Consider the following 55008-nt stretch of genomic DNA (forward strand, 5'->3'; position numbering starts at 1 on the left):
AATTACCTTCTTTTGTATGTAGATAAAGTAAGTACCCTCTTTTTATCTACCAAAACAAAGCAAATAATATTTTATCATTCTTCCACATGGACTAAAAGCACATTTATAAACGGCGGAAGAACATTTTTTCCATCTCAATCTTACTACTCTTCACAAAAAATACAACTCTTTTTATCAAATTAAGCAATTTTTTTCGTGAACTATTGAAATAGTAATTAGATTGAGAAAAATTATTCATTTTTTAAGAAGTTTAAGGTAAAAAAAGGTACCTTTCTGTAATTTACTTTCGACATCAATTTTCACTTCATATTTATCTGCAAGCATCTTCGTAATACTTAACCCTAGTCCAGTACCTGCAATTTTATTAGTTCGGGATGCATCCGCCCGGTAAAACCGGTCGAAAATATGTGGTAAATGTTGTTCAGAAATACCAATACCATTGTCTTCTATCGTAACTGAAATCTGCGACTGTAATTCATTATAATCAATTGTTACATGAAGTTTTGGAACATTGCTATTATATCGTATACTATTACTCAAAATATTTCTAAAGATTTGCGCTAAAGCATGTTCGGTAATGGAAGCAGCCGTTTTATCACCGGTAACATTGAGGCGAAACTCAGTGTTAGGATATAGCTGCAACAATTCTTCTCTTACCTGTTCGTATACTTGTTCTATATCAGCCTCAGCCTGTTCATCCGCTTGCTCCCTTCTTGCCAATTGCAATAGTTCTTCGATCATTTTTCTCATACGCGCAATTTCGGTTAACGAAGTGTTTAACGATTCTTCCATTACTTCCGGTTCATCTTTACCCCACCGTTTAATTAATGATAAATGACCTTCAATAACTTGAATCGGTGTTCGCAGTTCATGCGAGGCGTCTGCGACAAATTGCTGCTGTTTTGTAAACGATATCTCCAGTTCATTCATTAAAGTACGATACATATGAAGTAAATCGCCAATCTCATCTTTTGCCGAATAATCAAAGTTAGGCTGTGCAGTAAACCCGTTTTTTCTAACAAAACTCATTGCGTCCCGTAATTGGACAAGCGGTTTCATTAGCATATTCGCCAGGTAATAGCTGATCACAACCGAAAATAAAATGGCACCGAAACCAATAATAAAAATTGTTGTCAAAATATAATTCATCATCGATTGAAATGCTGCTAATGGGTGAATCAGCTGCATAACCCCTTGAAATTGTCCGATTTGAACGACTCTGTGGATGACATAGCTTTCAGATCCTGAAATCATCTGCTTTTCAATAACCGTTGAAAAATAATTTTGTTTTTTTGGCAGTTGTGCAGCCGGCGCAGCATCATTGATACGCATTACCTCAATACCATCCAGATTAAATACACGTACCGTTTGTTCTTGATTTAAAATGGCCTTCATCAATGCGGTGTTGTTTTGGAGTGCCTGTACTGTAACAGTGTTACCTTGTGATTCAAAGTATGTTGTCATATCATCAACCGTTCGCAATGCATTTTTTTCTTCATTATGAATAAGCCATGTTTGCAATGCGATATACAGCACAACAGAAATAAGGGCATAGCTTACAAAAATCGTTACACCGACTGCAAGCATCCACTTTGATTTTAATGAAAGGTTCAGTAATTTGTTTTTCATCATCCTCACCCGCGTATCACATATCCAACACCACGTACTGTTTCAATGTACGGAGTATTTTCTGTTTGCAGTTTTGAACGTAAATGGCGAATATATACATCAACTACATTAGTTTCTACCTCTGAATCGAATCCCCAAACTGTCTCTAAAATACGTTCACGTGTACATACATGGTTTCTGTTCTCCACAAGCAGCTTCAGTAAATCGAATTCTTTTCTTGTCAGCTCGATTTTATTATTTTCAAATATTACTTCATATGCATGCACATCGATTTCTAAATCCCTTACAATGAGTTGTTTAGATTTTTGAGTATGCTGGACTCTTCTCAAAATCGAACGGATCCGGGCTAGTAGTTCTTCTATCGCAAACGGCTTCACGATATAATCATCTGCTCCCGCATCCAACCCTGAAACACGATCCATTACTTCATCACGTGCAGTAATTAACAGAATCGGTACATCGCTTGTTTTCCGTATTCGTCTGCATACTTCAATCCCGTTTAATTGAGGCAGCATGACATCGAGCAAAATACAGTCGAATAGTTCCCTTTCAGCCAATTCCAGACCCGTTCTCCCATCATATGCAACAACCGTATCAAATCGCTCGTGCTTAAGCTCCAGTTCAAGGAAACGTGCAATATTTTTTTCATCTTCAATTATTAAAATCTTCTGTTTCATCAGCTACCCTCTCTATCAACAATATATATCTTCATTATTGTACCATTTGTATTTTAAAATAAAAAAAGAATACGGAGTAAATTTCCGTATTCTTGCAAGTGAGATATGGATATGAAGAATGTGCTAATTGGAAGATTGTTTCGCCTTGTATAATACCTGATCTGCCAAGTCGATAAGCACATCCAAATTTAAACTGTGCTGTGGATAAATCGATAGACCCATCGAGGCAGTAGGTGAGAAATGCGCATCTCTAATCATCCACCCGATTTGCAGATTTTCTTTGATTCTGTCCATAATATGGGCTAGTTGAACAGAACGGTCTTTTTCGTCAGTGGACAGCCCTGTTATAACAATTAAAAATTCGTCTCCGCCCAGCCTTATTACGAGGTCTTCGTTTCGCACACTGCGAACGAGTGATTTCCCGAATTGAATTAAAAACTCATCCCCTACATCATGGCCATATAGATCGTTTACTTGTTTAAAATTGTCACCGTCAAGATATAAAATTGCCAGGCAGGTGCCTGTTTCGTCTGCTTCGGTTTTAAGCAGCGGAAAGTCCTTGTACAGTTTCCGGCGATTACCTAGCTGCGTAAGACTATCATGATACGCTAAATAGGTTAATTTATCTTCCAGCTGCTTGCGCTCGGTAATTTCTCTAGAAACCATGACAATTTCCGTGATTTCATGATTTGCCAAATCGAAAGTTAGCGTATAATTCCCTTCCGTCCATATCGTACTATTATCTTTTTTATACAAAAGCAATTCAATTTTTTGTTCTTCTACACTATCAAACTTTTCCGGGTTCAATGCTTCATGCCACAGTTGGACACTTTCAGGCTTCAGCAATCGATCGTACGGAACACCTATCAGCTCTTCTTCCCGATAGCCAAGTTTCCTTGAATAGGAAGGTGAAGCGTATTTAATTTTCCCGTAGCGGTCTGTTACGACAATAAAATCATTCGTATTTTCAGTAATCGCTCTGAAATTACGTTCTATTATATATAGTTCAGACATTAATTGCTTTTCAGACGAAATATTATATTGAACCATTAAAAACTGCTCGACATCCCCTAGTTCATTTTTCAAAGGAATTATAGTGGAGTCCACCCAATAAATTTCGCCATTCTTTTTACGAATACATACTTCATCACGCCAAATTTCTTCTTTTCTGACTTTTTGCCAATAACTCATTGAAGCCGTATCAGCGTGATATGTTGAATGAAGAAAATGGTGTGGCTTACCGATTAATTCGTCGTGGGTAAAGCCTGTATTTTTAATAACTCTTTCATTTACATCTATTATATTTCCGTCAGCATCTGTAAAAATAACGTCAGCAAAAGAATTGATCGCATTTTTGAACATTTCCAGGCCATGCGATGCAGTGCGTAATGCCTGTCCTTGTTTTATATACTCTGTTATTTCTTGCAATATAATAAATACGGCAATATTTTCACCGTTACTTGTCAGCGAAGAAAAAGAAGCAGTAAAACATCGCTGTTCATTATGTTTATCGATAAAAAACAGCATTTTTGATTGAACATTTTCTCCAAGCTGAGCACGTTTCAAATAGCTTTTTAATTTTATTGCCATTTTTCTTTCTATAAAAGGCATATCCAATATACTTGTACGGGAAGCATCTTCCATTTGAATATTAAATTCACCCAAAAATTTTGTATTCGCTTCAAGCAATTGCAGGTCATTGGAAACTAATATCGTTGATAAAAATGAATTAGAGAATAAGGAACGCATAAATAAATATTTATCTTCTAAATCAAGACTCATCGACACTTCTTTTGTCATAGCCAAAATATAATTTTTCCCGTCTTGTATTACTGGAATAGTTGTCGTTCTTTGTTTTCGAACGTTCATTCTTTCATAAGTGAAATCTTCAAATTCAACTTGCTTATTTTGTTCGATTGTTAAGTCATAATGGTGAATAATCGTTTTTGCCAAATGGGACGGAATTACCTGTTCGATCGTTTTGCCGCAAGGATTCGTATTAATCAAATTTACTGCAGCATCATTGACAAAAATATAACGATACTTTTCATCTATTTTTTCCATAAAGAACACAGCATCATTACTATTTTTGAATAACAAATTCAATAGATCCATTGAAAAAATGGAACTCATCATCCTTGTCCCCCTACTTTACTGATCTTTACAGAAAGCTTTCTATTTTATCTTGCACAAAAAGTTTGCATTTCTCATATTGGATTTGCTCTTCTGCCGGCTGAATATGAACCAACTGTAATTGTTCGTCTTGAATTTCGAATTCATATTCCCCTAATACCGTTGCATTTCCGATGAGCGCCAATTCCCAGTTTCCTTCATTATTTGAAACCTCACATTGAACAAAGCCTCCCGGGTTATAGATAGTTACTTTACTATTCGTTACGAATCCTTCAATTGAGGCAATCAGTGCAGAGGCTGTCATTGCAGTACCGCAAGCATTTGTAAAGCCTACCCCACGCTCATAAGTTCGGACAAATATTTCATCAGACGATAATGACTGGACATAGCTGACATTCACCCCGTCAGGACAATATTCATTTTCACTGTTCAAATAGGCTGCTAGCTGTTGTTGGTGCGTCGTGTTTTCGATATATTTTTTATCAACGATTCCGATTAAATGCGGGTTCGGTACAGAAATCGCAGTAAAAGGAATTTCTTCTGAAAAAGCAGGTATAAAATCGTGGCGCAATTGTCGTTTGTTATCTACCTTCATTGGCAAAGATGATAATTCAAATGAAATGGGCGAGATTTCTACAGAGTATGTAGGAAGCTGTTCAAAAATGGAGTCCTCACGTTTCACTTTCAAACAGGCATGCATTGTTTCGATAACCGCTTCATTAACATTTAACTTTTCGCAGACATACCGTGCGACACAGCGTAATCCATTCCCGCACATCGAAGCTTCCGAGCCGTCCGCATTAATGACGCGCATTTTTGCATCTGCTGCGGAAGAAGGAAGCACCAATAATAAGCCATCTGCCCCGCCATCAATGGATGGATGACATAATTGTTTTGTGATATTCACAAAATTAAATTGTTCATCATATAATGCTTCGTATAAATAAAATGTATTTCCAGAACCATGAACTTTCGTTAGTTGGATATTCATATTTTGTGCCTCCGTGTTCTCTCTTGTTTTATTATATTATACTTTTAAAAAATTCATCCTGTCATTAATAGTTTTTATTTACGCATTATTCTGAATATATCGACTTTTAGCAGAAAAAAATGTTTTTTTCGAGCTTGAAAGTTGCGACAAGAGAATATATTATAATAAAATGTAGATATATTTCTTGTTATTAATTGTCTAGGATAGAGCGAGACAGACGAATTATGCATAATAGTTTAACGTCAAATTCTTTTAGGTAAGATCAAGCTCGAAATGACTACTGCCTTATGATAAAGAACCTTTTAGCATTAGAAGATTATTTGCACTATTTCTTTAACAACAGGCTCTACCATTTTCTTCTTAAAAGGAGGCGTTTCACATGTTAAAACAGAGAGAACTTCATGAAACAGCAGAATTATACGAATTATTACGTCATCCGTCTGTATTTCCATTCGTACGTCAAAAAGCGACTTCAGCTGAAGAGTATTTATTTATGACTAAACAATTAATAGAAGAAGAACAAAACGGATTAACGATTTCACGTACAATTGTAGATGATTGGGGTGCCCCAATCGGAACAATCAGTATTTTTGATATCCAAGATGGCGCCGGCTTTTTAGGAACATGGATCGGCAAACCATATCAAGGCATCGGTTATAATCAGAAAGCGAAATTAGCGTTTTTAAATGAACTATTTTTCGACTATGATTTCCATACAGTTTTCTTACGCATACGGGAAGAAAATGCACGCTCACAAGCAGCAGCATTAAAATTACCTTATGTAGTAGATGCGGAGGAATCAAATCCATCTCTTTTCACAGAAATTAATCAAGGCGTAAATAAATTCCGTCTTTTTAAAATTCCAAAAGATCTGTTCTATTTAACAACTGCGAATTCGCACGAGGAAGCAGAGGAACAGGCAATGTAAAAAGGAAATTTTCACTAGTGACGTAATTACCTTCATTACGCTTATATGTTAAAATCGTCACAAATATTCCTTAAATAAAAAAGGGGCTACCTTAAAAGTATGAACTTTTAGGTAACCCCTTTTTTTATTAATTATTTTTCATATTGAGTTATTAATGCAACCATTTCTTTCGGAGTTTTCGGGTGTTCGACTTCAAGCATATGGTCGATCATTTCTTCCGCTTTCTCTTCAAGCTTTTGAATCGCCTGCATAAATGATACTTTTGTCAATTTTTCCTCATCCAATATTTGTGCAAAGCCTTGTTGTTTAAATAAGTTGGCATTTAAAATTTGATCGCCACGGCTTTTTGCAGCAGAAAGAGGAATGAGCAGCATCGGCTTATGCAATGCTAAAAATTCGAATATCGAGTTTGAACCGGCACGCGATACAACAAAATCTGTAGCGTACAGTAAATCCGGCAATTCTGTTGTCACATATTCAAACTGAGAGTAGCCTTGCAGATTTTCAAATTTTTTGTCGGCGTTCCCTTTACCGCATAAATGGATAATCTGATATTTTTCAAGTAGTACAGGCAAATTTTCACGAAGTGCGTCATTAATAATGACTGACCCTAAGCTGCCGCCCATGACAAGCAGAACTTTTTTTTCTGTTGTGAAGCCACATAATGCCAAGCCACGTTCACGATTTCCTTCAAATAGTTGCTGACGAATGATCGAACCTGTGCAAGTCGATTTGTCGTTCGGTAAATGTTTCATTGTTTCTTTAAAAACCGTAAAGATATGGGACGCAAACGGTAATGAAATTTTATTCGCTAATCCAGGCGTCACGTCCGATTCATGGACAACAACCGGAATATTTGCCAACTTTGCCGCAATCACGACAGGCACTGATACAAATCCGCCTTTAGAAAAGATGACTGTCGGCTTAATTTTTTTGATAACCGAAAAGGCTTGTGTAACCCCTGCCATTACTTTAAATGGATCTGTAAAATTCTGTACTGAAAAGTAACGACGCAGCTTCCCGCTCGAAATACTGTGATATGGCAATGAAGGAAAGGCATTTGTTATAAGCTCCTTTTCAATCCCATCATGAGAGCCTATATAATGGACATTATACCCCGCTTCCTGCAATGAAGGGATAATCGCTTCATTTAGTGATACGTGACCGGCCGTACCCCCGCCTGTTAAAATAATTGTTTTTTCGTTCATAAATTTCTCCTAACAAAGCAATTGTCATTGCATCTATTTTATGCAACATGACATTTCAACATGCTTCGATATATATCTTATTTATTTGATGTGACATTTTATTATCGATGATTGTTTTTACTATACTTTTTATAGTTCCTTTTTGATATTCAATAATTATTCTTGTTTTATTATTCTAAAAAAATGATTTAACTATTTATCACTTCTATTCCATCGAATTCTGCACCTTTTTTATAAGGCTTTTTAAAAGTATACCGTATATTGTAGCACATTTTGGCACTTTATAAAGCATTTCTCTAAAAATGGGTGTTTTCGCATATAAAAGTTTTAATATCAATAGAAATAATAAATATTCGATAAAAGTATTTTTATTGTTTTAAGAATTCAATCAATAACTGAATAACAAAAAACTACCCTTTTCATTACAAAAAGGATAGCATCAGCAAATTACTTTTTAATAAATTGTTGTGTCCAAATATTACCGTCCTGCACATAGCCTACACCAATATGAGTGAAGTCTTTATTTAAAATATTCGCTCGGTGACCTTCTGAGTTCATCCATGCTTGTACAACTTCTTCAGGAGATTTTTGACCTTTGGCAATGTTTTCACCGGCAGATTTATAAGCAATACCTAATGCTTTCAATCGGTCAAATGGGCTGCCGAATGTTGGTGATGTATGAGAGAAGTAATTTTTATCTTTCATATCTTGAGATTTTTCACGTGCCGCCGCCATTAATGGGTGGTCGATCTGTAATGCACTTAAACCGTTTTTAGCACGTTCCGCGTTTGTTAACGCAACAACTTTTTCTTCAATCGCTAAAATTTGATCTGTAACTGTTGTTTCTTTTTGCTCTTGAGCTGGCGCCTGTTCAGTTTTAGATTGTGTAGCAGGCGTTTGTGACGGTGATTCAGTCGTTGGAGCTTTTGGAGTTTCGTTATTTACTACATTTGTTGACTCTTTTTCTACTTCCTTACTAATCTCTTTGTTCGTTTCCTTGTCAGCCTCTTTAGAAGTCTCTTTGCTTACATCAGTTGAAGCAGGTTTTTTATCTTTATTTGTTGACCCTTCCTGTTGAATAACTGTCCAATTTTGAGGTGTCGTTTTTACAAGTTTATAGAAATTGTTAAGTTTTATATTATAGTCATTCGCTAATTGAATGTGATTTGTAGTTGGTGTTGATTTGCCCCCTTCAATTGCGTTTGAACTTGCATTCGCAACGGGTGCTTGAGTTGCAAAAAGTATTACTGCACAAAATGGTAGAACTAATTTTTTCATTTTGTACGCCTCCTTTCGTGATTCCATCGTAAATGAAAAATCCAAGAAAAAAAGGCCTATAAATTGGTAAACTGCCCATCTACCAACTTATTAGCCTTTAAATCTTATATTTAAATTAATATTTTGCCATAAATTTATCCAATTCCCTCAAACATTTCATTTGAAAAGCTATTGACGAATTATGATACAGAGATAATTTTTAGATTGTTAATGTTTTCACCAATGATGACTAAGTTCGGTTCCATCTTTATATATTCCGGCAGCCATTGGACCATTCCATAAGCATATTGGAACAGCATCGGATTTTTGATTCCCTCAATCGGAACATAGCCTTTCATACGGTAAACTGTATCCGGTAATGAGCGCACCCAGTTTTCAAACTGTTCTTGTGTAAAGCTTGTATCAAATCGAACGAGTCGTGAGCCTAAATTAAAACTTTCACCAATACGGGCGGACACGATATCGTCTTTTGATATACGAGCAGTTGACTGCATATTTTGCAGTAACTTTAACGGAACACGGCCATTTGTCGTTTGAAGGATGAACGCATTTGCATTAAACCCTTGCAGCTCATAAACAACTTGCGCTTGTTCCGATTCCGTAAGCAAGTCCGTTTTATTGGCCAATAACAAATGGGCATGACGAATTTGCTCCATAAATAGAGATCGTACTTGCGGAGTAAGGCTTGTTCTGTCTAACCATAACCGGCTGTCCGCCACCGTCACAATTCCTTTAATATTTAACTTATCCGCAAATAGAGGCGAATAGACCGCATCCAGTGCTTCTACAGGGTGTGCAGCCCCGGTTGTTTCTATTATTAGTACATCAAAATCCTGATCATGTAAAAGCGATTGGATTTGAGCTTCCGTTTTTTCCGCTCCGCTGCAGCAAATACAGCCTTCTAACATTTCTTTCAATGGTACATCCTGTTCGACTGCCTGTGAATCAAATGGAAGCTTCCCAAGTTCGTTCATAATTACAGCAGGCTTCAAATTAGCTTCTTTCATCTGGCGAACGACATCGGTTAACATGGACGTTTTGCCGCTTCCTAAAAACCCGCTAAATAAATATACATCTTTCATATTTCCACTTCCTATAATAATGGGCTGGCAATAAAGTGTTGTATCACTTTTGCCAGCCCGCATTTTTTATTCGTTTGTTGTTTTTTCAGGCTTTATATCCAGTAATTCTTTCGCCTTTAAAATTTGAGGATCTTCTGTTTTCAGCTTTTCGCTAATGGCATCCATTAAGGCATATGTTGTATCACCTGTTAAAATACCTGTCACTTCTAATTCATTATCTTGTTGGTATGCTTTTATTGCCGCTTCAGTCTCTTCATCAAATTGTGTATCGACTTCACCTGGCTCATATCCTAATACCTCCAGAATACGCTCAGCTGTTTTGATTGACGCATGATTGGCATCCTGTTCATATTTCTGGCTCGGATCGATATATGGTAATGAAGCATAATCCGGATAGTCAACTTTCACATCCGGTGCAATTCCTTTTTCATTCACCCAGTTACCGTCTGGAGTTAACCATTTGCCTGTTGTGAACTTCAAGTTTGCTCCGTCTTCCATATAAATAATTTCCTGCATTGTCCCTTTACCAAAGGAATTTAATCCAACGATTTGGGCACCTGCCGACTCTTTGAGTGCACCTGCCAAAATTTCAGAAGCAGAAGCACTTCCTTCATCGATTAATACTGTTATCGGAAGATTATATTTTGAACGATTGTCCGCAGCTACAATTTGTGGCGCTTCATCTCGTTCTTGAATTTGAACGATTGTTTTTCCTTCTTCAACAAACAAGTTTGAAATATCGATTGCAGCCTTTAAATAGCCTCCTGGATTTTGGCGTACATCTAAAACAATCCCTTTCATCCCTTGTTTTTCATATTCAATTAGCAGCTTTTCCAGTTCTACTGCTGTTTTTTCACTGAAAGAAGTAATTTGGAAGTGTGCAATTCCTTCTTCATCAATATCACCATAGACAGTTTCTACAGGAATATCATCACGCACGATTGTCATATCAAAGCTTTCTGCATCTCCGCGTTGAATCGTCAGAGTGACGTCAGAACCTTTTTCACCGCGTATCAATAACACAGCTTCTGTAGAGCTCATGCCTTTGACGCTTTTCCCGTCAACCGCCAGTACCATATCTTTCGGTTGTAACCCGGCTTTTTCGGCAGGTGTATTTTTAATTGGGGAAACAATCATTATATATCCATTTCGTTCTTGGATTTCCGCACCAATTCCTTGAAAACTTGAAGACAGGCTTTCATTAAATGAACTTGCCTCATCTTTATTCATATAATCAGAATATGGGTCGCCCAATGCATCAAACATTCCATTGATTGCACCATATACCACTTCTTCTTCATTTACGTCTTCATAATATTTTTGCTGAAGTGCATCATACGCATCATAAAGTTTTTTAAATTCTGCCCGTTCCAACGGTTCCTTTACTTCCACAACTTTATTTTCGCCGAATGTTAACGCAAAAATTGTTAAACCGGCTGTACATAAAATTGTCAGGAAAATGACCATTATGAATGCAAATGGTTTCATTCGTAAATATTTCCCTGCCGGCTTTGTAATTTGCTCTTCGTTTAAACCGTTTTGATCCTCATCTCTTTTTTGTTCATCCATTTCAATTTCACCACTCTCATTTTTACACTGTCTGATGTCACACTATACCAATAATATCAGTTTACAAGCGACTAGAAAAGGATAGACGTCAATTTTTTTATTTCATTTCATATTAAATAGGAAAAAGCAGCGAATTCCGCCATAAAGCGGCCTCGCTGCTTGATTTATTATTCAGTTTTAGCTTCTTTTTTAACTTCATTCGGTATATTGATCTCTTTTACTTCATCAAATTTCGAATAGACAATGTTCGCATCATTTTCAATCGTAGTTTCCTGACCTTCGACATTTGTGATGATTTTCAGGTCCATATCCATTTCTTTTATATCAAATGTATCTTTCGCTACTACAATATTATATTGTGAATCTTCAAAGGACATATTCTCAAGCATTTCACCATTCATCTCCAGTGATTCACCTAAGCTGGCACCCATTTGTGAAAGTATGAACTGCTTGAACTGATCCCCTTCAATGTTCAGCGTCAACAAATAGTTTTCATCATCCTGTTCAAAGCTAAAATCTTCGATAAATTGTTCAAGCTGTTCGAGTTGTTCTGACGCATCTGCCTGCGCACCTGTTTGCGCTAAAAGTTGTTCATATTGTTCCTCAGGCATCTTTAACCATTCATTCGAATCGCCATTAAACAAGTAAAAGCCATCTTCTTCTGTCATATACATTTCGATTGGCAATTCCATTTTATCATCGCCCATATCCATCTCAACTGTTCCTTTTGAATACATCGCCATCGGATCTTGCTGGATATCCATTGCCAAATTTGAGTTGCTCGTCATATCTACCGTCTTACCGTCCATCGCGAAGCTCGTCACTTGATCCATCTTTGTTTCTGCATGAACACTTTTTAAATTTTGCTGACGCTGCATAGCTTTCTCATATACTTGCTGTAATGTTAAATTGGCTTCACTATCCGTACCTTCAACCGGTTCTGCTGTATTTCCGCAGCCTGCAACTAGTGCAATCGATAATGTAGACATCGCGAATAAGTATCGTTTTTTCAAATGATTTCAACCCTTCCTAGATAAACTTCTACTATCCATACCCTAATTTGGTGTATTAATATCTTTAAATTGGAAATAAGATTAGATGAATTTTATTATGAATTGAAAATATTGTATGGATAGAGTGCATTTTTTTAGGAATGACGGATAAAATAAAAAGTGTCTACAGGCATAGACACTTTTTATTCTTCACCAATTTAACTTAATACCGTATTGTTCATTTAAGAACACATGCAATTCTTTGTAAGTGCAAAGGGCAATGCCGATGACAATTTCGTTTTCATTCATGTCTTTTTCTATTTTGAGGTTGTTATCAAAAATGTGAAAGTTCATCGGCAAAGCTCTAATATCCACACTAATGTTATGTGCGGCTTTGTTGCGCCAATAATTCAGCAACCATAAGTTTTCGAACAATTTTTGTTCGATTAAGCCTAATGCATAAACAGCATATACTTTTGTGCTGTAATTAGAGCTCGCCATCGGGATATAAGTTGACTGATCCTTGAAGCTTCGTACTTTCGGCAGCTTTTCCTGAATCAAATGGTTAATGGCATTTTCACAAAACAGACTAACCGTAACAATATTCGCTAACGGATCCACTGTGCTTGAGATTCGATCAACAAATTTCTTCGCTACTTCCTGACTCATCCCCTCACTCCTTTTTACTTTTTTGCCGTCATCTTATGTGCTTTAAAATTGTCGGTATCTCAGTTTGCCCACAACACAAATTCGATATGCCAAACATCCGCTAAGAAAATTTTTGGAATTTTTTTATCGCTTCAATTCAAAAATTAAAAAAACACATCTTTAGTATGATGTGTAAAAACCACGCTACTTATTTTCTAAATGTTTATCCATGCCGGTTACGAGCAATAAATAATCATTATGCTTTGATTGAATCTTTGCAATTTCCGGATCATCCCAATCATTCCCAAAAAATTTATAGCCACTTATGGCGGTATGCAAGCTAAGATAATCTGCACGTGAGAATAGGTGTAAAATAAAACCGATATGATCTACCAGCTCTTTATTAAGTACCTTCATATTGTCATCGGTTAACTGACTAATTTCTTCCACCGGTGTGTTGGGTGGAATCTCTTCATACCTAGAAAAACTAAACTTACCTGCATGAAAATCTTCTATACTTCCACTTCTAAAGATATATTGGGTAATCCGAATTGCTAATTCCCTAATTACTATTTCTAAATCCTCATTATGATCAATCTCAAATTGATCGCTGTACAAAGCTCTAAGTAATGCTCCATTACGACCTTGTTCTTTTTCTTCATCGTAAATTTCTTCAAGATCTCGTATCAAGATAGCATCTTCCTCATCAAACTTATCTTGAATAAGCTGTATCAACTGTTCCTTTTTCATAAAACCACGCTCCTCAACATCATTTGTATTCCTATGATTTACTATTCGTAAGATGATGTTTTTTATACTAATAAACGTTTCCAGTTTTTATGGGATTAAGAACAGGATTAAAATTTTTACAAATAAAAAAGCACTTAATAAGCGCAAATTGGCCTATTAAATGCTTATAATTTAAAATTAATCTTGAATTGCCGCTTCCAACGCAATAACCATCATGTCATTGTTTTATGTGGAATTTCAGTAAGTTTCACATACTGTCAGATAGTCGCTTTTAGATTCGGTAGTAACTACAAAACTTTCAATTGTAGTCATGAAGTTTTTTGTTCGGTCGCTAAATATTTTTAGTTGGTCGCTTATTGGTCGCTTTTATAAAAAGCGGCCAATTTTTTTATATAGTCGCTTTTTCTTCTATATAATCAATTCATCTCCATCGACATATCCAGTCGATACATTATCCTCCAGTTCATCAAACAAAAATGCAATTAGCCAACCAAAATTATCCGACAAATACAATGACACATAAGAGGTGCATAATGCCGTCCCCCAAAAACCGATAATGTCAAAGCTAGTCATAATATCCTCCTTTTATTAAATACTGCTTGATTTTACCTTTCTGTAAATCGCTGCCTTCGTACAAGCTATCCACAAAATAATCCATAAAGTCAGAGTTGTTCATTGTAAGGCGAATTAATACAGTAGCTGTTGCGCTTGGTGTAAGATCCATCGCATATGCAAGATCACACAACTTATCATAATCCTCTCTAACAAATCGAATCGTTACTTTACCCGTGTCGCCAAGTGCTTTTAATATCAACCGTGGGCGTTCAAGATGTCCGATAGCAATCGTGCTGTTGTAATAATAATTTCTCCGCAGCCATTTGCAAAGTTTTTCAATAATGAGTTTGGATTTTAATCCTTCAACACATAATAATTCACCAATATCTTTTACTGGCTTATTACATATTTCAGCAAATTCATACAGCTTACTTTTAAGCTCCAAAGACATTGTGGGTTTTACGTCCACCTTCTTATCTGACCTCACTTTCCTCTCCCCCACCACTTTCAACCTCCTTTTTTCGCGTTTATCCTAGGGAATCATTTCTAACTTTACGGGGATTCCTAGACTTAATACAGGATATGGGGAGTGGTGGGGCAGTAGAACACAGAAAAAATAAATAAATACAAAAGTGATACTTTTTGATTTAAGTGCATAAAATGTATCACAATACTCACACACAGGAGGTTTTTTATTGGATAAACTGATTTTAGGTATTGATGCTGGTAACCACATGGCGAAGGTTATGGGTCCTTTCGGTACGGATAAATTCAGAACTAATATTTGTGATTGGTTTGAACGGGACGTGGAGGAAACGTTTGGCCCTGATGATATGGAATTTGAAATTAACGGGCGGAAAGGTTATGCCGGTACGATCGCTTTATATGAAGATGAATTTGGTAATGGATCCATGTACGGTGATACGAAAGCGCATGAGGATACCAAAATTCGTGTACTGCTTGCGATTGATCGCTACCTAAACATGTATTGCCCTAATATCGGTCGTGTATCAATTGTTGTTGGCCAGCCAATTAAGAAGCATAAAGAAATAGAAAAAAATAAAATTAAGGAAATGCTAGAAGGTCAACATACTGTTAAGGTTAATGATAAAACCCGTTCCTTCTATATAGAGAATGTTGGCGTAGCTCCAGAAGGTTCTGCAGCCTATTGGAGTTGTCCTAAAGAAGGCTTAGTGCGAATCATTGATGCGGGCAGTGGTACGGTCAACGCTGCGACTATTATAGATAACAGACATATTAACACTGCATCGGACACGTTTAATTTTGGTGCCGAAACAGTCAACAATAAAAATGGTTACTCAGGTCTGGCCCGTGGGATTGTGCGTAATACAACTCAATTAAAGTGGAATAAAGCAGATAAAGTATTAATTTGCGGAGGGGTTTCTAAAGGGATTATGCCATACATTATAGAACACTATCCTAATACAGAAATTTTAAATCCGGTATTTAAAAGCGGAAATGAGGTGAAAATACTCGACGCTGTTTTCGCCAACGCGACTGGATTTTATAAAATCGCGAGAGGGGCATTTGAATGAGCAATGAAAATAGAAAAAATAAACCAGTGTATTTCAGTAAGATTGATCCGCATGATGTAGCACTGTTGGAACATGCAGAAAAGATTAATCCACTCACTGGTAAGCCGCAAAATTTTAGTAAGTATGTAAAAAAACTAATTGAGGATGATATGAAGCGCGACCAGCAAGGCGGGAATAATCAAAATGGATATACCATTTTGGATGTCCCTACCTCAAAAGATGAAGAAGAATATACACTCGAAATTAAAAGTGCTATGAGCAGCTTTCTATAATGTTAAAGCCTCCCACACCTATCTTGTGGAAGGCTTTATTTGTGTTTATTCATGATGCTATTCCCAATGATGATTTTCACTCTCCAATGTTTCTATTGCCTTTTTTTCAACCGCTAATAGTGTTGCTTCTTTCGTTGGGTAATTAATGCACATGCCTGATGTTTGTTTTCCATCTGCCCTTACAATTACATAATCTGCTATGTACATAACCTTGGAAATATCTTCTCCAACAATACCTAAGTCGATTCTAACGTTTGCTCCATGCGTGTAAATATTCATTTCATACACTTCTACTCGATACTCTATCAAAAGATTTAAGAAAGAATTTGCTAAAGCGTACACATCCTCACCCCCTTATTACCAATCAATTTACAATAAGAAAGTGATAAAAGGAAGGGAATGTCCGAAACTTTCTTTTTCAGGGTATTTTCGCAAAATTCGACAAGGATTACTTTCTATCTGCCGGAGTGAGGTACTTCATTCCTAATATACGTTTCATCTCTTCACTCACCCAGTTCCTCAGAGCTATATTGCTGTAACTTCTTGTTTCATCGTATCCTCTAAACAATATAAAATAACAGGTCATCATTTCATCTGATTTCTGCTTTTCGATTTTACATCCTTTCTTATATAAAAAGTCCCTTAACTTCTTAAACTCCTGAAAGGTTTCATTAATTTTTGAATCGTACCACGCGTCAAATACGTCTTTCATTTTTAATTTGGAAATATGATCTCTGTCACGTTCAAGTGTTTTCAAGAATAATTCAAGTACAATGTACCGGTGAATATCATTGCTAAGCGCCATAAATTCTTTATGCATTTAGTCCACTCGCTTTACTGACTACTAGAAATATCGCTAAAATATTGTCTATTTTAAATGTTCGTTTGGCATGTCTTGTAAAACAGTAAGCTTGAACTGAATCACCAGCTATTTTAATTAATTTGATTCGACGTTTAGTGATTGCATCGTCTTTTGCTATGTACATAATATCTATAATTCGGTTGTGCTGCATGGCTTTAATCAGTTTTTCTCTCATATCATTTGCCTCCCATCGTTTTTCTCAGTTTGATTAATTGATCAATAACCGTATCCAAACTTTTAACGTTATTAAAGACTAAACTTACAGGTGCTTCATCAATTTTTATGATTTCATTGGAACTTATGCTTAGTTCCATAAGTGACTCCTCTTGAAGAAATTGAATAATTCCCGGATAGCTCATCCCTATGCATCCCGTTTTAATCGTTATATCTGCTGAACCCATCACTACTTGTAAGTTATTTTCATCTAAAATTGGCACAAAGTTTTCCCCTCTCTCTATTTTATACAGGAACACTTGTTTGTATACATGATAGAACATACGTTTGTATATTTGCAACATCTAATTTTTACAAAATAAAAAAGCCTGTCACCCCTGGGTTTATTCAGTGGTAACGGGCTTTGTTTAAATTATAAGAGCAATTTAACGTTTAGTTCATTCTTGTGGTAACAGCTTCAATGAGTAAAGGGACGCTTCTTCAACAATCGTGCCCGATTGTTGAATATCCATAATTCCTTCCTTTCTGATGTGATTTATATATATATAAAGGTATTTACTTTATTCAATAATATTGTTCCATAGTCAATCTAAAAGTTAGACATCATACCTTATTTTGGCTAAAATAAAAAAGCCTATAACCAATAAGTTTAATAATTAACAAAGTATTACATTTATTACAATTAATTTAAATTTTCGAATTTTCCATAATTCGACACCTTATTGTTTTCAAATATTTTAGGATAGAAAAGTCGTTGTTTTTTAAAGTATTATTAAATAAAAGTGAAAGGGACTTATGTATGAGATTTTTATCATTAAAAATAATATTGAAGCTAAAAATTGAATTAAAAAGAAAACATTTGTATAAAAGGGCAAACGATTTAGGTTTCACACATCCCGAAGTAGTTAATTGCAGTCAAGAATTAGATGAATTGCTTAATAAATATTCTGATATTGCTGCTTAATTTAAGGTGAAATACATATTCCTAAATTATCCGTGTAGTGCATTCCATGACTATTATATGTAAGGCAAAAAGCCCTTTACCTTTATTATTGGTAAAGGGCTTTAATTTATTCAAAAGTACGGTTAATAATGGCTGCTTGATAACTGAGCAATTGGGCATCGTTATATTGATTAATCTTCGCATCCGTGTGGAAAGCTGGATCAATTAAAGGTATGTTTTTGCCGTTGATCGTGTACGTTTTATTGCGGGCTTTTTTTAGTAAAGCGCGAATTTCTTTACGGCCTGTTTCGCTTAATATGATTTCTTCACTCTCCTCTTTTGCTTCTGTTGTTGGTGTAGGCGTTACGATATCTGATTTTGATTTTACCCCTAAATAGCTATTGATTCCCTCAAAGGTCAATTTCGCTTGCTTTTCAATTTCATATGCAATGACCTTTTCATCATTCAAGTTGCTGATAAAGCCGTATTCGATTAATAAGGCGGGCATAGCTGTTTCACGTAGTACTGCGAAGTTAGCTCTCTTCATACCTCGATCGCGCAGTCCGATTCCTTTTACTGTTGCTTTATGCACATGTTGCTGCAGCTTGATAGTTTCACCACTGACATTCCCGTTAAATATGAATGTTTCAAAACCTGTTGCTGTCTTATTTACTGCACTATTGTCATGGAGAGACATAAATACATCTGCTCCCCATGAATTTGCTAAATTGGCGCGTTGTGTAAGCGTTAGATACGTATCTGTCCGTCTAGATAATTTCACTTCATATCCTTGAGCCTTTAATTTCTTTTCGAGTGCTAAGGCTACTTTTAAAACATTTTCTGCTTCTTTTGAATTTGAACCGATTGCACCTGGGTCATGTCCGCCATGCCCAGGATCAATAAACACTTTGATTCGCTTACCACTTAAAACGTTATAAGGTAGATTAGTCATCTGTGAACACCTCATTTTCTGGCGCATGATAGCACTCTTCGCACATTGGTTCACCATTGAAAACTTCTAATGATTCGATTTCTTTGCCGCATACTACACATTCCATCATTTCATACCACCGCCCGGCTTCTTATAATTTAAAGCTCGATAACTATCGCTAATACCCGGAGTTGTTGGGTCTGGCAATAAGTTAATTGCGTTAATAATTGTTAATACCACTAAATATGGATTGCTTAGGAAATCCAAAACAAGCGACCACATAGAGCCCCAGTTGTTAATGTCCTCGAAATTAATGCCTAAATATGCAAAAATCGGCACCAATAAAGCACCGATGAAACGTAAAATGAACTGTAAATTGTTTCTGCTAAAACGTACTTTCCAGTTGATTTTCATTTAAATACCCTCCTATGTTAAAAATCTTTCAAATAATAGATAAATCAAGCCGCCTGCCATTACGAGCTTACCGACTAAATCCCATCCCTTTTCATTGTTATTTTTCTTTAGTGCTTGTTCGGATAACTTTATCTCGTGTGTACGATTTCTTTCTGACTCTTTGCTCTCGTCACGGGCTTTTATAAGTTCCCACTGATTCTTCAAGGTATCACGAACAAAGTCTTGTTGGGATTGACCACTTTGTAAAATGGTCGATTTTATTTCAGAATTTTGTATAACTAAATTGCTCATTTGTCCTGCTAACATATCCAATTTTTCCGTTTGCTTTTTGTCGTTCTCTTCCAATTTACTGTAGCTAGACTTTAGCTCTTCAATGCTTTTTTCATGTGCTTCTATAATTTGCTCATGTGTTGATATAAGCTGTCCATGTTCGTCAATGAGCTTTCCGTGTTTAGTTACCGTTTCAAACATTGATGGTCCACCGCCTTCTTTATCTGGCATCGTCCCTTTCCCCCAATTCTTTGGAATTATAAAAGCCCTCCACAAATAACTGCGGAAGGCATAAAAAAATTACAAATTAGAACACTTAGTTTTTAATCTTTTACTAACCTTTTGAAAATACATTCTTTATGATTTACACCAGTATACCCTTCTCTACTGTCAGAGTAGCCTGAATATATCGGTGTGTAGGATAACATCTCCCAACCTTCAGAACCTAATTGATTTAGTTCATCTTCTAAAGTTAGCCCCTTTTTTCGTAAATTAGAAATATCCATTTTATTATTTCCAAGCTTCAAAACCTTATATTCCCATTTGTCCAAACTAAGCCTCCTTTTTGCATCACTATATGATCAAACTATAGGTCATAAAACATAAAAAAGCATCCAGTCCGGATGCTTTATATCGCCTGTATACTTAATATATCTGCTGTTATAACGTTTTCAAACACTTCAAAATTAAGACATTCCAAAAAGATATTATTAAGCTGAACAGTATCGAGATTAAGCAAAATATCTATAGAATCACTTAAAACAATTGCTACTCGATTTATTCCGTTCACAAACTTAATGGAATACTCACCCTCGATGAAATACTTAAATATGCCCTTATCAGATGAAAAGATTATTTGTTCAAATTTCATTGTGCTGACCACCTCTTAAGTTAAATCAGCTTAGCGCTAAACTGTTAACTTAATTGTAAGCCCGAATTGCACATTTGTCTTTAAGACATTTTTATTGAAAAACCTACCTATTGCGTAGTAACTTTTCTCGAAAATAACCTAACCAGTATCGTTAGTGAGATTAAGCATAGTGAAAATCTGATTCGTTAAAAAATCTCCAATTGCGTAGTAACTTTCAAAATCATTAATAATTTGATATTTGATTTTAGGTTGAGTTACTACACAATTTGGAACATTTAAGTGCCTATAACTAAATTTTACTAATTGATGAATATAAAGAGATTATAATGTATAATTTTAGAAGTTATTGTGTTTAAAATATTCACTATAAAAAGGAGTTCCTTATAATGTCATCTATTACTTTATCCCTTGAAAATCGATTAATAAAAATCAAGAACTTATTTATTAAAATATTCCTCTCAGGTATCGCAATTATCGCATCATCAATTGTATATATTAATTCTTATAATTTTCCAGGCAATAAATTATTGTTTCTACTACCGTTACTTTATGCGATTTTATTATTCGTCTTCCCTGCAATGATAAATCATTTCAAAGGTCATATAGGGTTAATAGTATTAAATTCTGTTATTTTTGTTAGATACGTTTTTTCTCCTGTCTTCAGATCGTTTTTTCTACAGGAAGGCACTTTTAGAGGTTACACACCCTCTGCTCAAAGTTTACATAACGGACTCATAATCATGATTGTTGAATTATTTGTTGCTTTTATCATTGTACAATTATTCGCTAAAAGATTTTACAACAAATCTCAAATTAAGGTTACCCCTTTCAAACCACTTAATTCAAAAGTAGTTATTTCAAGTGTTTTACTCCTTGGTTTGGCTTCATTTGCTGTTTTCCCGCAATTATTTAGTAGATATAATTTTTTTATTGCAACGAATGGTTTAGTAGAAAGTAATTTTAACATACCTTTAAATGGGTTAGTAATCCTTTTCTCTGATTTAACTCTAATTTTAATTACGATAATTTTATTAGACTATTTTAAAAAGAAATATGATAATACATTAGCTTTTAGATTTGTTCTGTTCTCGCTAATTGCAGTATTGCCTAATATGTTGTTTTTTAAAGGTACTAGTAGACTTAGTGTTTTAATTCCCACGATTGCCTGGATGATAATACTTTTAAAATTATATCCAAAATATAAAAAGCAATTAATAGTCATTGTTTCTACGATTATAATTACAGTATTCTTAAGCATTACTTTGGTTAAACAATTTGGTTACACAAAAGACGGAACCATTAATTCTGTTAGTAATAATGAGATGGCTTATAACTTGGATGCCTATTTTTCAGGGCCAGACAACATGGGTCGAGCAGTTGAATTAAATAGGTTATTTGATAATTCACTTACAATTGGAACATTGTTTAATGATTCCTTAAATAATGTAGCTGTATTAAGTAGATTTTCTGATTCATATAATACTACTACCGCCTGGTTTAATTATTTATTTTATGGAGTCAGTGGAAAAGTTGATCAAATAATCCCTTTGTCAGGACAATCTTATATCCATTTTGGCGCTCTCGGCACACCGTTATTACTTGCTCTAACCTTAACGATTATGCTTTGGTTTGATAGTAAAATAAGCAGAGAAAACAGAATAGAATATGTCTATATTTACGTCTATCTTGTAATTTATATGGGCATGGCAATGATGTTGAGTTTCGGAAGTATTTACCCTATATTCACAAATTTATTAATTCCCATTATATTAATTTTTAAGTTGAATCGTAAAATAACACTATAAATTTACAGCACCTCTGATATCGGGGTGCTGTTTTTTAGTCTTTTACTATATCATAAACATTTTCAATGTCTGCTACTATTAAAGAAAAGCCCCATGTATATATGTCTCCAACCTTAATCGCAACATCCTTCATGCTTTGGAAGTACATCTTAGGCTTACTAGCCCTGTTCCATAAGAATAAATCTTCCCCACTAGCAGGTTTTCCGCTTTTACCCAATCTATAAGTCTTAACGGGATATTTTAGAGTACCACCAGCAATAAGATTTTTTTTAGTCGAACTAATTATAGCTCCGCTATTAACAGCATCTTTTTCTTCTGTAAAATAAGAGTAGTTTTCTGAACCACTGTTTGTTTTAGTATTTAAAATACCCGTAATAAATTCGTTCATAAATTCATTCTGCGCAGGTAACATCATCGGATAACCAGTAGTTGTAAATTCAGCAAGCCCCTTCATAACCCCATTAAATTCCAATATTCCATCTTTATTTACTTTGTGACTAGTAGTAAGTTCCATCACTTCTCCAAATCCAATAATATGCCCTTTAACGTGCTGTCTTAACTCAAAAGTCGTATTGATCGGTAATGCATAGGAAGATCCGATTGTTAAATTAGCCACCTCCACTAACTGCCCGTCTATATAAAATTTGGGGCTGCTAATATTAAAAACAGAACCAACCGCATCATGCTCTGGAATCCAGTTCAAATAATTATCTTTTTTAGCTGTAAAAGCAAATTCTTTATTAGAAGCTGTTGCTAAAATTGTATTTTCTACTGTGTTTTTCGGTGATTTCGCATATCCAGTTAGGGTACCTTTCTCTGTTGTATCAATGATTCTCAAATACCCTCTGGATGGAGATGAACTTGGAGGATTAGCGGGATCATCACCTAAGAACGTCCCAACCACAGTGTGCACAACATTTGCTAGTCCTTCTGCAATTACTACGTTTTTCTCGGCTGTTGTAGCGTTATAACAGGATACTATAATCGGAGAACCGCCGTCCACACTGATCGACCATACCCCCCCACGTGATTCAGTGTTAATAGTAAGTATTAATTTTTCTCCCTTTACTGACAAAGTGAATGAATCGTTGACGGTAGTTGTGTATAAATTTGATCCGCTTATTGTAAATGTTCCTGTTGTATCACCCATTGAAGCAACGTCTTTACTCACAAAGCTATCCGCATTAGCATCTAATCCAGAAAATGCAGCATACAATTTAATATAATCATCGTTTGTATCCTTAGCAAAATCATAAATAACGCCTTTTGTATCATTTGACAATTGAACTTGATAGGAGTTTTCAGCTCTTCTTAAAATAGACATCTTGGTATAAGGTTTTGACCTTTCTTTGATGAATTCAACAAAATCTAATTGACCGTTAACTTTTTTTATCAATTGCTCATTTTGTGCCAATTGCGTAGTAACTTTGCCGATTTCATTAGAAGTCTCTTGTGAAATATTTAATATATCTCCCGATAATTTTTCGGCAACTTCCTCAACTTTTAGGTTTACTTCTTCCGCAATATTTGCCAAACCGCCAACGTTTTCATCCAGCTTTCTGAAGTTTTCGTTAAACTCTTCCATTTGTACATAGTCATCTGGAACCCATTCATGCAGCTCTAAATTTGGTGTCTTTTTACTGCTCATTATCGGTACCTCCTGTATTTAAGTTGTATGATTCTTCAAGCTCTTTACCGGTTAAATCGCTTACGTTATTCCATTTAGCGCCTATTCCCTCAAATTTCCGCCAAGCTACAGTACTTGTGTCGGCCATCGTATAAGATTCAACTTCCGTCCAACTTCTGCGGATCATATCTAATTCATTCCAGGGCAAAAAGGTAAAGGCGATTGAATGTGAAATATGTGCTGGTATGACTTCTTCAATGGTCTCCTGCATATCTTCCGCGTTTTTTGGTCTGCCCCGACGACCTACAATTTTCACTTCAACTGCATATTCGTGTGGTTTTTCAATAATTTCAGATTCATAAAACGAATCAGCAATCGCTTTTAATACTTCACTTGTTGTTGTGCCTAATCCTCGCAACTTCGCCAGTATATAGTGTCGTCGAGAATCGATGGAGCGCTGAGGAATTGCTTTAATTCCTAATTCCTTCTCCCACCGATCTAATGCATAAGTTGCCGAGTTAACAAAAGGTTGGTCAATGATACTATTGATTCTTGCTGAAAGCCTTGTAACTTCATTGGCTTCGATTTGCATCATTTTCGTAACATCTTCAAATTCCGCATAGATTTTCGGTAAATAGTTTTCGTAAGATGCCTGAATATCACGCTCATACGTAAAGGCTTCAAGCGTGCTTTCTGTTGAGAGTGCTGCTCTTGCTGTCTTAAACTTTTTCCCTTGAGCTTTAACACTTGCTCTGGCACTGCTCCGACTACTGATATATTTAACAACACTGCCTTTTGATGAAACAGTAGAATTAGCAGCGGCACTAACCTTTGATGCCTTAACTAAAACTATTCGACCTGAAAGGCTTGCCGCTGAAATTATTTTCGAATCTGTCCTTGTAACGAGAATAGCTTTACTAGAAAAAGTGGAACTTGAAATAATTTGAACAGCACTACTGGATAGACTTGAAGCGTCAGCATTTAAAAATCCGTTACCCTCTATGGATAACGGATCTAATTTAATTTCAGCCATGATTTAACACTCCTTATGCGAGTGTAATGCTTACATCACCTGCAGCAATTTTTAATTGGTCATCGGCAGCGATTGTTTTTTGATTAGTTAAAATTCCGTGGAATAATAGGTTTCCACCAGTTAAAGCATCATAGATACCAATATGAGTAATTGTACCCCATCCAGCTGTTGCAACAGGGAAAAGGACATCTGATGAACTGACGGCTACTCCGTCACTCGGTACACCAAAAGCAATTTCTTGTCGGGCATAATCTCCGCTTCCAACTTCTGTCCCGGTGCCAGCATCTGTTGGATTACTTGTAAATAAAGCTAGATACACTTTACTTGGTGAGGTATATGCGGTACCTCTCAATACTGCATTAATTAAAGCGTTTTCTAAATAGTTACTCATTGCAGCCATATTTTCACTCCTCCAATACTGTTATTGTTACCGCACCAATTACGGGCACTTCTGTGTCCGTTAATGCGATATTTGATGTAAGGTTATTAATTTTTAAATCTCGGTAATCCAGTACGCCGATTGCATCTAATAATTGGTTGCCGATAGCTGTATAGCGTATTTTGTAATCGTCTGACTCTTCAAATGCCATGGATTCAAAGTATTTAACTACATTTGAAATAAACGATGTTCTGGCAATTTCAGAATCAGCACCTTGTTTTAAAATAAGTTTGGCACTAATATCAATAGATATTTCTTCAACGCCCTCAATTGCCACATCGGCTAATACCGGTTTTACCGAATCTATATAAGCCTTTACCGAATCGAGAACTGATTGAGCAGGGCTGCGCTTCTGATGATCGATAACAACGACTTTCACAGTTCCCGGACCATTCCATAAAGGATAAACACGCGCATCGGCAATACCTGGTACTTCTTTAGCCCATTTAATATAGTGATATTTATTGCCGGATGTAGTGGGTCTCCGAACATCTTCTAAATAGCGCTCTAATAATTCTTCATCTGTCTCTTCATCAATCCCTCCACTAAAAGATACCTGATTCGTTACAGAGGCTACATTGGCTAAATCTCCATAAATTATCGACACCGTACCGACAAGGACATTCCCTCTTTCGCCAATTTCTTCAGCTTCTACGATTACTTCAACCCGATCATTAACTGCGATTACGGATTCAATAGTAGTAAAGTAAACTGGTTCTTGCTCATTTGTAGAAACCCTCGTTCCCGCTATTACCTCAGTTCCTGGCGATACATATATAACAACAAGGCCCCTAGCCTTACCAGATTTGCGGAAGATGCCCCGCTCTGCCACTTTGCGGTCAAGAAACTCCCCGTAAGTTGTTGTAGCGAATGTATAATCTAATACACTATCTAAAGAGGCATAGGCCTGTGCTAGTTCTATAGCTTTTGGATTGAGTAAGTCCCACAATACAGACCCTTCTCGCTTATCAAATGTAGCCGGGAATCTAGACAACATTCGATTTAATATATTTTCATAGGTTTCATTTTCAAACATTAGATGCTCACCTCTTTCGTGATATCTATGACACCTGCAATGGTGTGGGCAGTAAACGAAACGCTCACTTTATTTCGATTCCGTTCAAAATAAAAAGCATCAACACTTTGGATTCGGTCATCCTGCGCTAATGCTTCGGTTATATATCGTTTAATTTCACTGTATACAAAAGGTATTGGCTGTCCAATAAGTTTGTTTAATTCGGATGCGTAATACCAGGAATAAATGACATACGCATATCGTTCTGTATCAAGTGTTTTATAAATTGCCTGCTCAATAGCTTGCCTGCCATCAATTAAGCCGGATATTCGCTTTCTTGTAAAATCCAGATTGTATGTTAAAGATGGCTCAATGACCTCTTCAAAATCCGAGATTAAATCATCGTTTACAATTTGTCTTGGAAGCATCAAACCACCTCTTTATCAATTATTAAATATTGTTGTCCGCCGTGTGCCCGAATCATGGTCACTTTATCACCAATGATTAAACCGTTGTGGATAAGGAACTTTTTACGACCTTTGTATTCATGGGCATGACTTTCATAAGCAGCAGCTAAAGCGCCGCCTCCTTTTTCTTCCGTCAAATGCTCCACTGTCATATCCACTTCATAATCCATAACCGCACGAGTTAATTTGAGCTGTTCTTCCTCGAGTAATAGTTTTTCATCAAGGCGGATTTTTAACGGTGCGATCGATTCAACAGTGCCATAAACTATATCCGTTAATTTTTGCGCATTCACTGATTCAAGCACTACTTTTCTAATGGAACGAATAATATCAGACATATCACGCAACGAAATCACCGCCAATCAATTTCAAGTCCATCCGATGGTCTGATTCGTAAAATGAATGCTTTACCGTTTCAACCATCATAAAATTGGCGACCGTTAAGTCACCTAAATACATTTGCACACCCAATGTTGAGCCGCCACGTACACGGTAGTCACCAAACACTTTATTTACATGCAATTTACGGGACTTCCGATTATATAGAGCCAGTAATGCATCAGCTTTCGCTTTACCGCTCTCGCCCTCATCAACGCTTTCAGTATGCTGCAAAATACCCCACTCGTTCATATTTGCACTGTCCTGGGCAATAAATATTTCTCGCTTACCTGTCTTTTTATTTTCACGGGATAACTTAATTTTGTTGTACGTATTTTCATCTATGGATGTGGTGTACTCAAACGTTTCACCATTTTCCTCATCTACTAAAATATCAAGTTTTAACTGTTTAACATCACGGTAATTCAATTTGCCGTAATCATCATAAAGCACATACAGACTGCCTGTATTTTTCGTAGTGATTGCGCCGGCATTATCCATAATTGTAAACAGCTCCTGATTGTCTTCTACACGAGATGCAATAACAAACTTGGTATCCGCTATAATACCGCCCTGCAATCCGAAATCGGCAATGAGCATTTGAAGCACTTTAGCAGCTGTTTTGTTTTTATAGACATACGTATCTTTATTTTTAAAATAGCGCAATTGATCGAATGCAGTAACAGAAATGATACGGTTATTTGTACGCTTTTTAGTGAACACGAAACCGGCAAATATTTTATGACCATCATAGTCGAATCGCACCATATCTCCCTCGTGAAAGCCTAATATTTCATCTTTAATTACGTTAAATGTTAATTTACCAGGCATTGATTTTCGATGAGTCTCCCATATAACAGGCTCTTGTACGGCAACATCAAAAATGCGGCCACGCGACAGTATGAGCAATTGATACTTACCCAAGTTTAATCACCTGCCCCACTTTAATGGAGTTTGGATTTGGTAAATTATTGAGCTTAGCTAATTCACTTGCTTTAGCCCCATCACCTAAATGCTTTTTAGCAATGGACCATAACGTATCACCAGCTTTAACCGTATGGCTTTTCGGTGTTGATTTGCTTGCTGTAGAACGCTGTTTTTCAACTACGATCTTTTTTGCAACATTTGTTTTTGCATTTGAAGCATTAGAAGGGCTTGGTGATGATGATTTTACAGCTAGTTTTTTAGTACCAAAAGGCTTGAACTGTTTCAACGTGATTGTTGATTTAATATCAAAACCGTTTTCTGCATCTTCATCAATAGTGTAGTCTTCTAATGATACAGTCATATTTGTATCAAATAGTAAAGAGCCTTCCGGTTTCATACGATTAACGATGAATTGGAAAGGCTCTTGTCCAACTTTTAATTTTTCGAGGTGTTCTAAATAAAAGGAAGCTGGTTGATACCCACTCGGATATACAGCATACGGGTATTTTGTGTTGGGAAATTCAACTTCAAATTCAATATCCGTCAGACCTGCTTTTTTTAATATGTTGACTTCACCCTCATTGATAAGTGTGATCGTCTCATTTTTATTATTAATTTTCATACTCATTGCAGATGGAGCGACAGGTAGCTGTACACCATCTATAAAAAAGTTATACATCGTCACTGTCCCCCTCTGCTAATACTGCGATTGTTTCCTCTACTTTTTCACCGAAACGATCAATAACCCCATCGATATCCATTTCGGAATTGATGTGGTTCTCATTTTTCATATCTACTTTAATTTCGGCAGTCGTGAAACGGTTAATGGCTTCACGTTCTGATAAATCGCGTAAATACTTTAAATCGTCTGATGCCATCTTTACGTTATCAGCTAGCTTTTTCGCACTACCTGCTGTGTCTTTTCCGGCTTTAGACCCTTTGTCAGCAGCATCTTGAATTCCTTGTAAATTATTAAGAATGTCATCTAAGCTAGTAGTTGGCATGTTCAATTCCATATCCGGGCCGTTAAATAAATTCGCCCCCCAGTCATAGCCAGAACTAAATGCATCAGGAATCGATTTCATCTCCATACGAGGCGCTGTCCAAGTGCCTGCAGGCGCATCTCCGACCCAATCATTAATTTTACCTTTCAGTCCGCTGTAATCGGCTGAAACAGAAGTTCTGTGGCTGATTGTCCCCATCTTGCCAAAATCTATACCGGTTAAATTGTTTACCGCATCACTCACCCAGTTAATAGCACCAATAGCTGTATTAGCAGCATCTACAAACATATTTGCAAGATTCGTTGCAGCTGAATCGAAAGATCCTATCATTGATTGCGCCATGTCTATGGTTGTTTCTGCGATACTTCCGAGCAGTTTTTTCGTTGCATAAACAGGATCAATCCACACGTTGTAAAAGAACTCTGCGATCGATGCAAACAGGTTCCACCAGAAAGCGACCATGTTGTGCAAGAATGCCCCTAATGCGCTAAATGCTCCAGCTATTAATCCTGTAGCACTTATCGATGTACCGGCGAAATGGTTAATCGTTGCAATCCCTAAATAAAAGACAGCTATCAAAGCCATGAAACCAGCAATAACCCTTGTGACCGGGTTTGCGTACATTGCCGCATTCAATCCGTATTGAGCAGCAGTTTGAGCAAATGTTGCACCAGTAACCATTGCTGCACGTGCGGCTAATATTCCCTGCCATGTAGCCACTGCCATTGTTGTAAGTTTAATACCTAATAACGCACCACCATAAAGTAGCATTGCCGCTGTAGCAATACCAACTACAGGTCCGATGAACGACCAATTGTCATAAACAAAGCCCGCAACTGCTACCATGGTACTGAAAGTGGCAGTTACAACATTAGCTAGCGTATATAATTGACCTTTCATATCATTTACAAATGATAAAAATTTATCGCTATTCATTGCATTATTTATTCCGGCTAAAACATCTTGGAAAGCCCAAAGTGCTTCATTCTTAAAGTTCTGCCAAATTTGTGAGCCTGTTAAAGGCATGTTATTAAACTTATCGTTAATATCATCAGCAGCTGCAAACATCGCTTGTTTTACAACACTTGCAGTAAGCTCACCTTCTTTAGCCATTTCACGTATTGCGCCAATCGGTACTCCCAAATAATCGGCAATCATGTGGATGATGTTCGGTGCTTGTTCAAAGATACTGTTAAGCTCTTCACCGCGTAACACTCCTGAGCCGAGTGCTTGTGTTATTTGTAGGGTAGCAGCTGTAATTCCTTCTGCATTTGTACCGGCGATACTGAATTGTTTGTTAAGCAGTTCGGCGAAAGCGACAGTTTCTGCATTACTGCTAAAAGCATCTTTCGCATTCATCCCCAACTTACCGACTAAATCAGCCATTTGTCCATAAGCACCATACGAACGCTGAGCGCTATCAAAAATCATTTTTTGTAATTCAGCTGTTGTTTGTAGCCCGTCATTCATGAGATTTAAACGAGCTGTTGTGTTCGTCATTTCATCCGATAGCCCTAAAATATCTTTTCCTGTTTGAAATGACAGATAGGCAGCGACAATACCGGCGATTTTACCCAGCATGCCACTGGCGGCGGTGGTTCCGTCTCGGATGGATTGATTAAACCGATCTTGCTGCTGGTCAGCTTGCCGAATTTCATTTTCGATTTCATTAAAAGCTGTCTCAGCACGGGCCAGTTCGCGTCTAGCAATCTCGATACTGGATGTATCAACAGCTCTTCCAGATGCACGTTGCAAGCTTTCAAAACTGTTAATTGTCGCTTGCATAGCAATATTCATCGACTTAAATGCACTGGACATACCATCTTGAATTTGTATTGCTGTACGGATAGTAGCCATCTATTTCCTCCTTTCCGGTAAAATAAAAAAGCACCCACAATTGAGTGCTTTACAAAACAATATTATTTTCTTCGGTCTGCAAACCTAAGTTTTCCATAGTTAATAATTTTGATTTAGGTGTATGTGTCACATCAAATGAGATAAGCTTAACTTCACCTTCTGATGATTGGTACTCAAAGAGTAATAAAAGTTTCAGATCTCTTATTGTTTTTTCTTTGCTTCTGCCGCCAATCATCGCCCCTAAAGGTCCAGCAAGAATAAAACCACCTACAGCACCGCCTACAGAACTGCTAACTGTCTTTTGAATATCAACTGTATTCGTATGATGGATGTTACGCAGCTGATTGAAAGGCAGCTTGATTTTGTTATTTTCACTTTCAAATAGTACAGCGTTTTCAAGTACATTAATTTTAGTTAAAGCGTTATTAGCGATTGGCAGCCCATCGATTAAAGGAACAGCAATTGGAACTGGTTTCTTTACTTTCTTTCCGAAAATACCCAAAATAATCACCTCTTACATTATTTATACAATATTATGCAAAGAGGTACTACTACTTTCTACTTCTGCCTTTTCTTTTTCCTCGATTAGCTTCCTTTTCAGCTTTCTTTTCTGCTTCAATTTTCACTTGAATGGAGCCAATAACAAATGCTTTATCGAGCCGGGATAAATTAATATACTCTGACGGCAAACGACGCAATTTATGTAGCCAGTAATGCGCTATGTTTGCATCCGTATCACCGTCACTTATGAGTTTTTTGCTTGTTCTACCAGCTCGTCTAAATCAAGTTCATAGTTATTGGCTTCTTGTGCAGCTAAAAAGGCATCCGTCGCTTCACCTGGAGTGAGCATCTTGTTGAACAGATCCTCTTCACCCAATGCTTTATATGAATCTTGGAGTCCTACATCCGTCAAATTCGGGAAAGTGAGTGATTCAATCGTAAACAGGTTTTGGTATTTAGCAGCTTGGAACTCGGAACGGAACTGACCTTTTTGCTTTCCTTGAGTAATCATGGTTTTCTTTGTTGCCTGAGCTTTTAATTCTGCATCGCGCTCTGGTGAAATCGGTTTAAAGATAAAAGGAATCGGCTTCCCTTCACCATCTTTAAAACGTTTAGAGATTACTTTTTCTACCTGTGTTGGTTGATCTGCATTTTGCGCGAAAAACGCTTGTAAATTTTCCGACATGTAAGTCCCACCTTATAATATATTTTAAGTATTAGAAAAGGCTGCCGAATACTCGACAACCTTAATTGTTTTAAAGCATTTCAGCTAAAACTGAAAACTCTTCAGGCATATCCCAATCCTCAAACGTAAAGTCGATTGAATCCTCAAGATATTCCGCATCTGCATCAAGTAGAGCGATAATACCGCCGTCCATATTGCAGTCAATCAGAATAGTAGTTTGACTACCAACAGTTGAAGAATTGTCCTCATTTGTTGCTTGGATATCAAAATAAATATCCTCGCCCGTATCTTTATAGCGCTTCAGTAACTGACGGAAAATCGACGTATTGAAATGGAAAGTAGCTGATCCAGTACCTTCCCAACCTGTCGACTTGTTACCTTTTCCGGTTTTACCCATGATGGGTACTTGTGTTTTTGTTTTATCCATACGCGCTTCTAAATTAATTAGATTGGCGAACATATAGCGGTTGCCTTCAATCGTCACATAGGCTCTGCCCTGTGCACCAGAAACCGCATCTCGGCCATGCATTGTATTAGCCATTTAAATGTACCCCCCTTATGCTACTGTTGTAGTGATATAAAGCTGTGACATTGCCACTGTCGGCGTAACAACTTCATTTACTACAACTGCTTTTTTAGATTGACCTTGCTCTACAATAAGCTCTTCCTTATTGTAATTTTGGACAGCTCGAATACGCTGAAGTTCAAGACGATGTGCACCGATATCAGACCATAATGAAATACGACCGTCCTTGTCATTTGGAACTTTACCGAGGTAGCGACTGTTGAATAAATGAGCCGTATCGATGGCAATTTGGTCAAGCACACGAATCACTTGGTTCATGCTGAAATCTTCATTCTTATCAACTGTAAATGAAGTGAAAGTATTCACATCTTCAAGAACGCGAACTTCATCACCAACACGATGGAATACATATTTACCACCTTTTAATAATGCAGTAAGCTGTGGTTGAGTTTTCGTTTCAATCATTGAAAGTTCAAACTCACCATCGTATTTTTTATTGGTGTTCGATTTATTAACAGCAACACCGGCCTGTGCACCAGTAGTCCAGTAAACTGCGCCGAATACTTCATCTCCGATTGCATCGTTTTGCACATCGATGACACCTTCATGATCAGCGGCACCAATCTTATGGCCCACTAGCTGAAATTTACCACCTACCTGGTCACGAATACGCTTTGTATATTCAACATATAGCGATTTAATCGCCGGCTCAGATGATAAACAGCCTAAAGTATTAAAGCCGAACGCTTCAAGCTCATCTAAAGCTTCCTGATGCGCTCCGCCTGTTACTGCATCACCGTTTGACCCTTCAGTTAATGGTGCACTGGCTGTAACCGCTAAAGTTGCTGCAGGTTTAAACTTAACAAAGTCATTTGCCGCTAAATCAGCAGCAGTTGCAACCGTCTGCTCATCGACAACAACACCGGCAAGCAGTGTTTTCACGTCAAAGTTTGATGGCTCATCGACATTTGCTTGGATTGTGATTGATATATCATTTCCTCGCACACCTTTATATTTTGCGGTTGCAAATGAATTTTGGGCCGCTACTGCATTTACTGCTAATTTATAAAAGTAAACGGTAATTGCATTTTTAAATACATCACGAATGCCCTTTAATTTGTCGTCCGTATAATCGTAACCAAAAATTTTACGGCTATCCTTTTGCAGATCTTCAGTCGTCACTGCAAACACTCCATTGTCAACGCCCCAGTCAAGGACAATAGGCAAACCTACATAGCCTCGGTCAGATAAGTTTACAAAAGCACGTGCAGCACTAATAAAGTTATGATAAGTACCTGGCAGCACTTTGTTTTGCGTTAAAAATGGGCCTCCACCTAATGCCATTATTCTTTCACTCCTTCGTCAAACTGTTTTAATACTTCATCTACCTGAGCAAATGAATATTGTTCATCGTTTTTCAGTAATGCATTGAGTGCATCACGGCGATGAGTATATTTACGGCTTTTGACCAGCTGCTCTTTTGAAAACGTTTGTGCTACTGATTGAATCGTTTCACCGAAAAATTTAACGGAAACAGGTTCTACTTTTTGTTTAATCGTTCTCGCCAACTGATACCACCCTTTCCTTGTTTAAATAGTGCTCTAATGAACCCATGAACACTTTTTCTTCAACTTCATTTAAAAAGAAATTGAAATGGATGAAATTATGTCCTATTCCATCAACAGGCTCGCTATTTCCACCTGTCCCTAACATTTCGGAACCGTTCAAAAGCGTTACACTCTTCAATGCTTGCTGTATCTTCAGTGTCATGTTAGCAACCTCTGATGCCCCGTTTTTGGGGAAATACTGCACATTAAAAAGCGTAACAACTCTCCAACGTCCTCCAATCTGGCGGATGTGCTCAAGGTTTAAAAACTGAATTAAAAAAGCAGGACTCTTAAAGCCCTGCGGTACATCATCAATATATTTTGCGTAATTACTACCGAAAGCCATTTGGAGCTTACGTGAAATAGCAATAGTAATATCATTAATCTCCATCGAAAGCCCCCTTCAGCAGATTCGTTAGTTTCTTTTCCAGTATGGCAGGAGCTTGCCTTTCAAGTTCATCCGCACTTATTGTCATCATAAATCGACCTTTTACCCAGCCTTGGTGGTCTCGTGTACGATGGCCGAACTCAACATATTGCGCGTATTCTACCGGATTGATTACTTCCACTTCATAAATTGAGCCAAACTTTTTCACGGTCATAGAATCAGCATATTTCTTTGCACCACCGCCTCCACCAAAAGTAGCCGATAGCTCAGCTTCTCTGTGGCTTTTAGCCGTCCAACCACGCCTTAATGTACCGCCAGTCGTTCCATCTTCATATTGACCTACTGGAGTACGTTTAATCACCTTTGCAATTAAACGTGCAGCTAATTCTTTTGCTGCATCGTCACAAAACTTTTCAAAATCCTCTTTCACAAGTTTTTGTATTTTCTTTTGCATCCGTTTGAGCGCACTAAAATCAACTTTGCCCCATCTAGCCATTATGCGTACCTCTCAAATAATTCGAGTGGGATTTCTTGATGTATACGGAATACAGCCGCTTTTCCACTTCGAGTGTAAGTTTCAGTAATACCATTTTGCGAGACGATAATTTTAGACCCTGATGGAATATCGTATTCGTTACCAAGTGAAAGCTTTATTTCTTTGGTTATAATGGCACCAGCGCCCGTTGAAGATGTTGCTGTAAATGTTTTATGAGATAGTTTACAAGGGAGATCAATGTACTTTGTCACTTCGCCATGCTTAGTAACGAAAGTAATTGGGTCTTCGTATTCTTCCCACACCTTAACTACGCATCGACCATGCCACATGTGTTTTTCCAACGCTTTACGATGTGCATCTACCATGTGAGCACCCGGTATTTAACAAAATCAATTTCGTTATGCTGCAGGTAATTTAAAAAGGCGTGGAAATTAGATTCTGGCGTCGATTTGGCATCCACTAGAAATTCAGTGTCTGTGTCCCCATCTTTGATACGTTTCGTCGCTGTGGAAAAGTCTAATGAGCTTATGTCAAGCAAACCCATTGATTTCTTAGCATACAAAAACTCACCCACTGCCATATCAATAGCAATGTGAGTGAGTCCCTCAGGTACAGCGCTTAAGTTTGTTTGATTATTAACATGGTCAGCGGTTTTATTAACTGCAAATTTCAACAAATACATATCAGTACTTGTTGGATCGTTTGAAACAGTGACGCCTAAAGCGCCTAAACGTAATAACACTTCTGTGAGCATGAAATCACACCCTATTTAGTTTTTTCGGCTTCTTCAATTTTTTTGATGATGCCCTCTTCTGTTGTGGCTTTACCAATATCGATTCCTTTTTGTTCAGCATGTGCTTTTAGTTCTTCCAACGTCATGCCTTCAAAGGGATTGTCTGGCGTCTGGTCCTGCTTCTTAGCAACATCTCCAAGTACTTTTACCAGATTCTCATTAACATAATCTTCTTCCATTTCAAACTGTTCACCGCGAGGGTAAGTTTTACCCTCATAGCGAACAGGCACTTTTAATACTTCAACTAGTTTCATACATTAGCCCTCCTATGCGATTGGTTGTGCTTGGAATACGTTATAAGCTTCTGGGAATGAAGGAATTGCAGTAGATGCTGCTTTCGCCCATGTTGATACTGGGTCTAGACCTTCCTCATAAACCATACCAATCACATTTCCGACATTTGTCACTTCTTCGTTGCCTTGACGTAATAAGCGAGATTCTTCCGGTGTTGGTCCATTTAACGTTTCACCTAAAGTAGCATCACCGAACATAACAAATTTGTTTTCTGGGAAGTAACGCTTCGTTGTATACGTGCCGTTTGCATTTTGCACACGGTATTTCGCATCGTAAGTAGCAATTGTAGGTAAGCCGTGCGATTGCATGAATGCATTTAAATCCGCAAGCGTAGCCACTCGACCGCTATCACGGCCAAATAATGCAGCAATTACCTTCGCATTACGTAAAATCTGACTAGCAATCGTTGTAGATGTTAAAGCACGAGTTGGTTTTTCATCCAATGTTTCAACCCAGCGAGTGATATCCCCGATAATATCTGCTGTTTCTGCAGTCCATAAAGCCGTACCAGTTAAAGCTTCTTTATGGTCATTCGGCACATGGTAATCAACAGTTAAAGTGCCTCCACCTTCGATTTCAAGCTCTAACTCCCCGTTTGCTAACGCCTGCATACGCATAATTTCTTTTTCAGCACGAACATCGGCAACTGCACGGTCAATTAAATTAAAGATACGGCCAGTTAACACTTGCTGTTCCTGTGGAGTACGAGGGAATTGTAGTGCAATCAAATCCTTCTCCTTGATTTGATATTTCTTTTTGATGTAAGCAGCTTCAAGCGCTTGATCGTTAAATTCAACAGAACCAATTTCAGCCTCTGTATCGAAAGCGTGAATTTTAGCAGCTACCGGTAAATTACTTGCACCAACTAAGTATTCAAATTCAAGCGTGTCGTGCTTTACTTCTGGGAATAACGTTTCTCCTAAAAACGGTGTTAATTGACGTTCTTTTAAGTAACTTAATACTGTTTTCTGATTAAATAATTCTAAGATATCTGGCATTCTCTTTTTCCACCCTTCAATTAATAAAATTTAATTTCTTTTAATGCTGTTTTTGCTTCGGCAGCTGGAGCTACTGGCAAACGATCTTGCAGGATATATGCTTCAACAATTAATGAGCCTGGTTGCGGACCGTTCGTCACATCCACATCGTTATAGATGATTCCTTTTGCTGTTGCATCATTAGCCGGATAGATTGTACCAGCCGGAACGATTTTCTGACCTTTTGCATTTGCTGATACACCAACATCGCTGACTAAAGTAGTGAAGGCCTGCACCTTTGAAGTTTTCAAAAAATTAACACGAGAATAATTGTTTACATTGCTTACGTATGGCATGTGTATGCCCTCCTTTTATGTTATTTGTTCCATGGATTTGGAACGTCCGAGCCGACTGTTCCTTTTTCGTTGAACTGCTTTGCAAATGCCGCACCGGGATCTAATTCATTATTAGCTCCTTTGTCGCCACCAGCAGGAGTCCATCCTTTATATTCCTGCTTCTTTTCTTCCTTTTCAGGCACAAATAAAAAGGACTTTGATTCCTGCAACGTTTTAAGTTGCTCTTCAAGTCCTGTTTTGATATTACCGTTTTCATCTAATTCAATTTTGGATTTATCGACCAAACCAGTGACTAGATCTACGTCATGTACTTTATTGGCAACTGCCAATTTTAATGCTGTAGACATACGTTCATCCTTAAGCTGTTGTTCATACTGCTCTTTTGCCTGCTTTTGTGATTCCTGCAACTTAGTAATTTCCGCTTGTAACTCCTCATTGCCTTTTGCTTTACCCTGCAAATCTTTCAGTTGCGTCTCATGAGTTTTCACTTGTTCTTCAAGTGATTTCTTTGCTCCATTCACTTCATTAAAGCGTTCAAGCGGAACCATGTTGCCATATTTATTAACAAGCGCATCTGCTTGTTCTTCACTAAATCCCATTGCAATCAAATCTTCTTTTTTCATTACTGCATCCTCCTAATACGTGTTTAACGAGTAACGACTCGATAGGTTTTAAACACTTTCAGTTTCACGTCATAAAGCGCTAAAAAGACGAGACATTGGACCACCTAAACCTTTCCTGATTCGACATAATCAAGAACATGCTGCAATTCACTGCCCAAATCATCTTCGAATGTCGCTTTAGGGAGGCTCACCACGCATAATATGTGAAACTTCCCGCTTTCCGTTAAGATAGCCAATTTGATGGCCTAACACATAACAGACCGCTGCAACTGTAACTACAAACAAGAAAAATATTAATGGACTCATGAAATCATCCTTCCCCTTTATTAATGGGCATTTGTACGGCAAAAACTAAGCAACAAACCTTTCTTTCCATTCAGGGTATTTAATATTGCTAGAAATGTAGTACACTTCACCATTCTTTTTACGTGCAATCCGCTGACTGTAATCATCATCGAAATAAGGAGCTGTCGTGGTTCTGCATCTTGGATGAAAGGGATTGGCAGTAACACCTGGTTCAAAATCCGATAACTTAAATACCTTTCCATCCATTGACTGGCAAATATCGCTTGTCTTGCTATCCAATGTCGCAATGATTTCATATCGCTCTACATCTAGTTCGCCAAATGCATCCTTTGATGCCGTGGCACTAAAAAAAGCCTGCTCGGTTAATACCAAACGGGCTGCACTGGAACGGGAAGTATTCATTTTCCTTCGTATCACACTAATCAAGCGCTGAGGACTCTCACCTTTTGCTATAGAGAGCGTTAACTCTTTATGGAGTGTATCTATCAATTGACCTCTATCGCGCCAAATTTTAGCGCTGAACGTTAAATTATCGGCTGTCCATGGCTTACTAATAATCTTTGTCAGTTTGGCTTCATCTAATGCCTGAAAAGCAAATCCAACATTAAAAGCTTTTTGTACTTCATAAGCTGTGTGGTAATACTGATCTTGATAGATTTCTTTCATCAATCGCTCAAAGCCCTCTATTTGGTCCCCATAAAGCTTTTCAACATGATGCTGTAACTGTAGCTTCAAACTTTCCAATCGTGATATATGAACACGTGAAGAAGCATTTTCGAGCTGCTTCATCCATTGCTGATTAACTGCGTTCTTTTGGCCGTATTTAATATAGTCGTCAACTGACCACTTAAATTCCTTTAATTCTTGGGTTTTAAGCAGTTGTTTAGCTTCGTCCAATGAAACACCCTCAGACTTTGCGAAACGCTCATACCAACGCAAAATATCGGCTTCTAGTGAGTTCATTGTTTGGATATAAGCCTTTTCTAAATCGGCATAATAAAAGACGGAGCGATTGTGCTGTGCATCTTCTAAGGCTTCAAAACGTTGCCGCCAATAATTACGGGGTTTCTTAGCCATTTAGCTCACCTTGCTTCTGCTTAAATGTAGAATCGTAATTATCATACATATCCATTTGCTGTTGCTGCTCTTGTTTTCTTCGTTTAAGCTCCAGTTGCACATCTTTCACATAAGGATGTTGGGCAATTAATGTTTCCTCTGATAAATAAGGGGATTTTTCCAATACTTCTACAACCTCTTTTTCATTAATCAGGATGTCACGGTTAAAGATAATATCAACCTTTTCACCTTCAAAATCACCATAACCCGCGTTAGCTAAGTGCTGATTCACAAACCATAAAAGTTGTTCAAATGATGCTTGGAACTCGGTTTCAATACCGTTTGCATCAAGTTCGATGTCACTGTACATGGACTGGATATTCATTTGGTTTGGATTGTTACTCATGCGCTCGTCTTTTGCATCATAACCACGGCCATTTTCAATGAGTGCCTTTTTAAACAGCGCAAGAATAGCTTTGTAATTGTCAGCATTAACCGTAACAGTAAGGGTATCAACGCCACCTTTAGCTCCATCTGCTGACCGCACTTTAACGGCACCATAAATAGAAAGATTACGGCGGAACTCGCCAAGATCCTGACCATCGTAATTATGAAGAACCAAGATTGTATTGCGTGCATCTTCCTGCATGTTATTCTCAAAATCACTTAGCATGACATTGATGCCATCCTGCAAGGATTTAACCCGCTTAATTAATGGGATTTCACTGCTATTAAATTTAAAAGGAATTAAGGGAACACGTTTCCAGTTCACTTCAAGCTTTTCATCGCCATTGTAAACCGTTATATATGCACGAGATTCACTCGTTACTTCTGGCACCAATTGACCGTTAAACCATTCGTAATTTTCAACCCCCTTTGCACTGTACACTTCCGCTTTCTCCACAACTACTTCTTTATCGCCCTCATAAGCAACCGTAGTATAAATACGGACCGCAAAATCTACTTCTGTACGGTCTGAATCTTTCCAGAAAGGAATGATTTCATGTGGTGCGAAACGTTTGATAGAAAAAATCCCTTGTTCATCATAGTACGGATAGAGCCAACCGATACCTGTATTTAATGCATCTTGACCTACCTGTTTTAATGTCCGATGGAAGCGACGATTGAAAATAGTTTCAAGGGCTTTTATATATTTTTGGTTTTCAGATTCAAGCGTAATCGGTTTACCTAGCTGATAGTTCACCTTTTGGTCTACAAGTTTGGCGTACTGGTTATCGAGTATTTTATTGTTCGGAAGATTCCTATTGATTTCAAGACTTCCACCTTTACCAATAACCATGCGCTCTCGTTTCAAAATATCCTGTTCACCTTCGTAATACAGTTCACCTGTTAACATCCATTTACGTTTTTCTGACTTCTTGAATTTATTTATTTCATTTTCAAGCAACTTTACGTTACTAATAATTTTATTTGCTCCTGAAGCGATACGCTCATTTAATAATTCCGTATCTGTAACTGCCCCTTGAAAAGGGAATAAGTTTGTCATTTACATCACCTCTCTAATTAAAACTGTAAGTAGACTGGCGCATATCCCCTTCAAAGGCATAGCGAGTAGCATCAATTGTATGATTATCTTTATCTTCTAAACGTGGAATGGGATTGCCGTCTTTATCGGTTTGATAGTCAATATTTTCAAATTCTTTCGCAATGTTTGGGGTACGTAAAGGATCAATATAAATTGCGTCTAAGTCATCCAACCATTCTTCTCCATATTCAACGCTGTCCGGCCCTTTCTTAACGCCATATATCCTCGGCACTCCTAATTCATCACGTAATTCTGCAATAGATTTCGGCTCCGCAGAATCTGCAGCTACACGATCCGCTTGGTAGCCTTTATCTTTTAATTGCTGAGCGAGCTTGCGGTTACTAATTTTCACTCCATAAATTTCATCTATGGCATATATAGCGTTTTTCTTCTTGTCATAGTGCCAACGTACAAATGCTAATGGATCCGTTGCATAACCAAAATCGACTGCATTTCGAATGTTGTCGAAGGACTTAACCATTTCGTCGGTAATACTGCCTTTTTCAATTTGTAAGTTATCGAAAGGTACAACACCTGAGCCGATTGCTTCGCCAAGGTACTCCCACCGATAGCGCATTTCGTTTCGTTGTTTAGCAGCTTCTGCTTCCTCAATAAACTGTTTTGAGATAAATGGGTTATCTAAGTAATTGGAGTGGTGAACAAACGTATTATCAGGCTGAAAAGAGCTTTCATATTTCTTATTCACCCATGATTGCTTTCGCTTTGGCGGGTTATACGAATAAAAGAACTTATAAAAAAGACCATTCTCCAGTTCGCCACGTAATAGCGAGTTGGTAATGGTCGTAATCTCATCTTCATTTTTAAATTCAGCCATTTCCTCTACCCAAGCAAAGGCAAAAGGGAAATTCGCGCTTTTTAATGATTTAATACGTGACGGATCCTGCGCACCTCTGAAAATCATATAATTACCACGGGGCATGTAGGTGACTCGCATCGGAGATTTATTAATTTTGAATAAATGAGCCACTCCCTGCTCATGGATTGCCCATTTAATCTGCTCGAATATAGATGTTTCAATCGTATTATCGACTTTACGAATACCAACTGCATTTACTGGATAGCGCATTAATAACTGCACAAAAACATGGGCAATATCTGATGATTTACCCGAACCACGGCCACCTTTGCAAACTACATGAAGAATATCTTTAGCCAGTGCCGCATTCCATAATGGATGAAAGGCTTTCGGTATGAGTTCTGATAACTTTTTAACTGCCATTGTTATCACCGCTTATATCATCAACAAATATTGGTGTTACAGTAGCGTTAATTTCTTGCTTATCAGTAAATAAAGCGTATCGTTTTCCGATTAATTCGGCTGCACGAATGCGTTCGGACGTTGTTGGCGGCATATTCGTGATTAGAGTTTCTTCCCCGCCGCCGACACCAACTAATGCAGCAGAGCGAGTTTTGCCACGGAGTACATCAGTCAACAATTCCATTACTTCCGTTTGGTCAGCTATGCGGTCGGTTTTTAATTCTTCCATACGTCTCTTTATATAAAGATCAACCGAGTAATTTCCGAGTAACTTTCTTGCATTCGCTTCTGCTACAGTTCTATTAGTTGCCTTATACCCAGCTTTAATATAAGCTTCCGTTGCATTACCTAGCTCAATATAAGCATCTGCAAAAGCTTGTTGTTTTATTGTCAATTTACGTTCAATCAATGGCATCACCTCATTATGCTAATAGCTTGAATAAATAAAAAAGCATCCAAGATGGACGCTATTTTTTATAGTCTTCAAATAATAATCTATGGTTTGATATATGTTTATCTATTATTTTGTTTAATAATTCTTCAGTAACCCCATCAAATTCATTTACTTTTTGTAGATAACTTTCATTGAACATCTTATTATTTATTTTTTTAACCATATCATACGCGTTTTCAACGAGAGCTTCCTTAAATTCATCAACTTCATTTAAATCATATCCTAAAATTGTGTACAACACTTTAATTTCGCTGATTTGAATTTCTAATTCTGCAAACAGCTCACTTTCGCGAAACTGGTTCGCCTTATTGTCACCTATTAGGTTAATAATTACATCATTCATCGAATCGTCTCTATTGATATCGACCCCATTTTTTTTCAAATATTCATGAAAATTATTTAAATTTATAATTTCATTTCCGTTATTATATATTTTACGAAAAATTTCATTTCTTAACTTAACATATTTCATTAACCCTACAATTAAATCAATTAACTTTTCATTTTTATTAAGCAAAAATAGTTTGTGTTCCCTCTCTCTAGTTTTTCTATCATTCACCTCAGCTGACCCATCAATATTCTTTTTCTGTTCTCTAATTAAAGCATACGTAGTAAATACAACTGCTACCATACCCACAATTCCGCCTAAATAGCTTCCCCAAAAGCCAAGTGAACTTGCTTTTTGGTTATATACTCCTAGCAATATTGGCACTACAAAAATTAATATTATCAAAAATCCAATTCCCACTAAAGGAAGTTCCTTTTTAGCGTTATCATCCATCTTTATCACTCCCACTCAATCATAAATCAAATGGGAATCTATTACACTAATATATTCCCCTCCCTATAGAAAGCACAGCCTAAAGAAATAGCAATACGCCCTACTCAAAGCCCTATTCCAATAATAACCTCTCTCAGTAAGCTAATTGCTTAACAAAATAAAAAGAACGCTCAAAATGAGCGCCCTGAACTAAACTGATATATATTATTAACAACTTACTTTAAAACCATTTTAGTTCTTAAACTTTACAAGTAAAAATTTATAAATAAGCAAAACATTACGATAGAAAACCATAAAGCTATGCATTACAGTAAATAACCAAATAAATGCTAGAGTTAGTATTCCATATATCTTTACAGTACTTGAAACATCAATATTATGCGCTATACTTTTTAAACTTTCTATAACTGTACTGTATACTGTACCAAATATTATTAATATAGTTTGTATTAAAATACAGTAGATGAAGGAAGCTAATAGCTGTTTTAAAACAGCCTCTTTCTCCCCAGCACGAACCCCACTAAATGTTTGACTTATGGCTTCTTTATTAAAAGATGAAATTAAAGCTAAAGAGGTAATATTAAAACCAATTTGTAATGCAATAATACTAGCAAGATAACTATTTGTATCTGCAATTTTTTTTGTAATAAAACCAGGTAAAGAATTTGAGAAATAAAAAATCAATACTGTTACTAAACCCACTAAAAAAGGTATCAATAACTCAAATGATATACGTTTCAAATTATAGCCTTGAATATATGCATTAAAAACGCCGAAATTATTGTTATTATCCTGTTTGTTCGTTATTACCACTTTCCCTTTCATTGCGGGTTTCAATCTCTTTCTGAATAGCCTCCTTAACATTTTGATCGTCTCCTACCTTGATCCATTTGCCGGGTAATTTTTTTAAAGAAATAGGATTTTCATTTTTTATAATATTCGTCATTCCAAATTGAATATCCTTTACTGAAATTACACCCTTACTATTATATGAAACCTCAGTATCAAAATCTTTTGTAATAGGGGATTGATTAATAGTAACTTCTCTTTTGCTTTTTTTCAGTATTCCCTTCACCGAAAATGAATCATACAATTGCATTTCTCTAATTTTTTCAAAATAATTCTCAAAAGTTTTAACATTCATTTTCCCAGTATTTTGAATTTTGATTTCTAATCCATATTCATTTATGCCATTAGCCGCCAATTCTTGATCTAGAATTTGACTGACATCTTTTTTTCTTTTATCAGTATCACTGTCCAATTTCATGGTCGCGTGTGTAATAGATTCAATCTCCTTCAATTTCTCAAAGAAATCAGTAGGTGGCAGAGTCAAAATTTTAAATATTGAGTTTTTATGGATAGTATAACCTTCTATATTTTTAGATTTATCCCCCTTATTCTTTTTGTTATATTCGTCAATATACGGATATATAATTTCTTTATGTGATCGTAAAAACTGACTTAACAACTTAATATTAAAAACTTTATTATGATCTTCTTGTACTAAAAATAAACCTGTTTTACGATCAATCATGAAATGTACTACTGCCTCTAAACCACTAGTTTCTGGTATCTTCCCTAAACTACTTTGGGTAGGTATATCAATGTGCTCTTGAGCTAAACCATATCTAGCAGTAAGAAAATAGCCCTCTGTAATATCTGCATCTAATGATTGTCTGTAGTCCCCTAAATTAAAGGAATTATTAGAACTAACATACTTTCGGTTCACTTTATCCACTTTAAGTATCGATTGGAAAAGTGTATCTATAAGTTCATAATCATACATAGAATTATAGTATGTATCAATCAACCCAATTTTTGGAGTAACTATTTCAAAAGCCCTAACTTTAATCATTTTTTTCTTTATCATTCTTTTATTTCCCCCTAGATATAATCGACAATTTTATACAAATTATACTAGGATAATCCAGTAGAATCAAAAGAAATCGAAATCAGAACATACAGTTCCTTATTTAGTGTTGAGAAATTTAAAGTAAATACAAAACCACCGACCTAGGGTAGTCGGTGGTTTAATGAAATTGTCGATGCTTTCATAATATCATATTCATTTTAATCTGCATATGTTCATAAAAAGCCCTACTCAATCACAGGCCTAACCTCTCCCCCACACGGGCAAAGACGTTCATAAACCTTCTTAACATTCAAATGCCCATTACGAGTCCGACCAGTAGCCTGCTTCTTTAACTGCGCCGGTCTATCACACTTCTCACATTTCAGAGCCGTCATCATAACGCTCACCCCCATTTTTATGTATAGAAAAAGAGCACCCATCCATCTGAGTGCTCTTCGGTAAAAATTATTCAGTTGTCATAGATCGAATACTGTAGCCTCTCATTTTTATTTGTGGTAAAAAATAAGTGCTCTTATATATAAGGCATTCGTATGGCAAAATTCCTTTTAGTTTGTTTATTAAATTGAATATTCGATTTCGACAAATTCAAAGTTGTTCATCATATTTGTGTAACCGGCATTACAAATTGCATCAGGTCCAAATTCATTGATGATATGTTCTTCATGCTTCTTTAAAAATTCGATGAACTTCTCTTTATTATTAATAATTAGCGCATTATATAAATCGGCTGTAGTATCTTCTCCGTCAAAATATCTTGTACCTACTGATTTATCTTTTAGCTGCAAAACCCATCCATCTTTCATTTAAACTCCTCCTCAACATAATGGCTTAATTCTATGCAATATCATCAAACAAACTCTCTTGCGTGCCATGCGTAATATTTGCATGGATTTTACGCTTAGCCCGGCTGTAATAACTCTGCACCGTGCTTTTACTAATATCTAGCATTCTTGCAACCTTGCTGAACGGCAAAAGCTCAGCTTCAATAGCGATATATACTGCGCGCTCATCATCTGTAAGTCCTTTAAGAGCGCTATTAATTCTACGTTTCTCTTCATTAGCCTTTATAGCTGCTGCATTTAAATCACGCATCATATAAGCCATATAGCTTTGCCACTCTGGTGCCTCAACATCAATATCAGCAAAATTCTCTTCAATTTTCTTTTTTAACGATCCCATAAACTCCGGCATCAACATATCGTCATCATTCACATAAGCCATATAAGTTTGCATATGGTACGGATCCATCGGAAATGCGTCCACTCGAGTAGCTGCCCGATACTCTGCAGGGTCATAACCTGTTTCCATCCATTCAATTGCCTGTTTCACTTCCTGGTACATACTGCCGCTTGTTACGCCCTCAGACTTCATTACCTTCAACAACTGCTTGTACTCCTCTAATAAATCTTCGAAATACATAAGATTGCCCCCTTATGCTATAATTTACTTGTGATGGATAAATTAAGCAGTAGGGAAACCGTAGCATGGCGAGTGCTGAGGTTTTTGTTTGTTATTCAAGCCCATATTGCTATAATGAGCTTGTATAGTTTTGCTGACTTGAGTGTGGAAGCTCAGGTCTTTTTTTTATGGTTTTTGAACTTATGTCCATTTACTATAAAAAGCGATAACACGAATAACCCAAAAATAACAATCTGTATAACAAAAGCCATTAGAAATAACAAATCATTGTACCTCCTGCCAGGTATTTATGGCAGTATAGCCAGAAATTGTTCCTCTTCTACCACACAATTTGTTCGTAATGCTGATTAAGATTTACTTACTTTAGTTGTGATTTCGAAAGAATATGGCATGTCACACATTTCGCAGTTGTTATCGTAATTTTCGAATTGTCCCACTTCCTCAATGTCATACTCTGCTTCTGTTAGTTCACCGCAATGCGGGCAGTTTACATATACATTTTCCATAAAATTTCTCCTCCTACTTGATTGTTGATAAGCCTTTCATCTTTACTAAGCATTTTGGTTCAATTACGCATAAATCAAATCTTTTTTATCCATCATCCGATATTTACGTTTGCTCTTACGCTGTTGCGCCGCTTTATGGCTCATTCCCAATGAAACGGCTGCATCTTTGAACGTGTGCCCCTCCAGCACCATGCGGACAATCGGTTTATCCCGTTCCTCTACTTCATACACATCCAACATTTGCTCGATATAAATATTATCGTCGAAATGCGGTACGTACCCGTAACTATCCAATATCGTCAACTCTTTGTCGGCTTTCTTATTGCTGTACTCATAATCAAGCGATAAAACATCTAACTTTAAATAATCAAGCGCTCGCTGCACAAACTTAATCGGCTTGTTCAGCTTTTCAGCGATTTCATGAACCGGTAATTCTCTCCACTGCCTTTTGTGTATTTTCATAGCATTATCGATGGTCATGGAATCAACATGTAGGATATGACTGACCTGTAAGGCGTTAAGAATAGCGAAATTTATATGCATTGCCGCAAATGCCCCAAATGGCACCTCGCCGTTTTTATACTCTCGACAGGCGCGCATCAGACCAATGCATCCCTCCTGATAAATATCGTCATATTCCATACGGTTACCATTTTTATAACGATTAGCAATTTTGTGTACGAGTCTGAAATGGTCCTCTGGATTGTGTTTCATGCAACTACCTCCACTTTTACTTCCGCTCTTGGTTGCATATCATAGAATTTTCGTACCACCATCTCCACGATCTGTGCATCATCATGCCAAATGATTTTACTGCAGACGTCCTTTATGCCCTTTACCAAATTATCTAAATCCGGCTTGGTTGTTGGTCGTAATTCACCTGATGCAATAAGTGCCTGTTTTGGCTTTGTTTGATACTTTTTTGGTGGGACAATATAAACGTCCACCTTTAGCTTTACCGGAGCTACAATAAGCTCCTGTGGCTTATTCTCCCATGCTACAAGCTTTACTAACTCTTTGTACGAGCGAGACTTCGGGGCGTCATGTGTTCTGACGCCCTTGCCCATTCTCGAAAATCTCGGTCGCTCCTGTGCTTGTACGAAACCTGGTACCGTAAATTGAATCATTGCCCTATACCTCCTATGCCACCCTGATGCCGTTTTTATTAGCTGGTAACTGCCGGTAGCCTTCTAGCTTCAATACCTTTAACTCACTTTTCGTAAAATAGCCCGCTATCATTAGTTTGTCTTGATCAATACGCTTAACCAGCTCCACGTACATCATACGTAACTCCTCTCAGGTCATTTAGTAAGTCATCAAACTGTTTGCCTGTGTCGAAAACAAGTGCATCCACCGTAATATCGTAAAACTCGCAAATCTTGGCCACTTTGATTATGCTAGGTTCGATTCTGCCATTTTCCATAAGACTGATTAAATTGGAACTAACGCATGTGGCTTCACTTAAACTTTTAATCGTATATCCAAGTATTTTGCGAATCGCTTTAAGACGCTGCCCGATTTGTACTTGTAAGTTCGTCATGTTGTATCACCTCATCAATCGTTACTTGGTTTCGCTCAAATTCAGCGTCTGCCAGCTCCTGCTGATATTTTTTGTAGCAAACTGGACCAAACCCTAGCTCTATGCTTTTACTTGTTTTTAACTGCCTGTTGCATCGTCCGCATAGTTCCATTAGTAACCACTCTCCTGACGTTCGTGGTTGATTTGGTTTTTAGCGAAGTAAGCTTGTTCAACCTGCTCCCACGTGAAGCCTAGCTTTTCTGTTAAAATCGCAAATGTCGTAAGAACATCCCGATACCCTTCATCGATTTCATCGTATTCCCATAAACGGATGAAGTAAGATGTTAGCCATAAAATTTGCGAAGTAATGTCATCATATTCAAGACCATTTCTTTCACTATCACCTTTCGGATAAATAATAAGTGGGCCACGATGATGCAACTGGTTTCCGATAACAAGGATAAAACTTAATACATCCGCAATTTCATCAAGCAGACCTTCTTTTGGTTGTTTATTAACCTTCCAATCTTTAAAGCCGCCCCATTCATTAGACATTTCACCGATTTCAGTAATAACTGCTAGAATCATGTTTTTCAAATTAACTTTTTCTAGGTTTTGTTTTGCTAGAATAAGCGCATCCAATTCTGACTGCATCTCAAATAATTTCTGTAAATTCATCCTTATACCCCCATTAACAGCTCGTAAGCAGCTTCATATTCTCTAGCGAACAACTCTCGCTCATTCACCGGCTTGTACATCGGTACAACTTTGCAACGCTTGGCTATCTCTTTATAAATAGCACGCTGTACTTCCTCATGCGCTACAACACTAAATACTGACTCATACATGAGTTGTCCTGATGCAAACAATGATTGATCCGTATAAACTGCGAAATTCATGTATCGCATTGTGTTATGAAATAATCCCTCATGATTAATTTCAAGCTTTACGGGCTCCATTGATTGGATTATTTGGCCCTTGTATTCAAATTGAATGCCTCCCGCTGGAATTTCGATGATTTTATGATCTTGATTTTCGATTATTCGGTCTATTTTAAAGAATGCTAGATTCATTCTCGTTTCCTCCTCTTAACCCACTTGTTTAAATTCTAAAGGTGGATTTGTATATTCAATTTCAAACGGTAGCCCCGCTGTAAACTTTGTGCGAATGTTAATTGCATTCATCATTTCTTCTTCATCGAAGCAGACAGTTTTAGATTTACGTTCTCCATCTACTAACCAATAAACCTTGCAATACTCTTCTGTACGAAATCCGATGTAAGATGCTGTTCCCTGTGTATACATATCGTTAAATGGCATTTGATTCACCAACCTTCGTTTCATCATTTAGAATTTTGTATAAAATATCTACTACATTTTCAGCTAAATCCGAATGAGGTTGATAGCCAATGTATTCACGTAGCTCAACAATTCCTGTACGTAACCGGTGATTTTCAGATTGCAATACTTCAACCTGCTGTACTCGCTTTTTTAACAGTGCGCTATAATAGCCATCGACTGCCTCCATCTCAATGCGGGTTTTAAACTCGGCCAATTCGACCTTGTCCAGTTTCTCTAGCTGCTTATTTTTATCATCAATAATACGATCAATAGCCTCGGCCAACTGTGGCTCGACTGTTTGAATACCGTTGTTATAAATCGTGTAGGCTGTGTGAATGTTCATTTGCTCGACTCCAATTCCTTGTGTATTTCAGCTAAACGCTGTTTACTTCGTTCGATTTCTCGTTCGTCGCCTCGCCCCATTGCATCATGGAGGCTATCAAGCTCGTAATCTTGTTCTAATTCCAAAAGTTCACGACTTGATTCCTGATGGATTTTAGCTACAGGCATTTTTATTTGATGTGGCGTTTTTGGTTGTGGACGCACATTTTCTACTGCCCAGAAGCTGCCTTGAGTTTCAAAATAAAGACATCCTAAGTCAAAAGTGATTTTTTCAGAGAGAATATCAATGCCTTTAATAAGCAAAATGGTGTTCTTTAAGGGACCTTTTAAGATTCGTACTTGCATTCCAATTTCTAACTGTTCAATCGGCACAATATTTGTTGGCTTTTCCATATAACATCCTCCAATCGAGAGCGCCTATGCGCCCTCATTCTCTTGTAAAAATGCTTTAAACTGCCCAAAACGTTCTTTTGCATGTTCTCTACGGAAGCTGGTTGCCTTATTTTCAATTGGTTGCATCATTTCAACGATACGGTCATTTGCTCGCTTGCCAATCTGCTCAGGAAGCTCTTTCGGTGCCATATTGGATGTTGCTAAAATTGGCTTATTGCGGCGGTACCGGTTATCGATAATTTTAAAAATTGTTTCCTCTACCCAATCGCTTGTTTTTTCTGCACCAAGGTCATCAATAATAAGCAAGTCGCAGATGGATAATGCTCGTAATATCTGTTCCTCGGACTCTTTGTTATTCCGGTTAAATGTAGCTTTAATTTTGCTAAGCAGGTCCGGCATTGAAACAAAGACGACAACCAATCCTTTTTCTCGTAATGCATTATGAATGGCTGCTGCTAAATGAGTTTTGCCGTTTCCTGGATCGCCCCAAAGTAACAAGCTCTCTCGCCCGAATGTTTCAATCTTGTCCACGTAATACTGAGAGACTTTTAACGCATTCTCAGAACCTGCCCGCATTTGAAAGTTTTTAAAGTCGGCTTGTAAATAACGGTCACCCACTTGGCTAATGCTGAATAACTCCCTTACTTCACGTTCACGCTGAAAGTTTTGAAATTCCTTTTGTTCAGCGTCAAAGGCTTCTGCTTCACATTTGCATTTCGGCTGTACCCAGCGTTTTGTTCCTAATACATCAACTTCAATCGCTGGCACCGGCTCATTACAAATTGAACAAAGTTTATAAGGAGAAGTCGTCTGATTCTGCTCCACTAGCTGTTGAAATACCTTTTGAATGGGATCCATTTCTGCGACCACCTTTCTTTTCGTTAAATGCTACGTCATCTTGTTCGACTTCTGCTAAAGTAGTAAGGCGTTTTTTCTGCCAGTCTCTTAAAATACTTTCGATATAACGTAAAGTTGTAATGTTTGATAAGGCTGCACGTTTAATAGCTTCTAATATTAAGTCATGCGGATAATCTTTTAACCAGTAATCTACAGTTTCGATTTCGATAGGTGATAGATTGAATCGGATGTTCTGCTGTACTGAGTTGAAAACCTCGCGTGAGCGATCAGTAGTAGCAGTAGTATTTATAGATGTATTATTAAATAATGTATTATTATCCTTCGCCTTTTCCGAAGGGGGGTCTTCGACATACCGAATACCCCTTTCGGTTTCCCGAATAGGTCCTTCGGTTTTCCGAATACCTTCATTGAACAAATCGTGTCCAAGATTCACTCGAATTGTTCGTCTTTCAATCTGCTTACTGCCCTCTTTATAAGTAAACTGAATCCGAATCAAATTCTTTTCTTTAAGTCTATTAATCACTTCAGAACATCTACTTTTACTTAATTGAAACAACTTTGAAAAGTGTTCATTTGAAGCGAAACAGCCTTGCTCATTATCAAGACTCTTAATCTCGACTAAAAATATCTTTTCTTGCAAGGTAAGTGTTTCCGAAAGCCAAATGTTAGCTGGAATCCATATGCCCTCAAATCGCCTGTTGTATTGTTCAGCCATTGCCCTAGCCCTCCTACCTAAATCCAATCTCTCGTTCTATCAAACAGCCATAACGTCCTTCAGCTGTTCCTTTGATTTCACCGACTACTTTCCATCCTCTTTCCGCTTTAAAATTAATGCGGCGCATAAGCATATACATACTATTTGCGTATATTATTTCACGGTTCGTTTTTGATTGAGTCATTGCCCTGACCCTCCTATGGAATATGAATTAATTTGCCTGTCGCTCTTGCGACTGTATTAAATATCCGTTCTACATTGCTGTTGCTATCCGATAAATGCAACAAGTGGATTTCTTCAACTTTCGATAAATCGTTTGCTTTAAAAAATTCGATTAAGTTTTCCAGTGAAAAGTGAGAGCGCATCACACGTTTTCGCATAATCGGATGTGTGCGGCCGCTTTCAACATTTTCATCAAGTGTCTGCTGATCGTAGTTACACTCAATCATCAAATGTGTTAAACCAGTAAACTTGTATTTGATGTAGTAAGTGTCTGTTGCAAATAAGAGCTTGTCCCCGTTATCTGACTGGAGAAGGAATCCAAGTGGCTCATTTACGTCGTGCTGCACGTCAAACGGCAATATTGTCCATGTACCAATTTGGAACTGTTCTTTGCTTTTAATAATGCGAATTTGTGCATTATCTAAGCTCATACCGTCTTTTGTGCCCTGAGACATATAAATTGTCATGCCCCGTTTCAAACAGCCCTCAACGCCCCTGCAGTGGTCCATATGCTCATGTGATACAAGAACTCCAGCTATTTCAGAAGTTTTAAAATCTAGCCCCTGTTGTATTGCTTTAAAAGTGATGCCTGCTTCTAACAGTAAGGTTGTACTGCCATCGGAAACCCGATAGCAGTTACCATTTGAACCTGTTGCTAATGTTTGAATATCAATCATTTTTAGAATCCTGGGTCGTCATCCGGGAATAATTGTTCCTGTTGAATTTCGTCTTGAACAGGTTCAATGATTTCCGCCGCTTGTTTTTTAATTGGCTTATCGGAAACTGTTGTTGCAGCAATATCCAATTCCTCTGAGTTGGCATTTTGTGCAATTTCATACTGAACCTCTTGCACATCCCCCATATCCTTAACTTGCGGTTCAAATTCGTTTTCCGTTGTTCGATTAATAGCATCTACAAGTAAATCGCTGTCATCTGAAGTATTTAGGAATGCTTTTGCAGCACGATTGATAACGGTACGTTTCGCCATTTCCTGCGGATACTTGTTTTGCACTGATTGATTACTAGATTGTGACCATGATGTTAAAATTTCGGCCATTGTCATTACAGTTAAATACTGTCGTCCGTCTTCGTGTTCAATGATGCAATAAGCACCCTCAATATCTTCTTTTTGACCTGTTGCTGCTTTCCAATCAGCCTTATGTGATTTGAAAGTAAGCACCCCACGTTCGTTATACTCTACTTCAAACTCTTCACCTTTCCAGATGACGTTTGCCCAAATTTCTTTAATGCCTGTTAAACGTTTTATAACGGCTTGTGTACCATGATAAGAGCGTTGGAACTGTAATTTGTCACCGTATGCGATGAAATATCCTTGTTTCTTTGCAACCGATAAACCTTGAATTGCCATATCTTGAAGCGCAAACGCTACAGACTCAGGTGTTACTTTATCGATTAGGGCAACCTTTGTTTTGAAATCAACCGCTGTTAATGTAAAGTAAGCTGCTTGCAAAGCGTTGGCTGCTGAATAGTTACTTGGTAAACTGATTTGACCCTGCTCTTGCATTTGCTCTATTTTTTGAGCTACTTTCGTTACGAAAGCATTTTGTTTTTCTTTTTGCACCACTTGGTTATGTTGATTTGCTATTGCATTTGACATATTAAATTGCCTCCTTCAATTCGATTGGATCTAATTCAACTCGTAACTGCTTGTCCTTTTCTGAAACTACCAAGCTAATAAGCTGTGACTCTACATCGATAAACTTCGTTACAGCCTCTGCATTGTCTACGAAAATAGGTGCCAGAATGCCGTAATGCTCTGATAAAGTATTGATGATGTCTAAACCTACATTGATTTTTGCCGCATTATTTAAACCGCTTCCGTAAGGTACGCCGTCATATAATGTTTC

The 55008-nt window shown here is 37.2% G+C and carries 76 protein-coding genes (1 of these 76 running past the window's edge); 5 read left to right on the forward strand and 71 right to left on the reverse strand.

Features of this window, described 5'->3' with window-relative positions; translation table 11 throughout:
- Window positions 1–234: 234 nt before the first annotated feature.
- The 4 genes from AC6CH1_RS07110 to dapF all read right to left on the reverse strand — a co-directional run bounded on the left by AC6CH1_RS07110 (window position 235) and on the right by dapF (window position 5430).
- The gene (locus AC6CH1_RS07110) at window positions 235–1629 is read right to left on the reverse strand and encodes a HAMP domain-containing sensor histidine kinase (protein ID WP_498316784.1); all 1395 of its coding nucleotides are present in this window, start codon (window positions 1627–1629) and stop codon (window positions 235–237) included.
- A gap of 5 nt (window positions 1630–1634) precedes the next feature.
- Entirely contained in the window at window positions 1635–2306 is a 672-nt protein-coding gene (locus tag AC6CH1_RS07115; RefSeq protein WP_498316786.1) for a response regulator transcription factor, read from the reverse strand.
- A 123-nt stretch (window positions 2307–2429) separates the two neighbouring features.
- On the reverse strand, window positions 2430–4439 hold the full coding sequence (locus AC6CH1_RS07120) for a diguanylate cyclase domain-containing protein (RefSeq protein WP_498316787.1): 2010 nt from the start codon (window positions 4437–4439) through the stop codon (window positions 2430–2432).
- A gap of 28 nt (window positions 4440–4467) precedes the next feature.
- Window positions 4468–5430, reverse strand: a complete 963-nt coding sequence (dapF, locus tag AC6CH1_RS07125) for a diaminopimelate epimerase (protein ID WP_498316789.1) — start codon at window positions 5428–5430, stop codon at window positions 4468–4470.
- Window positions 5431–5809: 379 nt separating this feature from the next.
- Here dapF and AC6CH1_RS07130 point away from each other — a divergent pair, with 379 nt between their 5' ends.
- Window positions 5810–6358, forward strand: a complete 549-nt coding sequence (locus tag AC6CH1_RS07130; protein ID WP_251687866.1) for a GNAT family N-acetyltransferase — start codon at window positions 5810–5812, stop codon at window positions 6356–6358.
- Between the two features lie 131 nt (window positions 6359–6489).
- Here AC6CH1_RS07130 and murG read toward each other — a convergent pair whose 3' ends face one another.
- From murG to AC6CH1_RS07175, 9 genes are all read right to left on the reverse strand, one after another.
- Window positions 6490–7566 (reverse strand): undecaprenyldiphospho-muramoylpentapeptide beta-N-acetylglucosaminyltransferase, encoded by a 1077-nt coding sequence (murG, locus tag AC6CH1_RS07135; RefSeq protein ID WP_498316791.1) that lies wholly within the window; start codon window positions 7564–7566, stop codon window positions 6490–6492.
- A 447-nt stretch (window positions 7567–8013) separates the two neighbouring features.
- Entirely contained in the window at window positions 8014–8844 is an 831-nt protein-coding gene (locus AC6CH1_RS07140; RefSeq protein WP_498316792.1) for a CAP domain-containing protein, read from the reverse strand.
- A 179-nt stretch (window positions 8845–9023) separates the two neighbouring features.
- Entirely contained in the window at window positions 9024–9926 is a 903-nt protein-coding gene (locus AC6CH1_RS07145) for a CobW family GTP-binding protein (RefSeq protein ID WP_251687860.1), read from the reverse strand.
- 66 nt (window positions 9927–9992) lie between these two features.
- On the reverse strand, window positions 9993–11495 hold the full coding sequence (locus AC6CH1_RS07150; RefSeq protein ID WP_498316793.1) for a lmo1851 family serine protease: 1503 nt from the start codon (window positions 11493–11495) through the stop codon (window positions 9993–9995).
- 167 nt (window positions 11496–11662) lie between these two features.
- Window positions 11663–12508 carry a DUF6612 family protein gene (locus tag AC6CH1_RS07155; RefSeq protein WP_498316794.1) on the reverse strand — a complete coding sequence of 282 codons (846 nt, stop codon included), beginning with the start codon at window positions 12506–12508 and terminating at the stop codon, window positions 11663–11665.
- 189 nt (window positions 12509–12697) lie between these two features.
- A complete protein-coding gene (locus AC6CH1_RS07160; RefSeq protein WP_427709790.1) occupies window positions 12698–13156 on the reverse strand; it encodes an RND transporter in 459 nt (152 codons plus the stop codon).
- Between the two features lie 183 nt (window positions 13157–13339).
- Window positions 13340–13885, reverse strand: a complete 546-nt coding sequence (locus tag AC6CH1_RS07165; protein WP_498316796.1) for a hypothetical protein — start codon at window positions 13883–13885, stop codon at window positions 13340–13342.
- Between the two features lie 408 nt (window positions 13886–14293).
- Window positions 14294–14458, reverse strand: coding sequence for a hypothetical protein (locus tag AC6CH1_RS07170; protein WP_498316798.1), 165 nt, complete (start codon window positions 14456–14458; stop codon window positions 14294–14296).
- Window positions 14451–14927: a hypothetical protein gene (locus AC6CH1_RS07175; RefSeq protein ID WP_498316800.1), complete on the reverse strand. Its 477-nt coding sequence runs from the start codon at window positions 14925–14927 to the stop codon at window positions 14451–14453. Before AC6CH1_RS07175 ends, AC6CH1_RS07170 begins: the two co-directional genes overlap by 8 nt.
- Window positions 14928–15135: 208 nt before the next feature.
- Between AC6CH1_RS07175 and AC6CH1_RS07180 the strand changes: the two genes are divergently transcribed.
- Together AC6CH1_RS07180 and AC6CH1_RS07185 are read left to right on the forward strand one after the other, a co-directional pair.
- Window positions 15136–15996: a ParM/StbA family protein gene (locus AC6CH1_RS07180; RefSeq protein ID WP_498316802.1), complete on the forward strand. Its 861-nt coding sequence runs from the start codon at window positions 15136–15138 to the stop codon at window positions 15994–15996.
- Entirely contained in the window at window positions 15993–16268 is a 276-nt protein-coding gene (locus tag AC6CH1_RS07185; RefSeq protein ID WP_498316803.1) for a hypothetical protein, read from the forward strand. The genes AC6CH1_RS07180 and AC6CH1_RS07185 overlap by 4 nt, the downstream gene beginning before the upstream one ends.
- Before the next feature lie 57 nt (window positions 16269–16325).
- On the opposite strand, the gene AC6CH1_RS07190 is transcribed toward AC6CH1_RS07185, so the two are convergent.
- The 4 genes from AC6CH1_RS07190 to AC6CH1_RS07205 all read right to left on the reverse strand — a co-directional run bounded on the left by AC6CH1_RS07190 (window position 16326) and on the right by AC6CH1_RS07205 (window position 17567).
- Window positions 16326–16610 carry a hypothetical protein gene (locus AC6CH1_RS07190; protein ID WP_498316805.1) on the reverse strand — a complete coding sequence of 95 codons (285 nt, stop codon included), beginning with the start codon at window positions 16608–16610 and terminating at the stop codon, window positions 16326–16328.
- 106 nt (window positions 16611–16716) lie between these two features.
- On the reverse strand, window positions 16717–17088 hold the full coding sequence (locus AC6CH1_RS07195; RefSeq protein WP_498316806.1) for a YhjD family protein: 372 nt from the start codon (window positions 17086–17088) through the stop codon (window positions 16717–16719).
- Complete coding sequence (locus AC6CH1_RS07200) at window positions 17081–17305, reverse strand: transcriptional regulator (protein ID WP_498316807.1); 225 nt, start codon at window positions 17303–17305, stop codon at window positions 17081–17083. Before AC6CH1_RS07200 ends, AC6CH1_RS07195 begins: the two co-directional genes overlap by 8 nt.
- Window position 17306: 1 nt before the next feature.
- On the reverse strand, window positions 17307–17567 hold the full coding sequence (locus AC6CH1_RS07205) for a hypothetical protein (RefSeq protein ID WP_498316809.1): 261 nt from the start codon (window positions 17565–17567) through the stop codon (window positions 17307–17309).
- A 536-nt stretch (window positions 17568–18103) separates the two neighbouring features.
- On the opposite strand from AC6CH1_RS07205, the gene AC6CH1_RS07210 reads away from it, so the two are divergent.
- Window positions 18104–18268, forward strand: a complete 165-nt coding sequence (locus AC6CH1_RS07210; protein ID WP_498316810.1) for an aspartyl-phosphate phosphatase Spo0E family protein — start codon at window positions 18104–18106, stop codon at window positions 18266–18268.
- A 106-nt stretch (window positions 18269–18374) separates the two neighbouring features.
- Here AC6CH1_RS07210 and AC6CH1_RS07215 read toward each other — a convergent pair whose 3' ends face one another.
- From AC6CH1_RS07215 to AC6CH1_RS07235, 5 genes are all read right to left on the reverse strand, one after another.
- Window positions 18375–19199, reverse strand: coding sequence for an N-acetylmuramoyl-L-alanine amidase family protein (locus AC6CH1_RS07215; RefSeq protein WP_498316811.1), 825 nt, complete (start codon window positions 19197–19199; stop codon window positions 18375–18377).
- 105 nt (window positions 19200–19304) lie between these two features.
- Window positions 19305–19592, reverse strand: a complete 288-nt coding sequence (locus tag AC6CH1_RS07220; RefSeq protein WP_498316813.1) for a phage holin — start codon at window positions 19590–19592, stop codon at window positions 19305–19307.
- A 12-nt stretch (window positions 19593–19604) separates the two neighbouring features.
- Complete coding sequence (locus AC6CH1_RS07225) at window positions 19605–20093, reverse strand: hypothetical protein (protein WP_498316815.1); 489 nt, start codon at window positions 20091–20093, stop codon at window positions 19605–19607.
- 92 nt (window positions 20094–20185) lie between these two features.
- The gene (locus AC6CH1_RS07230; RefSeq protein ID WP_498316816.1) at window positions 20186–20413 is read right to left on the reverse strand and encodes a DUF4177 domain-containing protein; all 228 of its coding nucleotides are present in this window, start codon (window positions 20411–20413) and stop codon (window positions 20186–20188) included.
- Window positions 20414–20490: 77 nt separating this feature from the next.
- Window positions 20491–20733, reverse strand: a complete 243-nt coding sequence (locus AC6CH1_RS07235; protein ID WP_498316818.1) for a hypothetical protein — start codon at window positions 20731–20733, stop codon at window positions 20491–20493.
- Between the two features lie 386 nt (window positions 20734–21119).
- Between AC6CH1_RS07235 and AC6CH1_RS07240 the strand changes: the two genes are divergently transcribed.
- The gene (locus AC6CH1_RS07240) at window positions 21120–22538 is read left to right on the forward strand and encodes a hypothetical protein (protein ID WP_498316819.1); all 1419 of its coding nucleotides are present in this window, start codon (window positions 21120–21122) and stop codon (window positions 22536–22538) included.
- 34 nt (window positions 22539–22572) lie between these two features.
- Here the strand turns inward: AC6CH1_RS07240 and AC6CH1_RS07245 are convergent, their stop codons facing one another.
- The 49 genes from AC6CH1_RS07245 to AC6CH1_RS07485 all read right to left on the reverse strand — a co-directional run.
- On the reverse strand, window positions 22573–24186 hold the full coding sequence (locus tag AC6CH1_RS07245; RefSeq protein WP_498316820.1) for a hypothetical protein: 1614 nt from the start codon (window positions 24184–24186) through the stop codon (window positions 22573–22575).
- A complete protein-coding gene (locus AC6CH1_RS07250) occupies window positions 24176–25198 on the reverse strand; it encodes a putative phage tail protein (protein WP_498316822.1) in 1023 nt (340 codons plus the stop codon). The genes AC6CH1_RS07245 and AC6CH1_RS07250 overlap by 11 nt, the downstream gene beginning before the upstream one ends.
- Before the next feature lie 13 nt (window positions 25199–25211).
- Window positions 25212–25598: a phage tail fiber protein gene (locus AC6CH1_RS07255; protein ID WP_498316824.1), complete on the reverse strand. Its 387-nt coding sequence runs from the start codon at window positions 25596–25598 to the stop codon at window positions 25212–25214.
- Window positions 25599–25602: 4 nt separating this feature from the next.
- Window positions 25603–26673, reverse strand: a complete 1071-nt coding sequence (locus AC6CH1_RS07260; protein WP_498316825.1) for a baseplate J/gp47 family protein — start codon at window positions 26671–26673, stop codon at window positions 25603–25605.
- Window positions 26673–27080 (reverse strand): DUF2634 domain-containing protein, encoded by a 408-nt coding sequence (locus AC6CH1_RS07265; RefSeq protein WP_498316827.1) that lies wholly within the window; start codon window positions 27078–27080, stop codon window positions 26673–26675. Before AC6CH1_RS07265 ends, AC6CH1_RS07260 begins: the two co-directional genes overlap by 1 nt.
- Window positions 27080–27457, reverse strand: a complete 378-nt coding sequence (locus tag AC6CH1_RS07270) for a DUF2577 domain-containing protein (protein WP_498317752.1) — start codon at window positions 27455–27457, stop codon at window positions 27080–27082. Before AC6CH1_RS07270 ends, AC6CH1_RS07265 begins: the two co-directional genes overlap by 1 nt.
- Window position 27458: 1 nt before the next feature.
- Entirely contained in the window at window positions 27459–28421 is a 963-nt protein-coding gene (locus tag AC6CH1_RS07275) for an XkdQ/YqbQ family protein (RefSeq protein WP_498316828.1), read from the reverse strand.
- Complete coding sequence (locus tag AC6CH1_RS07280) at window positions 28414–29103, reverse strand: LysM peptidoglycan-binding domain-containing protein (protein ID WP_498316829.1); 690 nt, start codon at window positions 29101–29103, stop codon at window positions 28414–28416. The genes AC6CH1_RS07275 and AC6CH1_RS07280 overlap by 8 nt, the downstream gene beginning before the upstream one ends.
- Window positions 29096–31285 (reverse strand): tape measure protein, encoded by a 2190-nt coding sequence (locus AC6CH1_RS07285; protein WP_498316830.1) that lies wholly within the window; start codon window positions 31283–31285, stop codon window positions 29096–29098. Before AC6CH1_RS07285 ends, AC6CH1_RS07280 begins: the two co-directional genes overlap by 8 nt.
- A gap of 49 nt (window positions 31286–31334) precedes the next feature.
- A complete protein-coding gene (locus AC6CH1_RS07290; RefSeq protein ID WP_498316832.1) occupies window positions 31335–31787 on the reverse strand; it encodes a hypothetical protein in 453 nt (150 codons plus the stop codon).
- A 243-nt stretch (window positions 31788–32030) separates the two neighbouring features.
- A complete protein-coding gene (locus AC6CH1_RS07295) occupies window positions 32031–32471 on the reverse strand; it encodes a phage tail assembly chaperone (protein ID WP_498316833.1) in 441 nt (146 codons plus the stop codon).
- A gap of 70 nt (window positions 32472–32541) precedes the next feature.
- Window positions 32542–33012: a phage tail tube protein gene (locus AC6CH1_RS07300; protein WP_498316834.1), complete on the reverse strand. Its 471-nt coding sequence runs from the start codon at window positions 33010–33012 to the stop codon at window positions 32542–32544.
- Between the two features lie 15 nt (window positions 33013–33027).
- Window positions 33028–34341, reverse strand: coding sequence for a phage tail sheath subtilisin-like domain-containing protein (locus AC6CH1_RS07305; protein ID WP_498316836.1), 1314 nt, complete (start codon window positions 34339–34341; stop codon window positions 33028–33030).
- Window positions 34341–34565: a hypothetical protein gene (locus tag AC6CH1_RS07310; protein WP_498316838.1), complete on the reverse strand. Its 225-nt coding sequence runs from the start codon at window positions 34563–34565 to the stop codon at window positions 34341–34343. The genes AC6CH1_RS07305 and AC6CH1_RS07310 overlap by 1 nt, the downstream gene beginning before the upstream one ends.
- Window positions 34549–34995, reverse strand: a complete 447-nt coding sequence (locus AC6CH1_RS07315; RefSeq protein WP_498316839.1) for a phage tail terminator family protein — start codon at window positions 34993–34995, stop codon at window positions 34549–34551. Before AC6CH1_RS07315 ends, AC6CH1_RS07310 begins: the two co-directional genes overlap by 17 nt.
- Window positions 34985–35488 (reverse strand): HK97 gp10 family phage protein, encoded by a 504-nt coding sequence (locus AC6CH1_RS07320; RefSeq protein WP_498316841.1) that lies wholly within the window; start codon window positions 35486–35488, stop codon window positions 34985–34987. Before AC6CH1_RS07320 ends, AC6CH1_RS07315 begins: the two co-directional genes overlap by 11 nt.
- On the reverse strand, window positions 35488–35853 hold the full coding sequence (locus AC6CH1_RS07325; protein ID WP_498316843.1) for a hypothetical protein: 366 nt from the start codon (window positions 35851–35853) through the stop codon (window positions 35488–35490). The genes AC6CH1_RS07320 and AC6CH1_RS07325 overlap by 1 nt, the downstream gene beginning before the upstream one ends.
- Window positions 35847–36242 (reverse strand): hypothetical protein, encoded by a 396-nt coding sequence (locus tag AC6CH1_RS07330; protein WP_498316844.1) that lies wholly within the window; start codon window positions 36240–36242, stop codon window positions 35847–35849. The genes AC6CH1_RS07325 and AC6CH1_RS07330 overlap by 7 nt, the downstream gene beginning before the upstream one ends.
- An 11-nt stretch (window positions 36243–36253) precedes the next feature.
- A complete protein-coding gene (locus tag AC6CH1_RS07335) occupies window positions 36254–36535 on the reverse strand; it encodes a hypothetical protein (RefSeq protein WP_498316846.1) in 282 nt (93 codons plus the stop codon).
- Window positions 36536–36547: 12 nt separating this feature from the next.
- A complete protein-coding gene (locus AC6CH1_RS07340) occupies window positions 36548–37573 on the reverse strand; it encodes a major capsid protein (protein ID WP_498316847.1) in 1026 nt (341 codons plus the stop codon).
- Window positions 37574–37593: 20 nt separating this feature from the next.
- Window positions 37594–37908 carry a hypothetical protein gene (locus AC6CH1_RS07345; RefSeq protein ID WP_498316849.1) on the reverse strand — a complete coding sequence of 105 codons (315 nt, stop codon included), beginning with the start codon at window positions 37906–37908 and terminating at the stop codon, window positions 37594–37596.
- A 20-nt stretch (window positions 37909–37928) separates the two neighbouring features.
- Window positions 37929–38531 (reverse strand): phage scaffolding protein, encoded by a 603-nt coding sequence (locus AC6CH1_RS07350; RefSeq protein WP_498316850.1) that lies wholly within the window; start codon window positions 38529–38531, stop codon window positions 37929–37931.
- 177 nt (window positions 38532–38708) lie between these two features.
- Window positions 38709–38837 (reverse strand): hypothetical protein, encoded by a 129-nt coding sequence (locus tag AC6CH1_RS07355; protein WP_280522787.1) that lies wholly within the window; start codon window positions 38835–38837, stop codon window positions 38709–38711.
- Between the two features lie 45 nt (window positions 38838–38882).
- A complete protein-coding gene (locus AC6CH1_RS07360; RefSeq protein ID WP_498316851.1) occupies window positions 38883–39914 on the reverse strand; it encodes a minor capsid protein in 1032 nt (343 codons plus the stop codon).
- Window positions 39907–41400 carry a phage portal protein gene (locus AC6CH1_RS07365; RefSeq protein ID WP_498316852.1) on the reverse strand — a complete coding sequence of 498 codons (1494 nt, stop codon included), beginning with the start codon at window positions 41398–41400 and terminating at the stop codon, window positions 39907–39909. Before AC6CH1_RS07365 ends, AC6CH1_RS07360 begins: the two co-directional genes overlap by 8 nt.
- Window positions 41401–41413: 13 nt before the next feature.
- Window positions 41414–42679: a PBSX family phage terminase large subunit gene (locus AC6CH1_RS07370; RefSeq protein ID WP_498316854.1), complete on the reverse strand. Its 1266-nt coding sequence runs from the start codon at window positions 42677–42679 to the stop codon at window positions 41414–41416.
- Complete coding sequence (locus AC6CH1_RS07375) at window positions 42669–43127, reverse strand: terminase small subunit (protein WP_498316856.1); 459 nt, start codon at window positions 43125–43127, stop codon at window positions 42669–42671. Before AC6CH1_RS07375 ends, AC6CH1_RS07370 begins: the two co-directional genes overlap by 11 nt.
- A gap of 58 nt (window positions 43128–43185) precedes the next feature.
- Window positions 43186–43953: a DUF456 domain-containing protein gene (locus AC6CH1_RS07380; RefSeq protein WP_498316857.1), complete on the reverse strand. Its 768-nt coding sequence runs from the start codon at window positions 43951–43953 to the stop codon at window positions 43186–43188.
- Window positions 43954–44184: 231 nt separating this feature from the next.
- Entirely contained in the window at window positions 44185–44778 is a 594-nt protein-coding gene (locus AC6CH1_RS07385) for a hypothetical protein (RefSeq protein WP_498316859.1), read from the reverse strand.
- On the reverse strand, window positions 44741–45823 hold the full coding sequence (locus tag AC6CH1_RS07390) for a hypothetical protein (protein WP_498316861.1): 1083 nt from the start codon (window positions 45821–45823) through the stop codon (window positions 44741–44743). The genes AC6CH1_RS07385 and AC6CH1_RS07390 overlap by 38 nt, the downstream gene beginning before the upstream one ends.
- Before the next feature lie 560 nt (window positions 45824–46383).
- Window positions 46384–46629 carry a hypothetical protein gene (locus AC6CH1_RS07395; protein WP_498316862.1) on the reverse strand — a complete coding sequence of 82 codons (246 nt, stop codon included), beginning with the start codon at window positions 46627–46629 and terminating at the stop codon, window positions 46384–46386.
- Window positions 46630–46660: 31 nt separating this feature from the next.
- Window positions 46661–47245 (reverse strand): sigma factor-like helix-turn-helix DNA-binding protein, encoded by a 585-nt coding sequence (locus tag AC6CH1_RS07400; RefSeq protein WP_498316863.1) that lies wholly within the window; start codon window positions 47243–47245, stop codon window positions 46661–46663.
- Between the two features lie 347 nt (window positions 47246–47592).
- Complete coding sequence (locus AC6CH1_RS07405) at window positions 47593–47751, reverse strand: zinc ribbon domain-containing protein (RefSeq protein WP_498316864.1); 159 nt, start codon at window positions 47749–47751, stop codon at window positions 47593–47595.
- A gap of 63 nt (window positions 47752–47814) precedes the next feature.
- Complete coding sequence (locus AC6CH1_RS07410; protein WP_498316866.1) at window positions 47815–48465, reverse strand: sigma-70 family RNA polymerase sigma factor; 651 nt, start codon at window positions 48463–48465, stop codon at window positions 47815–47817.
- Window positions 48462–48878 (reverse strand): RusA family crossover junction endodeoxyribonuclease, encoded by a 417-nt coding sequence (locus tag AC6CH1_RS07415; protein WP_498316868.1) that lies wholly within the window; start codon window positions 48876–48878, stop codon window positions 48462–48464. Before AC6CH1_RS07415 ends, AC6CH1_RS07410 begins: the two co-directional genes overlap by 4 nt.
- Before the next feature lie 13 nt (window positions 48879–48891).
- Window positions 48892–49032, reverse strand: coding sequence for a hypothetical protein (locus tag AC6CH1_RS07420; protein ID WP_498316869.1), 141 nt, complete (start codon window positions 49030–49032; stop codon window positions 48892–48894).
- Window positions 49013–49291, reverse strand: a complete 279-nt coding sequence (locus AC6CH1_RS07425; RefSeq protein ID WP_498316871.1) for a helix-turn-helix domain-containing protein — start codon at window positions 49289–49291, stop codon at window positions 49013–49015. The genes AC6CH1_RS07420 and AC6CH1_RS07425 overlap by 20 nt, the downstream gene beginning before the upstream one ends.
- The gene (locus AC6CH1_RS07430; RefSeq protein WP_498316873.1) at window positions 49254–49442 is read right to left on the reverse strand and encodes a DUF6011 domain-containing protein; all 189 of its coding nucleotides are present in this window, start codon (window positions 49440–49442) and stop codon (window positions 49254–49256) included. The genes AC6CH1_RS07425 and AC6CH1_RS07430 overlap by 38 nt, the downstream gene beginning before the upstream one ends.
- Entirely contained in the window at window positions 49442–49948 is a 507-nt protein-coding gene (locus AC6CH1_RS07435) for a dUTP diphosphatase (RefSeq protein WP_498316875.1), read from the reverse strand. The genes AC6CH1_RS07430 and AC6CH1_RS07435 overlap by 1 nt, the downstream gene beginning before the upstream one ends.
- 2 nt (window positions 49949–49950) lie before the next feature.
- Window positions 49951–50343 carry a molecular chaperone gene (locus tag AC6CH1_RS07440; protein ID WP_498316876.1) on the reverse strand — a complete coding sequence of 131 codons (393 nt, stop codon included), beginning with the start codon at window positions 50341–50343 and terminating at the stop codon, window positions 49951–49953.
- 15 nt (window positions 50344–50358) lie between these two features.
- The gene (locus AC6CH1_RS07445; protein ID WP_498316878.1) at window positions 50359–50589 is read right to left on the reverse strand and encodes a hypothetical protein; all 231 of its coding nucleotides are present in this window, start codon (window positions 50587–50589) and stop codon (window positions 50359–50361) included.
- Window positions 50579–50953 carry a hypothetical protein gene (locus AC6CH1_RS07450; RefSeq protein ID WP_498316879.1) on the reverse strand — a complete coding sequence of 125 codons (375 nt, stop codon included), beginning with the start codon at window positions 50951–50953 and terminating at the stop codon, window positions 50579–50581. Before AC6CH1_RS07450 ends, AC6CH1_RS07445 begins: the two co-directional genes overlap by 11 nt.
- A complete protein-coding gene (locus tag AC6CH1_RS07455) occupies window positions 50950–51345 on the reverse strand; it encodes a YkzI domain-containing protein (protein WP_498316881.1) in 396 nt (131 codons plus the stop codon). The genes AC6CH1_RS07450 and AC6CH1_RS07455 overlap by 4 nt, the downstream gene beginning before the upstream one ends.
- A 24-nt stretch (window positions 51346–51369) precedes the next feature.
- A complete protein-coding gene (locus AC6CH1_RS07460; RefSeq protein WP_498316883.1) occupies window positions 51370–52203 on the reverse strand; it encodes an ATP-binding protein in 834 nt (277 codons plus the stop codon).
- Window positions 52139–52918 (reverse strand): DnaD domain protein, encoded by a 780-nt coding sequence (locus tag AC6CH1_RS07465; protein WP_498316884.1) that lies wholly within the window; start codon window positions 52916–52918, stop codon window positions 52139–52141. The genes AC6CH1_RS07460 and AC6CH1_RS07465 overlap by 65 nt, the downstream gene beginning before the upstream one ends.
- A 13-nt stretch (window positions 52919–52931) precedes the next feature.
- Complete coding sequence (locus AC6CH1_RS07470; protein WP_498316886.1) at window positions 52932–53102, reverse strand: hypothetical protein; 171 nt, start codon at window positions 53100–53102, stop codon at window positions 52932–52934.
- Window positions 53103–53115: 13 nt separating this feature from the next.
- Window positions 53116–53817: an MBL fold metallo-hydrolase gene (locus AC6CH1_RS07475; RefSeq protein ID WP_498316887.1), complete on the reverse strand. Its 702-nt coding sequence runs from the start codon at window positions 53815–53817 to the stop codon at window positions 53116–53118.
- A 2-nt stretch (window positions 53818–53819) separates the two neighbouring features.
- Complete coding sequence (locus AC6CH1_RS07480; protein WP_498316888.1) at window positions 53820–54758, reverse strand: recombinase RecT; 939 nt, start codon at window positions 54756–54758, stop codon at window positions 53820–53822.
- Window position 54759: 1 nt separating this feature from the next.
- On the reverse strand, window positions 54760–55008 hold the final stretch of the coding sequence (locus tag AC6CH1_RS07485) for an AAA family ATPase (protein ID WP_498316889.1). 1782 nt of this gene lie beyond the right edge of the window; the window shows 249 of its 2031 coding nt (coding positions 1783–2031); its start codon lies beyond the right edge, outside the window; it ends in the stop codon at window positions 54760–54762.

The organism is Solibacillus sp. GQ1, from assembly GCF_059758555.1.

Excerpts from the sequence above, each read along its gene's own strand:
- AC6CH1_RS07110 (WP_498316784.1), bottom strand. The coding sequence starts at position 1,629 with ATGAAAAACAAATTACTGAACCTTTCATTAAAATCAAAGTGGATGCTT.
- AC6CH1_RS07115 (WP_498316786.1), bottom strand. The coding sequence starts at position 2,306 with ATGAAACAGAAGATTTTAATAATTGAAGATGAAAAAAATATTGCACGT.
- AC6CH1_RS07120 (WP_498316787.1), bottom strand. The coding sequence starts at position 4,439 with ATGAGTTCCATTTTTTCAATGGATCTATTGAATTTGTTATTCAAAAAT.
- dapF (WP_498316789.1), bottom strand. The coding sequence starts at position 5,430 with ATGAATATCCAACTAACGAAAGTTCATGGTTCTGGAAATACATTTTAT.
- AC6CH1_RS07130 (WP_251687866.1), top strand. The coding sequence starts at position 5,810 with ATGTTAAAACAGAGAGAACTTCATGAAACAGCAGAATTATACGAATTA.
- murG (WP_498316791.1), bottom strand. The coding sequence starts at position 7,566 with ATGAACGAAAAAACAATTATTTTAACAGGCGGGGGTACGGCCGGTCAC.
- AC6CH1_RS07140 (WP_498316792.1), bottom strand. The coding sequence starts at position 8,844 with ATGAAAAAATTAGTTCTACCATTTTGTGCAGTAATACTTTTTGCAACT.
- AC6CH1_RS07145 (WP_251687860.1), bottom strand. The coding sequence starts at position 9,926 with ATGAAAGATGTATATTTATTTAGCGGGTTTTTAGGAAGCGGCAAAACG.
- AC6CH1_RS07150 (WP_498316793.1), bottom strand. The coding sequence starts at position 11,495 with ATGGATGAACAAAAAAGAGATGAGGATCAAAACGGTTTAAACGAAGAG.
- AC6CH1_RS07160 (WP_427709790.1), bottom strand. The coding sequence starts at position 13,156 with ATGAGTCAGGAAGTAGCGAAGAAATTTGTTGATCGAATCTCAAGCACA.
- AC6CH1_RS07165 (WP_498316796.1), bottom strand. The coding sequence starts at position 13,885 with ATGAAAAAGGAACAGTTGATACAGCTTATTCAAGATAAGTTTGATGAG.
- AC6CH1_RS07170 (WP_498316798.1), bottom strand. The coding sequence starts at position 14,458 with ATGACTAGCTTTGACATTATCGGTTTTTGGGGGACGGCATTATGCACC.
- AC6CH1_RS07185 (WP_498316803.1), top strand. The coding sequence starts at position 15,993 with ATGAGCAATGAAAATAGAAAAAATAAACCAGTGTATTTCAGTAAGATT.
- AC6CH1_RS07195 (WP_498316806.1), bottom strand. The coding sequence starts at position 17,088 with ATGCATAAAGAATTTATGGCGCTTAGCAATGATATTCACCGGTACATT.
- AC6CH1_RS07200 (WP_498316807.1), bottom strand. The coding sequence starts at position 17,305 with ATGAGAGAAAAACTGATTAAAGCCATGCAGCACAACCGAATTATAGAT.
- AC6CH1_RS07210 (WP_498316810.1), top strand. The coding sequence starts at position 18,104 with ATGAGATTTTTATCATTAAAAATAATATTGAAGCTAAAAATTGAATTA.
- AC6CH1_RS07215 (WP_498316811.1), bottom strand. The coding sequence starts at position 19,199 with ATGACTAATCTACCTTATAACGTTTTAAGTGGTAAGCGAATCAAAGTG.
- AC6CH1_RS07220 (WP_498316813.1), bottom strand. The coding sequence starts at position 19,592 with ATGAAAATCAACTGGAAAGTACGTTTTAGCAGAAACAATTTACAGTTC.
- AC6CH1_RS07225 (WP_498316815.1), bottom strand. The coding sequence starts at position 20,093 with ATGCCAGATAAAGAAGGCGGTGGACCATCAATGTTTGAAACGGTAACT.
- AC6CH1_RS07235 (WP_498316818.1), bottom strand. The coding sequence starts at position 20,733 with ATGAAATTTGAACAAATAATCTTTTCATCTGATAAGGGCATATTTAAG.
- AC6CH1_RS07240 (WP_498316819.1), top strand. The coding sequence starts at position 21,120 with ATGTCATCTATTACTTTATCCCTTGAAAATCGATTAATAAAAATCAAG.
- AC6CH1_RS07245 (WP_498316820.1), bottom strand. The coding sequence starts at position 24,186 with ATGAGCAGTAAAAAGACACCAAATTTAGAGCTGCATGAATGGGTTCCA.
- AC6CH1_RS07250 (WP_498316822.1), bottom strand. The coding sequence starts at position 25,198 with ATGGCTGAAATTAAATTAGATCCGTTATCCATAGAGGGTAACGGATTT.
- AC6CH1_RS07255 (WP_498316824.1), bottom strand. The coding sequence starts at position 25,598 with ATGGCTGCAATGAGTAACTATTTAGAAAACGCTTTAATTAATGCAGTA.
- AC6CH1_RS07260 (WP_498316825.1), bottom strand. The coding sequence starts at position 26,673 with ATGTTTGAAAATGAAACCTATGAAAATATATTAAATCGAATGTTGTCT.
- AC6CH1_RS07265 (WP_498316827.1), bottom strand. The coding sequence starts at position 27,080 with ATGCTTCCAAGACAAATTGTAAACGATGATTTAATCTCGGATTTTGAA.
- AC6CH1_RS07270 (WP_498317752.1), bottom strand. The coding sequence starts at position 27,457 with ATGTCTGATATTATTCGTTCCATTAGAAAAGTAGTGCTTGAATCAGTG.
- AC6CH1_RS07280 (WP_498316829.1), bottom strand. The coding sequence starts at position 29,103 with ATGTATAACTTTTTTATAGATGGTGTACAGCTACCTGTCGCTCCATCT.
- AC6CH1_RS07285 (WP_498316830.1), bottom strand. The coding sequence starts at position 31,285 with ATGGCTACTATCCGTACAGCAATACAAATTCAAGATGGTATGTCCAGT.
- AC6CH1_RS07295 (WP_498316833.1), bottom strand. The coding sequence starts at position 32,471 with ATGTCGGAAAATTTACAAGCGTTTTTCGCGCAAAATGCAGATCAACCA.
- AC6CH1_RS07300 (WP_498316834.1), bottom strand. The coding sequence starts at position 33,012 with ATGGCTAATACAATGCATGGCCGAGATGCGGTTTCTGGTGCACAGGGC.
- AC6CH1_RS07305 (WP_498316836.1), bottom strand. The coding sequence starts at position 34,341 with ATGGCATTAGGTGGAGGCCCATTTTTAACGCAAAACAAAGTGCTGCCA.
- AC6CH1_RS07315 (WP_498316839.1), bottom strand. The coding sequence starts at position 34,995 with ATGGAGATTAATGATATTACTATTGCTATTTCACGTAAGCTCCAAATG.
- AC6CH1_RS07320 (WP_498316841.1), bottom strand. The coding sequence starts at position 35,488 with ATGGCTAGATGGGGCAAAGTTGATTTTAGTGCGCTCAAACGGATGCAA.
- AC6CH1_RS07325 (WP_498316843.1), bottom strand. The coding sequence starts at position 35,853 with ATGGTAGATGCACATCGTAAAGCGTTGGAAAAACACATGTGGCATGGT.
- AC6CH1_RS07330 (WP_498316844.1), bottom strand. The coding sequence starts at position 36,242 with ATGCTCACAGAAGTGTTATTACGTTTAGGCGCTTTAGGCGTCACTGTT.
- AC6CH1_RS07335 (WP_498316846.1), bottom strand. The coding sequence starts at position 36,535 with ATGAAACTAGTTGAAGTATTAAAAGTGCCTGTTCGCTATGAGGGTAAA.
- AC6CH1_RS07340 (WP_498316847.1), bottom strand. The coding sequence starts at position 37,573 with ATGCCAGATATCTTAGAATTATTTAATCAGAAAACAGTATTAAGTTAC.
- AC6CH1_RS07345 (WP_498316849.1), bottom strand. The coding sequence starts at position 37,908 with ATGCCATACGTAAGCAATGTAAACAATTATTCTCGTGTTAATTTTTTG.
- AC6CH1_RS07350 (WP_498316850.1), bottom strand. The coding sequence starts at position 38,531 with ATGAAAAAAGAAGATTTGATTGCAATGGGATTTAGTGAAGAACAAGCA.
- AC6CH1_RS07355 (WP_280522787.1), bottom strand. The coding sequence starts at position 38,837 with ATGAGTCCATTAATATTTTTCTTGTTTGTAGTTACAGTTGCAGCGGTC.
- AC6CH1_RS07360 (WP_498316851.1), bottom strand. The coding sequence starts at position 39,914 with ATGGCTAAGAAACCCCGTAATTATTGGCGGCAACGTTTTGAAGCCTTA.
- AC6CH1_RS07365 (WP_498316852.1), bottom strand. The coding sequence starts at position 41,400 with ATGACAAACTTATTCCCTTTTCAAGGGGCAGTTACAGATACGGAATTA.
- AC6CH1_RS07370 (WP_498316854.1), bottom strand. The coding sequence starts at position 42,679 with ATGGCAGTTAAAAAGTTATCAGAACTCATACCGAAAGCCTTTCATCCA.
- AC6CH1_RS07380 (WP_498316857.1), bottom strand. The coding sequence starts at position 43,953 with ATGGATGATAACGCTAAAAAGGAACTTCCTTTAGTGGGAATTGGATTT.
- AC6CH1_RS07385 (WP_498316859.1), bottom strand. The coding sequence starts at position 44,778 with ATGAAAGGGAAAGTGGTAATAACGAACAAACAGGATAATAACAATAAT.
- AC6CH1_RS07390 (WP_498316861.1), bottom strand. The coding sequence starts at position 45,823 with ATGATAAAGAAAAAAATGATTAAAGTTAGGGCTTTTGAAATAGTTACT.
- AC6CH1_RS07395 (WP_498316862.1), bottom strand. The coding sequence starts at position 46,629 with ATGAAAGATGGATGGGTTTTGCAGCTAAAAGATAAATCAGTAGGTACA.
- AC6CH1_RS07400 (WP_498316863.1), bottom strand. The coding sequence starts at position 47,245 with ATGTATTTCGAAGATTTATTAGAGGAGTACAAGCAGTTGTTGAAGGTA.
- AC6CH1_RS07405 (WP_498316864.1), bottom strand. The coding sequence starts at position 47,751 with ATGGAAAATGTATATGTAAACTGCCCGCATTGCGGTGAACTAACAGAA.
- AC6CH1_RS07410 (WP_498316866.1), bottom strand. The coding sequence starts at position 48,465 with ATGAAACACAATCCAGAGGACCATTTCAGACTCGTACACAAAATTGCT.
- AC6CH1_RS07415 (WP_498316868.1), bottom strand. The coding sequence starts at position 48,878 with ATGATTCAATTTACGGTACCAGGTTTCGTACAAGCACAGGAGCGACCG.
- AC6CH1_RS07420 (WP_498316869.1), bottom strand. The coding sequence starts at position 49,032 with ATGTACGTGGAGCTGGTTAAGCGTATTGATCAAGACAAACTAATGATA.
- AC6CH1_RS07425 (WP_498316871.1), bottom strand. The coding sequence starts at position 49,291 with ATGACGAACTTACAAGTACAAATCGGGCAGCGTCTTAAAGCGATTCGC.
- AC6CH1_RS07430 (WP_498316873.1), bottom strand. The coding sequence starts at position 49,442 with ATGGAACTATGCGGACGATGCAACAGGCAGTTAAAAACAAGTAAAAGC.
- AC6CH1_RS07435 (WP_498316875.1), bottom strand. The coding sequence starts at position 49,948 with ATGAATTTACAGAAATTATTTGAGATGCAGTCAGAATTGGATGCGCTT.
- AC6CH1_RS07440 (WP_498316876.1), bottom strand. The coding sequence starts at position 50,343 with ATGAATCTAGCATTCTTTAAAATAGACCGAATAATCGAAAATCAAGAT.
- AC6CH1_RS07445 (WP_498316878.1), bottom strand. The coding sequence starts at position 50,589 with ATGCCATTTAACGATATGTATACACAGGGAACAGCATCTTACATCGGA.
- AC6CH1_RS07450 (WP_498316879.1), bottom strand. The coding sequence starts at position 50,953 with ATGAACATTCACACAGCCTACACGATTTATAACAACGGTATTCAAACA.
- AC6CH1_RS07455 (WP_498316881.1), bottom strand. The coding sequence starts at position 51,345 with ATGGAAAAGCCAACAAATATTGTGCCGATTGAACAGTTAGAAATTGGA.
- AC6CH1_RS07460 (WP_498316883.1), bottom strand. The coding sequence starts at position 52,203 with ATGGATCCCATTCAAAAGGTATTTCAACAGCTAGTGGAGCAGAATCAG.
- AC6CH1_RS07465 (WP_498316884.1), bottom strand. The coding sequence starts at position 52,918 with ATGGCTGAACAATACAACAGGCGATTTGAGGGCATATGGATTCCAGCT.
- AC6CH1_RS07470 (WP_498316886.1), bottom strand. The coding sequence starts at position 53,102 with ATGACTCAATCAAAAACGAACCGTGAAATAATATACGCAAATAGTATG.
- AC6CH1_RS07475 (WP_498316887.1), bottom strand. The coding sequence starts at position 53,817 with ATGATTGATATTCAAACATTAGCAACAGGTTCAAATGGTAACTGCTAT.
- AC6CH1_RS07480 (WP_498316888.1), bottom strand. The coding sequence starts at position 54,758 with ATGTCAAATGCAATAGCAAATCAACATAACCAAGTGGTGCAAAAAGAA.